Source organism: Paenibacillus amylolyticus (assembly GCF_050990605.1).
Taxonomy (GTDB): Bacteria; Bacillota; Bacilli; order Paenibacillales; family Paenibacillaceae; genus Paenibacillus; species Paenibacillus amylolyticus_H.
This window is the reverse complement of record NZ_CP158832.1, coordinates 4,207,964-4,265,634: the sequence shown is the minus strand read 5'-3', so window position 1 is coordinate 4,265,634 and position 57,671 is coordinate 4,207,964. Positions and strand designations below refer to the sequence as shown.

Genomic DNA, 57,671 nt, shown 5'->3' with positions numbered 1-57,671 from the left:
GAAGGGGCGGGAAAACCGCTTTATTGTATAGCGATGCTTCACGTGAAGAGGCCTATACTTTTGCTGATCTGAGTGAACAGTCGAGTCGATTCGGGAACGTTCTCCGCAAATATGGCATAGCCAAAGGGGAACGGGTGTTTATTTTTATGCCTCGAAGTCCTGAACTGTATTTTAGTCTACTGGGCATATTGAAAGCTGGAGCCATCGCAGGCCCATTGTTTGAAGCTTTTATGGAAACGGCTGTGAAGGATCGGCTGGAAGATAGCGGAGCAGTAGCACTCGTCACCACTCCGGAATTGTTGAAACGCATCAAACGTTCCGAATTACCCGAACTCAAACATGTATTTATTGTGGGTGGGGGCGCGCAGACTGAAGAAGGACTCATCGATTTTGATGCAGAGATGTCTGCCGCTTCGGATGAGATGGAAGTAGAGTGGTTAAATCGTGAGGATGGTTTGCTTATTCATTATACCTCAGGCTCTACGGGTAAACCGAAAGGCGTGTACCATGTTCAAAATGCCATGATTCAGCACTATTATACAGGTAAGGTTGTTTTGGATTTACGTGAGGATGATGTGTACTGGTGCACTGCTGACCCTGGTTGGGTCACAGGGACTTCTTACGGTATCTTTGCTCCATGGCTCAACGGAGTGACCAATGTGATACGGGGCGGTCGTTTCAGTCCTCAAGATTGGTACAGCACCATCCAGAAGAACAAAGTCACGATCTGGTACAGTGCACCAACGGCCTTCCGTATGCTGATGGGAGCGGGAGAAGAGACCATCGCCCAGTTTGATCTGAGCAGTCTGCGTCATGTCATGTCTGTCGGTGAACCGCTCAATCCGGAGGTTGTTCGATGGGGATGGAAAGCCTATGGTCAACGAATTCATGATACATGGTGGATGACGGAAACAGGTGCACAGCTGATCTGTAACTATCCCGGAATGCCGATCAAACCTGGCTCCATGGGACGTCCGTTGCCTGGAATCGAAGCAGCCATTATTGATGATCGCGGGCAGGAATTGCCGCCGTACAGTATGGGGAATCTGGCGATACGGGCACCTTGGCCATCCATGATGGCGAAGATCTGGAATAATCCTGTGAAGTACGAGGAGTATTTCAGGCTTACGGGCTGGTATGTATCCGGTGACTCCGCTTATATGGATGAAGAAGGATATTTCTGGTTCCAGGGACGGATTGATGATGTGATTAATTCGTCAGGCGAGCGTATCGGACCCTTTGAGGTGGAGAGCAAACTCGTGGAGCATCCTGCGGTAGCAGAAGCGGGTGTAATCGGTAAGCCGGATGTGACACGTGGGGAGATCATCAAGGCCTTTGTGGCGCTTCGTGAAGGATATGAGGCGACACCAGAGCTGAAAGAAGAGATCTATCGTTTTGTCAAAGAGGGCCTGTCTGCCCACGCTGCTCCGCGTGAGATTGAGTTTAAGGATAAACTGCCCAAGACACGTTCCGGCAAGATCATGCGGCGTGTACTGAAAGCCTGGGAGCTTGATCTGCCAACAGGAGATCTATCCACCATTGAAGATTAGTGAGAAAATAACAAGCCGCACCCTCAGATACGGTCTGAGGGTGCGGCTTGTTTTGGAGCGCTAACCCTGAATCAGGGTTGAAAATGTACGGCTGCAGAAGGTTCGGATTCACCTGCACTGTTACTGGCAGATACCTTGAACCATCCACTGGTAGATGCGGGTACTCCATAATCCATGGTATTACCCGCTGTTGTTCCAATTTTGGTGTAAGGAGCCGAGCCTGTTTCACTGTAATATACAGCATAACTATCTGCGTTTGAAGTTGACGCCCATTGAATGCGAAGTCCTTGAGAGAGGGCAGATACGCTGACTTGACCAGGTGTGCCCGGGGCTGTCGTTGTTGTATTATCGGTCTGCGTTTCTCCCGGCGTAATGACTGTACCTGGGACTTCAATCGGCTCATTAATCTCTTCTTCCACAGGAGGAGCTACACCCGCACTATTTACTGTGGCGCTAGGAGCAGACTCTCTGCCGGCAACATCCACTGCCGTTACATAGAAGGCGAAGTTACCGCCCTGCGCTGCATATGCAGAGAATGATCTGGATTCACCAGTCAGGACAACCTGACCCTGGTTCTGGAATCCTCCACCGTTCACAGAACGGTACAGACGGTAACCCACGACATCATTTTCAGGTGTGGCATTAAATGTAATGACAGCTCTGTCACCTGAGGTTGAGATGCGTACGTTACCTGGTGCATCAGGAGCTTTGCCGTTATCTGTTCTTGGATCAATCTGTGTTGGCATGTCTGCATCAGCATCTTCAGGAAGATAATAAGCAAGTGACTCATGTCGACTCATACGTGAGAATGCATTTTGCAATTCTTTGATGAGATCCGAGATTGGCTTTTTACGCTTGATTACTGTTTTTTCCTTCAACATGTCCGAAGGTGTTCCGTCACGCGGAATATAGTTTACACCATTGTAAGTGATGTATTTGGCTTTGGCGACACCATCATCGCTATCCTTCGGAACAAACTTGCTGTTGAAAATATCTGTAACAAATTTGTCAGTCATGGATGTTGGCAACTTGCCACTGTATGCCGACACCGTGCGCGTTTCGATGCCAGATGGTTTTTTGAACGAATCCGTGACGAACAGATCTTTTTGCGTATCGATCACTTCGTTCAGGATTTTTGACCACAGTTGCTGCGCACGTTTTCTCTGTGATTTGCTTTCCAGCGTATTCACGGGCTGTTTGTATCCAACCCACACCCCAAGTGTGACATCTGGTGTATAACCTTCAAACCAGACATCTGCGTAGTTTTGAGTGGAACCCGTTTTACCTACGATTGGCACACTCTTGGAATATTTGTAATTTTCACGTACTTTATCTGCCGTTCCTTCTGTAATAACGGTCCGCAGCATATCGGTCATCAGGTATGCTGTCTGCTCCGAGAAAGCTTGGACAGGTTCAGTATCGTGTTTATAGACGATGTTGCCTTTGGAATCTACAATTTTGCTAATCATGTAAGAATCGTTATATACACCATTATTGGCGATGGCACCATAGGCACTGGTCAGTTCTTCAACGGTTACACCGTATTGGAGACCTCCGAGAACACCGGTCTGAGCCTGATAGTCTTCCTTCTGAATGGTCGTAATCCCCAGTTTCTTGGCGAAGGTCCAAGCCTTCTCGATCCCTACTTCTTCATTAAACAACTTCAGAGCCGGTATATTAAGAGAATAATTCAGTGCTCTGCGTGCAGTGACCAGTCCCTGATACCGGTTGTTGGCATTCTTGGCAATGTGGTAGCCGCTCGGACCATTTTTGAGAATGATCGGTGAGTCATCAATAATAGAAGCAGGTTGGACCAGACCCTCATCCAGAGCTGGCAGATAAGCTGCAATAGGTTTCATCGTTGAACCTGGCTGACGAACCATCTGTGTTGCATAGTTCATCTGTTCGTCCTGGAAATCCCGACCCTCAATCATACCTAGAATAGCACCCGTTTTGTGATTAATCAGCATAGCAGCAGTTTGTTCTTTTCCCTTGACAGGATCATCTGCTGAGAAATTGCTGTCATCTTCCGCAATGGTACGCATCGTTTTGTAGATACTTTTGTTGATGGTCGTGTATATACGATATCCACCTGTACGCAGTTGCGTCTGAGCTTCCTCTAATAACGCACTGCTTTCCTTCTGAGGTGTGTCTGCATCCGTGGCTTTGTCTGTAGATTCAGCTGTGTCGGAATTCAACTGTTTCATCAAAATCTGTGCAGCTTGTCGTTCCGTTTCCATCATAAGGTATGGATAAGTGTTGTAAGCCTTGATGGTCTTCGGAGCGAGTGAGCTTTTGATATCAAAAGCAAGAGCTTCGTCATACTCGGACTGATTGATTTTGCCCAGTTCAAGCATACGACGCAGTACCAGATGCTGACGGTTGATTGCGCGGTCAAAATTCTCCTCTACAAAATCACCTTTACCGTTAAAAGCGGAGTAAGAGGAGGGGAGTTGTGGCAATCCAGCAAGATAAGCAGCTTGAGCGATGTTGATTTTTTCTAGATCGTTAATATTGAACAATCCTTTGGCGGCCGCCTTGATTCCGTAAACGTTGTATCCGCTGGAACCATTACCAAAAGGAACTTTGTTCAGATAGGCTGTCATGATCTCGTCTTTGGTTAGGAAACGTTCGAGTCGGAGTGAGAGCAAAATTTCTTTTACTTTCCGATCTTCCGTGCGATCCAGATTCAAAAACACACGACGCGCCAATTGCTGAGTCAGTGTACTTCCGCCGGTTTGTACTGATTCTTTCAGCACTTTCTGTTTCACGGCACGTAGTGTTCCGCTCATGTCTACACCTTTATGTTCGTAAAAATGATTGTCTTCAATCGAAATGACAGCATCAATAACCTTTTGTGGAATCTGGTCCGTAGTGACCGGACGCCTGTCTTCTTCTGTACGTAATTGACCGATCGGACTGCCGTCGGCAAAGTAAGCAAAGCCTGTGATGGAGTTTTCGCTGACTTTTTGTTCAATCAGGGCCCTTGAACGGACAGGCTCGTCTTTCACAATGGAACTGACGTATCCCATCAAAGCACCGCCTACAAATAGTGCCCCCATAAATCCAAGGACAACCATCCATTTGACGAAACTTCCCAGTCTGCGGGCAAAGCTGCGTTTGCGTACAGGCTGTTCATCGGGCTTTTTCTTATTAACATCAACCATTCAGTGTCTTCCTCCTTTTAACAGCACTTATTATAGCATAAAAAGGCGGGTTTGCATGCCTGAGAAATACAAGTATTGGTCGAAATTTGCCATTCTGCCATGCATTATGCTATATATCATGCGATATTGAAGCACATTTCATGAGTTGTAAGTCAAAATAAGCAGGCCACCTCCATGCTGAGGTGCATAGGGTGGCCTGAATGATGTGTCGTATTGGAGGTCTTCTATATTAGGTTTTGAAGCGTTGAATCAGTTCTAATAGTTCCTGGGTAAGATTAGCCAGTGAGGCAGATGCCGCCGTAATCTCTTCCATGGATGCGAGTTGTTCTTCAGAGGCAGAGGCAACACGAGTTGCATGATCTGCTGTCTCATAACCAATAGTTTTGAGTTGCGCTAATGTGGCATCAACCTGCTGTGATCCAGCTGACATCTGCTGTGCAATGGCTGAGACATGCTCAATCTGCTCATTAACATCTGTAATCTGTGATGAAATGGAGAGGAATAGTTCACCACTCTCATTAATCACTTCCGCTATATGGCTCACCTCGGCATTCCCCTGTTCCATATTTTCAACGAGAGAAAGGACCTCTTGCTGAACGCTATTAATTAACGCTGCAATCTGCGCTGCTGATATTCTGGATTGTTCGGCCAGATTACGAATCTCGGAAGCAACAACACCAAACCCGCGCCCGTGTTCACCTGCTCGTGATGCTTCAATGGAAGCGTTAAGGGCAAGCAGATTAGTTTGACGGCTAACTTCCGTGATCATGCCTGTAATATGGCCAATCTCTTCCGAACGTTGACGGAAATTCTCCAGTGCGGTCACGGATGCCTGCACAGAAGAGGTGGCACTATCGACCACACGCATGGCGGCCTGAACCTTATCGGTTCCAACCGTTGTTCGCTCAGCCACAGCTCGCGATGAATCGGATACATCGGAGGCGGCTTTTGCAATTCTTCCGATCCCTGCAGATATTTCATTCATGGAACGGGAGGACTCTTGCAGCTCCTGCACCTGTTTACCTGCTTTATCTGCAACTTCGACTCCTGTTAATGCAATCAGTTCGGCAGCTTTACCTGTTTCTTCAGCACCTGCGGTTAACTGTTGAGAGGTTGAGCCCACAGATAGGGCATGTTCGGAAATAACCGATATGGTATGACGCAGGGTATCCATCATCTGATTCATATGACCCGCCATGACGCCAAATTCATCTTTGGATCGTACCGGTAACTTTTGTGTCAAATCTCCGCCAGCAAGCTGTCCAGCGACGATATTGACTTGATTCAACTGTCTCACAATGGAGAGGATGGTGTAGGTAACCACACCTGCAAGCAGAAGTACAGCCAGTGCGGCAATCAGTATGGACCAGTTCAAGCTGTCATAGAAGGGTTGAAGGATATGGCTCTTTGGTAGAGCAGATACAAGGTACCAGTTCGAATCGGTTCCTTGTAACCTGGCGGGTTCGGCAATAAAAAGTTCTTCGCCTACTTCAGGGTCAATGGCGTAAAACTGAGAGTCGCCGGACTGTATACGCTGGATGACCGTCTTCATATCAGATGGAATGACGGCGCCTTCATTAGCCAGTTCCGGTTTGGAGCCGTGTGCAGCAATCTGTCCTTCGCTAGTAATAAGCATGGCATAACCCTGATCCGGATTGAGTGATGCTATATTTTGCTGAAAACGATCAATGGTAAAGTCGGCCCCAACAATGCCGAGAAAATTTTTGTTTTCATCTAATAGGGGGAGGACAATGGAAACGAGTAATGTTTCTTTTCCGCCAACCGTATAGGTAACAGGCTCGGACCAATAGATGGATTTGGTTTTCTTGGGCAGCTGATAATACGTACTGGTTTCACTGTTTCCCTCATAGGTCGTGAGCGGCTCAAAATGCAGAGAGTTACCGTTCCGTATGGCGTATGGAACAAATCGACCCGTAGCATCATCATATTCTTTTTTGTTGACGTGATCCGCATCGTTTCCATCAAAGGCATTCGGTTCCCAGCCCGTATAAAAGCCAAAAACTTTCTCATCCTTTTTCAGATACTGTTCAAGAAGCCTAACGACTTCCTCGCGATTGAGTGAGCCGTTCTTAGCGGCATCCAATAACGTGATACTCATGGTGTCCAATGTGTTTTTGACCTGATTCAGGTCTGTCATGAACTCGTTCGTAGCACGATTTGCTGCTTGTCCGGCAACGGTTTCCCCGTATTGTAGGCTTTTGTCGTAAATCGATTTGGTGTTAAATGCAATCAGGGCTCCAATACAGCAGAGTAATACGATCCCGAGTAAAAGTCCCAGCTTAACAGCGAGCTTGCGATTGCGAAAAAAATACATGTGTAATCCCCCTCGATGTAACTCTTGCGATGATCGTATGACTGTGTGCTTCTCCTAAATGGAGTCTATATTCTATATCGTTAATTAAGGTCCCTTAATGAAGATAATTAGAAAAAAGCATAGAAAAACAGCTGCCGAGAAAATCTCGACAGCTGTTTGGATTGAAACTTTAATGTGATTGCAACGATTAACGGTTGTAGAACTCGACGATTTGTTTTTCATCGATGTCTTGGGACAATTCAGCACGCTCAGGCAAGCGGATGAATTTACCTTCTACAGCTGCTTCGTTGTATTCAACGTATGCTGGAAGATGCGAACGGCCTTCCAAAGCTTCTTTAACGGAAGAAAGAGCGCGGCTCTTCTCACGCAAGCCGATTACATCACCAGTGCTTACTTGGTAAGAAGCGATATCGACTTTTTTGCCGTTTACAGTTACGTGACCGTGTGATACCAACTGACGCGCTCCAGCACGGGAGTTAGCAAACCCAAGGCGGTAAACGAGGTTGTCAAGGCGGCACTCAAGCAAGAACATGAAGTTCTCACCGGCAATACCTTGCATTTTTTGAGCTTTAGAGAACAGTGTGCGGAATTGCTTCTCGCCCAAACCGTACATGTGGCGCAATTTTTGTTTTTCTTGCAATTGCATACCGTAGTTGCTCATTTTTCTGCGTTGGTTAGCTCCGTGCTGACCTGGAGGGAAAGGGCGTTTCAATTCTTTGCCTGTTCCGCTAAGGGAAATGCCGAGGCGACGGCTCAATTTAAATTTAGGACCAGTGTAACGTGCCATGTTTAAAGTAGCTCCTTTTTAGTTAAAGTTCATATTAGGGCTCTGTTTGCGCTCCAATTTGTTGATGCGGGCTTGGCCTCGCATAGAACGATCAGGAAAGTTCAGCCGCTGTCCTGAAAGCAACAAAAAGAATGAGGGTGACACAACCGGTAATGCCCAAATTTAAAGACCCATTAGTAGTCTTCATCAACAATTTATATTACAGTTTAAGAGAAACAAAGTCAAGCATAGAATAAAAGCAAAAAAACGTCTAAATTTGTCGATAGGTCATTGGGCCTAAAATAATGGGACAATTTTCTGAAATATGGATGCAAAAAAGATTTAAACAGAGTAAAATAGATTGTATCTTAACTTTAAATCATCTTTATGTAACAAGGTTATCGCAACGAATTTGCAGGTTTGCGATAACATCTGCAGATTAATGCATCCTGGTGGATGCAAAAACGGTGCAAAGGAGCGCCTGACATGTTAGAACATCTAAGAAGTTTACCTGCCAGCTTGAATTCTCGAAGTTCGGGCGATTCCGCATCTTTTGCCGCTCCTCGTTCTCATGAAGAGCATGTGTTGTGGATGCAAAAAATGGATATCACACCTTTTGATTTTTCATATTTGGGCAGCTTGCTAGAGCAGGCATACAGTGACTGGAACTCCAGAGTGGGTTCAAGGCTGGCCAGAACATCAACCTTTTACAGCGTGTGGAACACGGAAGGCGATTGCATAGGATATGATAGCGATCATGAAGCTGATCCGGGCGTAAATGCACGCAGGCTGGTATTGGAATGTTTGGATAAGAGACAGGTCCTGTCCCTTAAAGGGACAAGCGAACACGGAGAGTATCTTATAATAACACATCCCTTATTCTCCAGAACGAACAAGGATATGTTTGCCGTATTCACTGCTGTGATCTATGAATCCAATGGATATGAAACGTCTGAAGCTGTGGTTCAATCTGAGGCATTGCATTATCGCACCTGCTTTTACCGAAGATTTGAATACATATTTATGACGGACCTGTTAGATGCTCATGAACAAACAGCCCGTGAGGAACACCGGAGGTCCATCCTCTTTCAGATTGTTCAGCGAATGCATGACAAAATGGATGTCGAGGCCATATTGGATGAGGTATTTGACAGTATGGACTACTTGTACCCCGCCACTTATATCAAATTGTATATGTCTCAGGATCAGAGCAATTCGGATCCGCGGATTAAACCGTTGCTTGTCCACGAGCGAGGAGAAGATATTTGTGTGCGTTCATTCATGGAAGGTAAGCTGATCGTTGCTCGCTCGGATGATGCAGAGAACCGCATTGTAGATGTAGGGATTCCGCTGAAAGGGAAACAAGGCATATACGGTGTGTTCCATATCGAAATGAATGAAGAGATCATGGAAGAATCGGACTTGCAATTGATTACGATGATGGTAGACACTGCAGGCACGGCATTTGAGAACGCCAAGTTGCATGAACAATCCAATATGTTAATTCAGGAACTTCGTTTAATTAATGATCTTACACAGCGGTTGAACAAAAGCCTGCATCTTTCGGAGATTTATCAACTATCCGAACAAGAGTTAAAGGAAATATTCCAGGCTGAAACGTGTTGCATCCTTCAACTCAATGACAGTACCAATGACTTCGAAGTCATGTCATCTAACGTGAAAGATGTTTTTCACCAATCCTTTTCTGTAGACTATGGTATCGCAGGCTTGGTGTATCGAACAGAGGAGCCACTTATTATAGCCAATTATGCGCAATATGATAAAGTGTCCTCCTTTTTCATGGAAGATACGGGATCCATGTCACTGATTGCATCACCGATCAGAGTCAATGGTGAGGTGAAGGGTGCCATTTTGCTGGGACACAGTAGAGAGCACTACTTTTCATATGATAACTATAGACTCTTGCAGATGTTATCCATTCATATCGGGCTTGCCCTGTCAAATGCTACGCTGCATGCCGAGGTTCGACGCTTGGCTAATCTGGATATGCTGACAGGGTTGTACGTGAGGCATTATCTGGATAGTGTGATTCACGAACGACAGGCTCATGAATTCTGTGGCTCCCTCATTGTGGTGGATATTGATCAGTTCAAACAGGTGAATGATACATTCGGACACCAGACGGGGGATCAAGTATTGAAACAAGTGAGTGAGATCGTCACCAGCTCTGTTCGCTCGGAGGATGTCTGCGCCAGATGGGGTGGAGAAGAACTGGCGATCTATATGCCACAGGTGAGTGTAAGGCAGGCGCTAGATTATGCGGAAGTGATTCGAAAGAGAGTCGCAGAAGAGACCAGACCGCCAGTTACGGTATCCAGTGGCATCGCAGAGTGGAATTGGATGGATGAAAAGGTCAGTGTAGAGTCCTTGTTTTATCGGGCAGATATGGCTTTGTACAGCGCCAAGAATGGTGGTCGTAATAGAATCGTTGTAGAGAACCAAAATGTAACACGTTAAGAGAGAACAATTCCAATTGCGGAGTCGTTCTCTTTTTTTTGTGCATTGGAGATCAAGTTGTGTATAGAAAGAAGTATAAGCATATACGGGCGGGGCAATCTATGGAGAAAGTTCACGGAAGGGTGAAGATAGACATGTTTAACCGCCATTCGGTACGTACATTATGGTTATTTGTGAGCATCGTGATTATTGGAGTTCCGGGTTGTGGATTAATCCAGCGAGATCAAACGCCTGAAGAGGTTTTTTCTCTGGCTTTATCAGGGATAGCGGGAAAAGAAACGTTGAGTTTTGAAGGAGAGGCAGGACTTCGACGGGAGAACAGCGGGCTGTTCGAGAATCAGTTCAAATTTGAAGGCAAGCTGGAGAATCATGATCGTCTGACCCTTCAGACCCGATTACCTGGAGCAGTAACCGCTGCGGGAACAGGCATCCATACAACTGCCGTAAAAAATAACGGACAGCCCAGTGGGTTTAGCGCCTCTTTCGAGCGGAAACAAGGACAATGGATGGCATTGTCAGCGCAGCATGAGCCGCTGCGGGGGTCTCTTTCTCGTTTTAATCCAATTGCCCAAATGGAGAAGATCGATGGGATGCACAAAACCATTCAATCCGAGTATGGGGCTGGTCGTCGAACCAGAACATTACGGATTGAACTTGCACCGGAAGATGCCAAATCATGGGCTGTAGCCCAGCTAAACGACGAGATGAACGCCATTCGGGCAGAATATGTGCATAAGGCAGCCACGGTGAAAGGGGCACGTAAGGAGAAGCTTGAGAAGGATCTGGAGAAAGTTTGGAAACAGGGTGATACAACGATGCAACAAATGATGAAACAAGCGAGCGTGCAGACGGTATATCATCTCACGGTGGATCGGAAGAGCAGTCTGCCTCTTCGCTTATCCTCTGAAAGTCAGATGAGTTACACCGACAACAACCGCAAAAGTAACAAAGAAGCCCTTGTCACCGATGTAAACTTCAAGTCATATCAATAAACGAAGTGAGGGACTGCCTGCTGACGGGATGACTGTTCGCGTGCTACAATAGTATCGTAATTTACCGTTGTTCAATTAAAGTATGGCAGATGACAGGAGGATTTTACCAAGATGAAAGACCCAAGAATTCAAAAGCTTGCAGCAAACCTGGTGGGCTATTCAGTAGATGTACAGCCTGGTGAAAATGTATTGGTTGAGATGATTGGATCGGAACGTGATCTGATTAACGCCATTATTGAAGAGGTAGGCAAAAAAGGTGGTAACGTCTTTGTACAGTTGACTGATAAAACCGTACAGCGTGCAATGCTGAAAAATGCCACAGAAGAAATGATGAAAACGTGGGCAGAGATTGATCTGAACCGTATGAAACAGATGGATTGTTATATCGGTATTCGTGCGGGAGAAAATGTGAATGATCTGTCCGATGTACCGGAAGAAAAAATGAAAATGTACAATTCGTTGTACTCCCACCCGGTACATAGTGAACAACGTGTCAAACATACGAAATGGGTTGTACTTCGTTACCCTAACGCAAGTATGGCGCAACTCGCCAATACGAGTACAGAAGCGTTCGAAGATTTCTACTTTGACGTATGTAACCTGGATTATGCCAAAATGGACAAAGCGCAGGACTCACTCGCTAACCTGATGAAGCGGACGGACAAAGTTCGTATCACCGGACCAGGAACAGAACTGAGCTTCTCCATTAAAGATATCGGTGCAGAGAAATGTTCTGGACAAAAAAATATTCCGGACGGTGAAGTGTACAGTGCCCCTGTACGTAATTCCGTGAACGGAACCATTAGTTATAACACGCCAACGCTGTATAACGGAGTGACATTTGAAAATATCAAGTTCACGTTCGAGAATGGAAAAATCATTGAAGCGACAAGTAACGATACAGAGCGTTTGAATGAAATCCTGAATTCGGATGAGGGTGCACGTCATATCGGTGAATTCGCGATTGGATTTAACCCGCATATTTTGCATCCGATGAAAGATATCCTCTTCGATGAGAAAATCGCAGGCAGCTTGCACTTTACACCGGGTCAGGCATACGAAGAAACGGACAATGGCAACCGCTCGTCCATCCACTGGGATCTGGTGTTGATCCAGCGTCCGGATTATGGCGGCGGGGAGATTTATTTTGACGATGTGCTGATTCGTAAAGACGGTATCTTTGTTATTCCTGAGCTGGAATGCCTGAATCCAGACCGTTTGAAGTAGGAACAGGATTTTGCTGTTGCTAGGAAAGCGGATTCACGGTATCATGTAGTGGTAATTAATAGATGATACCAATCGTAAAAAGACGGAGGGATTCCTATGTCGAGTAATAACGCAGCTGTAGTGGAAATTGCTCAAACAGCAGGCAAGTTTACTTCTTCAATCGTGCTTCATTCGGAGAACAAGTATATCGATGTAAAAAGTATTCTAGGATTGTTTACAACGCTGATCAGCACACACAGCTATGAACTGCATGTTCATGGTCCAGATGCAGTTGAAGCGAAAGCAGCCATGTCAGAAGTATTTGCCAAGCATGGACTGAATGTAAGCATCGCATCTGAGTAATAGCTCTCAAGAAGCACCTTTGCCTTTTTTGGCAGGGGTGTTTTTTGGCATGGAATGCCCCGAATGCACATCTGAAGGTGACTGGAACAGGAGGATTAAGCTTCAGCAAAAGGCTTAACTTTGCGGGCTTATTTTGGTCAGGTTCTTGTATTAGCTCTTCATTTCGTCTAATATTAGAGGTAGAACGTCTTTACGCGATTTTTGGGACATAGGGGGGAAAAATGCATGACTTCATCTGATCTGCAGGACCAGCTGAATTTGAAAGCGATCAGTCTTCTTCAAGAAGATGCAGATAAAATACAGAAGCTTATTGAAGTACAGATGGAGAATCTGGCTACCCGCTACTGCCCTCTCTATGAGGAAGTATTGGATACACAGATGTATGGGTTCTCCAAGGAAGTTGATTTTGCTGTTCGTGCAGGGCTCCTTCCAGAAGGTGCAGGTAAGCAGCTGGTTAGCGCGCTTGAGCGGAATTTGGCAATTCTATATGAAGCCTTGAACAAGAAGAATGAGCAATAGCCTGCAAATGCGCGGGTCAGAATAGAAGGCATGCAGGCGTTTATGCATGCTTTTTTTGTGCGTCTGAACGGGGATGGAGATTTGGCCAGCCGGAAGGCGTCTACAAGCAAAGAGACAGCACCGAATGTAAATTCGGGCTGCCTCTTTTGTTATATAATTAAACTAAACATTTACACAAAACGGAGAGGACAGAAATAACCTGAAGAAGCGGAGCGTTCGCCTTTATCCCCGGATTTACCCCTTTATAAAAGGAATCAAAAAATCTGGGGATAACAGCGATCGGAAGGTTGTTCTGTCATCGGAGTGTCCAGTGTAAATATTCTTTAGTTCAACTTATATAGCTTGGTGAGGGCCTGGTTACACCAGGAAGAAGGATACACCGAGTATGATATATACCACGAGCAGGAGTAAACCTTCATACCAATTCGTTGAACCATCTTGGGTAATGGACTTCGCAATAAATACGGATACGCCTATGGCGACCAACTCAATCGTTGTAAATACGATATCCATGGTTCTGCCTGTGAAGTAGCTGACAAAAATGAGCACAGGAGCAACGAAGAGTGCGATCTGCAAGCTGCTGCCGACCGCAATTTCAACGGCGGCTCCAATTTTATTTTTCATGGCAAGCATGATGGCTGCGCTGTGTTCGGCCGCATTACCGATGATGGCGACAAGGAATGCACCGACAAACAGTTCACTAAGTCCAAATTCCGAAGTGAAGACTTCGAGCGTGCCCACCAGCCATTCACTGACGAAGGCAACCATGACTGTTGCGAGCACCAGGTAGAGAATAGATTTTTTCTTGGACCATGCCGGAGCATGCTCATGCGGCAGCTCTTCATCGCGATCCTCAGTGACGTCCGCAAGGTAGTTCTTGTGCGTCACCATGGAGAATAGTAACCAGGCAATATACGCGAGAATGAGCAATCCGGCCACGATGAGACTAAGTGTATTAGTGTCTTTCTGTGTAATGGAATGTGTATTGAGAAAAACTGCCGGAATAAACAGGGCAATGATGGCAACAATCATCAGGGAACCATTCAGACCTGCGAGAGAAACATTATAATTCTGAATTTTGAACTTGAGTCCTCCGGCAAAAATACTTAACCCGAGCACTAACAGCAGATTTCCGATGATGGAACCTGTCAGACTTGCTTTGACCATGTCGAACAGTCCCTCTTTGACGAGGAAAATGGCGATGATTAATTCGGCTGCATTGCCGAAAGTCGCATTCAAGAATCCACCTAGCCGCTGTCCGGCATAGTGGGCCACATTTTCGGTGGCTTTACCTAAAAAACCGGCCACAAAAATAACCGAAATGGCTGATATCACGAACTGTAGAATCGAATCCCATTTCATGTAGTGGGCGATGGCACTGAGTGCAAAGAAAGCAATCAGCAAAATGGATGAAATTCGGTTTCTCACAACAAACACCTCGGTTATAAATTATTTTGTTTTGAATTGCGTTGTAAATCCCTTATGAGATTATTTTCATATTTCAATATAACCAAATGGTGGTAGGTTGTAAACGCATCTTTTTGAGTTTGATTTGCTTTTTGGGGTGGAAAGGATTTAAAATACGAGTAACGAAGTGAAGGAGGATGTGGCATGGCAGAACAACTTCAACTGGAGAGCGGAAACATCCGGATTGCCGATGACGTGGTTGCAAAAATTGCCGGAATGGCTGCAATGGAAACGCCCGGAATTGCCGCAATGTCTGGAGGATTGTCAGAGGGCTGGGCGAAGCGACTCAGCGGTAAAAACGTACAGAAAGGCGTGAGCGTTGAGGTCGGCCAGCTGGAAGCAGCCATTGATCTGCGCATCATCGTCCTGTACGAAACCCCGATTCATGAAGTTTCCCGTATGCTTCAGCAGAATGTAAGAGAAGCGGTAGAGACCATGACCGGATTACGCGTGGTTGAAGTCAATGTAAAGGTAGAAGGCGTATCTTTCAAAGGCGACGATCTGTAGAAATCGCAATCCGTGATGAAGGACAGAAGCATCATAACCCTGTTCCTCATCTTGATAGACAGTGTGTACCTGAGACAAACAAAAAAGCTGCGCATCCAATCGGGTGCACAGCTTTTTTATGTTTCTTTTTCTTTTGAATGGTTACCTGTTCCGTTTCTGAAGGAATAGTCCCGTTTATCGAATCCGACGAATGGACTCCCGTGAACGAAGAGCAGGAGAGGTACGAGTCTGTGTCTGTACAGTTACGGACTTCGTTTTCTCTTCCTTGATCACGTCAAGATTGTTGGTGCGTGAGATACTGAGCAGAATACCCATGGCAACCATCATCACAAAGAGTGAGGTCCCCCCATAACTGATAAACGGCAGCGTGACCCCCGTCACCGGAATGGTCTGAGTTACACCACCGATGTTGATAAATGCCTGAATCGCGATCAGTCCCATGATGCCTATGCCGACCAATGTTCCGAATGGATCGGGACAGCGCAGAGAGACAATAATTCCGCGCCAGATGAAGTACAGGTAAACGAGCAGGAATAATGCACTTCCGATGAATCCGAGTTCTTCCCCGATTACGGAGAAAATAAAGTCATTATACGCGTTTGGCAAATAATGCAGCTTCATCGTACCTTGTCCAATCCCGGAACCTGTCATACCGCCATCACCAATGGCAACAAGGGAACGGTAGAGGTTAAGACTTCCGCCATTAATATCGGACAATGGATCAAGGAAAGCCTGAATACGTCCGATCTTGTAGTTCTGCTCCGCAGTGACTGCTGTTGTAGCAGTCGTTGTGTCGGAAGGAGACATGGAAGAAAACAGGGAATTGGCTCCAAACGCCAGTGCTCCACCGAGTACAACCAAGAGAATCGAACCCAGGATATGTTTCATACTGGCTCCACCGGCATATATCAAAAGACCGCAGGTGGACACCAGGATGAAGGTGGTACCAAAGTCTGGTTGCAGCATGATCAGTCCTGCGATGAATCCAACGATGAACAGGACGGGAACATACCCTGTCTTGAAAACCCTGAATTTCTCACCTTTTTTGGTAATCAGAGCAGAGAGATAAAGAATGATAGCAATTTTGGCGAATTCCGCAGGCTGAAGACTGAAACCAAAAATGTGAATCCAGCTTCGTGCACCGTTCAATACCGCGCCTGAGATCAAAACAATCACCAACATGACCGTAGTCAGCAGGAAAAAGGGTGCATAGAGCTTTTTGTACTTGTTAAAGCGGATATTCATGGCAAAAAACATGCCAAATAGACCGATAATCGCCCACATAAGTTGTTTTTTCGTGAAGTAAAGGGCATCATTGTTAAATCTTTCGCTTGCGATTGCAATGCTGGAACTGGAGCTGAATACCATCACCAGTCCAAAGCCCACCAACAATAAAGTGAGGATTAGCAGTTGAAAATCCGGCGTGCCTCTCTTCGTTTTCGTTTGGGCCGTTTGTTGTTTCATCGTTTGGCCCAGCCTATGCTTCCAGCAGTTCTTTAAGCTGCTGTAATTTTTGGGCTGCCAGCTTCACGACTGGTTGCGGAACGGAAGAGTCATAATCCAGGCCGTGAGGGAAGGTGGCTTTGCCAAGATATACTGCTTCAACAGCAAGAACGGTATCCGGTTTTTCCAATTTTCCTTCCACTGCGCGGGTATTAATGCGTACAAAGTATTCTGAGTTGGTTTGTTCATCTTCAATTTTGTAGTCATATGTAGCACGGTAATATTCCCATTGCCACCGGACAAATCCGACTTTCTCGGCGCTCTCATCCAGGTATGCCAAGTCGCTCTTCAAGCCATCCAAGCCTGTATTCTCAAAAATCATAAGCGTTTGATCCTCCTCATAAGCTTCCGAGTATATTTCTCGAGTATTTCTCTAGTTCATGATAGTATGTTTCCCCTTCCCGTGCAAGCTTTCGAGAGGCGTTTCGTATCGGTTTTCTTCCAATTCTGCTACAATATACAGCAATAGGTTTGAAGAGGAAGGTTCGGGCTTGATATAAGTCCCGTTCAAGATTGAAAGGGTGGAGAGACATGACTAATAATATATGGTGGGAAGATCTGCAGATCCACATGTTGGAATGGCGGCGTCACCTTCATCGCAATCCAGAGGTTTCCTTTCATGAGGAGAAGACATCCTCTTTTGTAGCGGATATGTTGGAGAGCTTTGGCGTTGAAGTAAGGCGTCATGTTGGTGGTCACGGGGTCATTGGTACAATCCGTGGCGACAAGCCGGGTCCTGTCGTCATGCTGCGAGCTGATATGGACGCACTTCCAATTCAGGATGAAAAGAATATCGAGTATGCGTCACAACAAGCAGGAGCGATGCATGCGTGCGGCCACGATGGTCATATCTCCATCTTGCTCGGTACAGCATTGTATTTCAGCCGTCACAAGCAGGAGATCCAAGGAGAGATTCGCTTTTTGTTCCAACCAGCAGAAGAACTTCTTCCAGGCGGTGCAGTCCAGGTCATTGCAGATGGGGCGCTTGAAGGCGTGGATGTCATATACGGCATTCATCTGTGGACCCCCCTGCCTGTAGGTGTTGTTGCCAGTAAAGCAGGACCGATGATGGCGGCGGCGGACGATTTTTACATTGAACTCAAAGGCAAGGGTGGACATGGCGGGATGCCACAATCCACGATAGATAGTCTTATCGCGGGTTCTGCGCTTGTGATGCAGCTTCAGACTGTTGTCAGCCGTTCGGTGGATCCATTGCAACCGGCGGTGCTGACCATTGGTACAATGCAGGCGGGCTCGGCTCAGAATGTAATTGCAGAGCAATGCAAAATGAGCGGTACGGTAAGAACGTTTGATGAAGAGACCCGAAACGGGATGAAAGAGCGCGTGCTTACTATGGTTGCCCAGACAGGGGCAGCTTATGGGGCAGAGACGCAAGTGAAATATATTATGGGATATCCGCCTGTAGTGAACGATGAAAAGGAGACAGCACGTTTCTTCAGGGAAGCTACAGAATTATTCGGGGCAGAACGAGTGCAATCTTCCCCGATGCTGATGCCAGCGGAAGATTTTGCGTATTATCTGCAGAAGGTTCCAGGGTGTTTTATGTTTGTTGGAGCAGGCAACCCGGATAAAAATGCAATCTATCCGCATCATCATCCGATGTTTGATTTTGATGAAGACGCCATGCAGACGGCTGTGAAATTGTTTATTGCCATGGCTAAGGGTTACACAACCGAATGACTTTAGATTCAGTTGGGCATCCTGTTCATACGAAGGTATGGGCAGGATGTTTTTTTGTGGATTTTTATAGGGATTGGGCAAAAAGTCCACTTTTCGGTACTGAAGACCAGACTTTTTGAACTTGCACTTAATGTGGTTCATTTTCGGAAGCTGCCGGAACTGGACTTTTTTGTGATAGGAGGAAGGCTCCAAATGGAAGAAACAGAACAGATGGTAAGGACGGATGCTTGTATCGTTCAACGAGATTTTACAGTTTTGCTGGAAGTCGGTCACCCCGGATTCGAAAGAGCAAGAGAGCAGCTTGGGATGTATTCAGAACTGGTTAAGACACCGGCAGCATTTCATACCTACCGAATCACTCCGCTGTCGCTCTGGAATGCAGCTGCGTTGGGGTGGAATTCAGATCAGGTCATCGCAAGTCTGGAGCTGGTATCGCGCTGGAACGTACCTGCTGCACTGATACAGGATATTCGGAGAATTATGGATCAGTATGGCAAATTAAAGCTGCATTCCGAAGCAGATCACACCAGAATGCGCCTTTACAGTGAGGATGAACGGTTGCTCGATGAATTAAGTGGATTGAAAACGATAGCTGCCTTTCGTATGGAACGCAAGGACGCTCATCAACTTATGCTCCCGGGAGAACAGCGAGGGTTATTAAAAAGGGAATTAACACGATTGGGTTACCCTGTACTTGATTATGTGGGGTATCGGGAGGGAACAAAGCTTTCATTCCAATGGCGAACCAATCATCATCCAGGGGACCGTTCAGTGCAATTTGCGCTGCGTTCTTATCAGAAAGAGGCTGTGGATGCATTCGAAGGCAGTGAGGGCATGGGAGGAAGCGGTCTACTTGTACTTCCTTGTGGGGCAGGTAAAACGGTCATTGGTATGGCCGTGCTGGAGCGGCTTCAATGTGAATGCCTTATTTTGACGTCCAATACAACGTCTGTGCGACAGTGGATTCAGGAAATCCAAGACAAAACCACAATCACCAGCGAACAGATTGGTGAGTATTCAGGTCAGAAAAAACAGGTGAAACCTGTGACTGTAGCTACCTATCAGATTCTTACACACCGAAAATCAAAAGATGCTGATTTTACCCATATCAAACTGCTCAGTGAGCGACAATGGGGGTTGATCATATATGATGAAGTACATTTGCTTCCAGCGCCGGTGTTTCGTGCAACTGCGGATATTCAAGCTACGCGAAGGCTGGGATTAACAGCCACATTGGTTCGAGAGGATGGCTGTGAACAGGATGTATTTTCGTTAATTGGTCCGAAGCTCTATGACATGCCGTGGAAACAACTGGAGCAGCAAGGGTGGATTGCTGATGTACAATGCCAAGAGATCCGTATCCCATTCTCCCCGGAATTAAGATCGAATTATCTGCAAGCCGAGGTTAAGCATCAATTTCGATTGGCTGCAGAGAATCCGGCGAAGGTACGTGTGGTTAAGCGTTTGCTGGAACGTCATCGGGATTTACCTGCGCTAGTAATTGGACAATATCTGGACCAACTAGAGTTGATTGCCCGGGAAATTGAAGCACCTTTAATCTCGGGAACCATGTCACAGCAGGAGCGAATCAAATGGTTTGCCGCTTTTCGACGTGGAGAGATTAAAACAATTGTGGTATCCAAGGTTGCCAATTTTGCTGTAGATCTGCCCGATGCTGCTGTTGCGCTTGAAATATCCGGGAGTTTCGGTTCAAGGCAGGAAGAAGCACAGCGGTTGGGACGAATTTTGAGACCAAAAGCAGGGGAAAACAAAGCGTATTTCTATGCATTGGTATCAGAGGATAGCAAGGAACAGGAGTTTGCATTACACCGTCAGATGTTCTTGGTGGAACAGGGATATGAATATGCCATCGTTCATGAGAACGAATAGTACATTTATACTCGCGAAAAGAGGAGGGAAATAGGATATGCCTTTATCTGGACCAAAAGATGAGCCTGTGGTACTGAATCTTGATTCGTGGTCAAAGCTTACTTTGGTAGAGCAGAAGGTGCTTGGTGCAATTTTTCACAAACATGCTGGTCAGCCTTTTTCCTCCCTCCTGCCGCGAGAACAGTGGGCCATCGAAGGACTAAGTGTCGCAGAAGCCAAATCTTCATTCGCTAACCTTAGGCAGCAAAGATGGATTGAATCTGTATATAAGAGTTGGGGAGAGCGATTATTCTATATTCCTGCTTTGCTGATGGAGACATTGACGATTGCTTACGTACAAAGAGTGGGCATAATCGTTGAACAAATGGCACAGCATGCTCATGTACTACAGGAAGGAAAGCCCGACATTGCTGGGGAGCTACTTCATCTGGTCGCGTGGATCGGAAGAGAAGGACTTCCTTTGACAGGTAAAGGTACGATACATAAGAGAACGGTTCAAAAATTAAGTGTGGTCACAGTGTTATCTTCGACAGACTTTGAAGGTCTGGGAATCCAATATGAACATTCGGATGTGTATCCGACCCACGTAGCGATTCTTATCGATCTACTACTTAGTTTGAATCTGGTTGAGAAGTCGGATGGCCAAATTCAGATTGCAGACCATCGATTACAACAATGGTTGAAGCTCTCATGGAGCCAGATGCATCGGGAGATATATCAAGCGTGCATGGAAAGGTACGGAGACGCTGAACCGGCGTTGCAGCATTTCCGTTATCAATTGGCAGTGTTTGCTCCAGAAAAAAACATATGGTGCCATATAGAGAATTCGGAATTGAAACCACGGGTCAGAGGCTGGCTCAGCGCACTGGCTGGTTGGGGTTATGGCGACGTCGGAGTAAATCAGTCAGGAGATCTGGAATTCCGTTGGCTGATCGAACCGCATAGCCTGTTATATAAGGATCAAGAGATGGTAACTGAAACGGAGCCGTGTGGATTTTACATGCAGCCAGATTTCGAAATGTTGGTACCGCCGGAAGCAAGGCCTGATGTGATCTGGATGCTGGAGCAATGCGCAGAACGGGTGACGCGTGATCAAATGTCCATCTACCGCATGACAAAAGAACGATTCCTTTTGGGCATAGCCAGAGGGTATGGGTTACATGAAATGATGGAGTTTCTGGATCAATATGCCCTGACAGGCATACCGGAGAATGTACGTATTGTGTTGGAAGGTTGGGGGAAGGAGACGGATGCTGCACCGTTGAATGTAGAACGGAAGATGAAGGTAATGGAGGCAAGTACAGGCTCCACAGATGATTCGAAGTTATTAGAAAAAGAAGTGTTGGGCAGTGTACATTCTTCTTTCTACACACCCTATAATCAAGGTCTGGTTGATGTCCCTGCATCTCTGCGTGGATTGGAGCGTGATCATTCTGTAATGGAGAAGAAGTTTTCTCTATTGGGGTTTGAGGAGATACCGGAGACCTGGTACAGGGAGTGGCGTCGATATCATAGTTCAACCGCCCGACAGATTGCTGCCAAAGCCATCGAGTGGCAGACCAAGCTGGGGATACGGCAGGAAAATCGTACGCAATACCTCATTCCACATCAGGTAGAAGGTCATGAACAATGGACTTTAAGCGGTTGGTGCATGTTGGATTCAAGTGAACATACATCAAAGACAGAATGGCGTACATTCTCCCCATCGGAGTGGGATACAATGCGTCTTATCCTGCCAGATGATGTTCTAACCTGACTATTTCACGTGAATATCAGGTTGAAAGGCGAATTTTCGAGTTCACCCTATTTCTAATTGCAGGAAAAACTCTTCTTAACTATTCATGGATATGCTATGATGAGGTAGTCTACGTTAAGTAGAACTTTATATATAGATAGGATGAATATTTCATGAGCGTAGCGGAAATGAACACGGTCGATATGGCCCAAGTGTTAACGGGCGCATATGAACTGGGCGACATGATTAACCAATCTGCCGAAGTATCGGATTATTTATATTGGAAGCAGCAGGTCGAGACTACCCCTGAGATTCAGATGGGGATTCGGAAGCTGAATGCCAAGAAGGAATTGTTTGAAGAAACACAGCGTTTCGGTCATTTTCACCCGGATTATCATGCAGCAAAAGACCAGGTGAAGGCTTTGGAACAGGAGTTGGAAAATTTCGAGGCGGTAATTCGCTTCAAACAGGCAGAGAAGTCCCTGGATGATATGTTATTCCAGATGTCAGAGACCATTGCATTTGCCGTGTCAACGACCATTAAGGTACCGAGCAATGATCCGAATCCGAAGGGCGGCTGCGGTAGTGGTGGCAAGTGTGGTTGCAGTTAAGTAATCATTATAGAAGGGCGGGGTACGATGATGTTTGCGGAAAGGACAGGATTCATTATTTGGGTCAGTGATTTGAAGGCTGCCCGTAATCTCGAAAAATATGGCACCGTGCATTATATCTCCCGCCGTATGCATTATGTGGTCATGTATGTTAATGCAGAACGGGCAGAAGATACGATGAAAAATGTGAAGCGACTTTCCTATGTGCGCAAGATCGAACGTTCGTATCGTAATGAGATCAAAACCGAGTATGCCAGCAAAACGATGGACAAAACGAGCTTTTACGGAATATAGACGAGAAACTGGAGGGACCCTTTGGGGTCGCTCTTTTCTTGAATTATGCACAAATGGACTCTTATGAAAAAAAGTTAAACTTACGCCTTGAGGTTGCGGGACTAATGTTGTAATATATTTGGTAATAAATAGATAGAAAGTCCTATCTGGTGGAGAGTGATTCCCATGCGTGATAAGGTGATGCAACGTTGGAGCACCTACGAGCCGTTTTTCGTGGCTCTTGGAGACAAGAAAGTGGCCGACATCGTCATTACCCATCATGCCAAGATGCGGTATGCAGACCGTATTGAGCCTGCACGTAGTGATGATGACCATATTGCGGCGTGGTTATGGGAGTGTCTGAAGCAGGACCGTATAACACCATACTACCGTAATGAACAGGACGTCTACCTGATCGATGAGGATCTGGTGGTGGTCGCCGAATTTTCGGAACTTGAAGGAGAATATGATATTGCGGGCAACCCGTTGCACAAAATGATTGTAGTTACGTTTCTGGGACGTATGTCGGAGACCATTGAGTTGAGGGACCTGAAGTCATATTATTCATGGTTAAGACATTCAAGAAGAATGACGCTGGTCAAAAATAGCCGCAAGCATAAGTAAGCCTGAGTAGATCCAATATGTTGAAATCATAGATTCAAGTATTATCGCATGCAGACAAGCTGCATGCTTTTTTTGTTGCCAAGCGGGAAATCGGCTACAATGTAGAGAGTGTAATCGAAGAGGGGCGAAGATATGAATTTTCACCAATTGCATATTTTTTATACGGTAGCAGAGAAGGGCAGTTTCTCTGCTGCTGCACAAGCATTACATATGACTCAACCGGCAGTAACGATGCAGATTCAATCATTGGAGGATTATTTTGGCACCAAGTTACTGCATCGTTCCACCAAAAAAATAGAATTATCCGAGGCGGGCCGGACGTTATTACCTCATGCGAAACGGAGTGTAGAGCTGGTCAGACAGACGGATGAAGCGATGTCGGCGTTTACCCAGATGTTACAAGGCAGACTTCAGCTGGGAGCCAGTTTAACGATCGGTGAATATGTGCTTCCACGCATGCTCGGGCCATTTGCACTTCAATATCCGGATATTTCAATCGTCATGAAAGTGATGAATACAACGCAAATTATGGATGATATATTGAAGCACCAGCTTAATTTTGGTCTGATTGAAGCGCCAGTGCACCACCCGGACATGATTGTAGAGCCTGTCATGCAGGACGAGCTGAAACTGATTGTACCTGCCGGGCATGATCTGGCTAAGCGTAGCAAAGTGAATATTGAGGATGTCATGAATTATCCTTTTGTGCTGCGTGAGAAGGGCTCGGGTACTCGTCAGGTGATGGAAGACCAATTGCAAAAGAAAAAGATTGATCCGCAGGATATGAATGTTGTGATGGAACTTGGCAGTACAGGAGCGGTAAAATCGGCCGTAGAGGCAGGGGTAGGCATTACGATGTTATCTCCTTCTTCGGTGCAGCATGAACTGGCTCTGGGACTTGTTCATATTGTGGATATCCGCGGACTCGAATTCAAACGGCAGTTCTATGCCATCCATCTAAAATCTTCCTTGTTGCCCCTGTCAGCAGTCGCTTTCCTGAACTATCTTCGTCAGCAGGAGCAGCCTGAGCCGGAACATAAGACGGGGAAGGCATAATCGTTGGCACCATCAATGATAGATAAGATGTAATCACAAACCACTTTTGGAAAGAAAGGAGTTGCTGTACATGAATCAAAGCAAAGGACGCTGTGATCTGCATACCCATAGTCAGGCATCGGATGGAATGCAGCCGCCTGCTGATAATGTGAAACTTGCCAAACAAAAAGGGCTATCGGCGGTTGCCCTAACAGACCATGATACAGTTGCTGGTGTAGCGGAAGCACAGCAAGCGGGAAAAGAGTACGATATTGATGTTGTTGCTGGAGTGGAGATCAGCACTCGGGCTGGTGGAAAAGATGTTCATGTGCTCGGGTATTATGTGAATACGGAGGATGAGCAATTCCTGCAACGGTTGCGCGGATTACGAGAAGCGCGAGATGAGCGGAATCATCTGATTATAACCAAGTTGCAGGAACTCGGGCTTAATATAAGCTGGCAGGAGGTACTGGATGAGCTGGGACGACCGTTAGAGCCGGATGAGAGTATTGGCAGACCTCATATGGCCGATGTGCTGGTGAAGAAGGGATACGCTGTTGACATGCGGGATGCATTCGATCAGTATCTTGCTGAAGGCAAGCCAGGCTTCGTATCTGTACCCCGCGTTGCGCCAGAGGATGCGTGCGAGTGGATCAGAGCCGCAGGTGGGGCCGCTGTGATTGCCCATCCGGGTCTCTATAATGATGATGAATTGGTGCGACGTATCATCGAAGACTCTCGTCCAGATGGCCTTGAGGTGTTTCATTCGGACCATGGCCCGGATGAGGAACGCAGGTATGGTGAACTGGCCAAGGAATACGACCTCATTGAAACAGGTGGATCTGATTATCATGGCAAACGGCAAGGTATTGTTTTCCATGGAGATCTTGGTAGCAAGACCGTAACGGTTGATGTGTTGGAAAGGCTGAGGGCAGCTGCTTCACAGCAAAAAGTAGAGTAAGCGAGACGTTGCAACGCTCTATCTGACTATAATAAATTCTGTATTACTGGGATGCATTTTAAGTCAAAGTAGTAAAGGACATGCAAACATGATAGGGCTGAACCTTCATGTTTGCATGTCCTTTTTATTGTGCTCAAAAGAGTCTATGTGATCGAATAGTTGACCCAATCGCCACGTGTAGCTCCAAGACGATCGAATAATTTCTGTGCCCGTTCATTGGTCACTGCTGTGATCCAGGACATATAAGCACAGCCATGATCACGTGTATACTGCTGACAGTGTGCAAATAATTTTGCTTCTGCTTCGCCTTCTCTGAATGTTTCCGTAACAAATAGGTCATTCATGATGGCAAGACGTTCTGCTTTCATTGTGCTGTTTGTAAAGAACAGGGTGGCAAATCCGATAAGCTTCCCGTCCTCTTCTGCCACGAATTGAGCACCGATCTGCTGATTAAGCAGGTTGTTGATCAGAAGCTGGATGGATTGATCACCAGGCCAAGGGTTGTTGTAGAATCCCACCACATAGTCATGCATTAATGCCATCAGGGGTTTCAGATCATCAGGTTGCGTTTCTCTGATAAGTATGGTCATGGTACACTTCCTTTAACTATAAATTTTATTCATTACAATTGAATTATTATACATATAAATGAATTAATATTCAATGAGGAAGCTAAATAAGCCGAGCTTCACATATCATTGAAACAAGTAATGCAACGCAAAAATCCCCTGAACCGTTAATGGTCAGGGGATTCTGTCTTTGTTACTTTTACATCTATATAATTTGAACTAATCATTTACACGATAACGGAGAGGACAGAAAAAACCTGAAAAAGCGAAGCGTGCGCTTTTATCACCGGATTTTCCCTTGAGAAAAGGGAATCAAAAAATCTGGGGATAACAGCGATTGGAAGGTTATTCTGTCATCGTAGTCTGAGTGTAAATAATCTGTAATTTAACTTATATAGCCTTATCCATTTTTAATGGTGGATGGCAGACTCTTGATCAATTCATCATTTGGCGTGACAAACAAGGTCTTCTGATGATCATAGATGACAAAACCAGGCTTCGCACCACTTGGTTTGCGTACATGACGGATAAACGTGTAATCGACTGGCACACTGCTGGACTCCTTGGCTTGACTGAAGTATGCAGCAAGCTGTGCTGCTTCTTCCAATGTAGCTTCACCAAAGTCCGTACTGCGAATAACGACATGTGAACCTGGAATGTCTTTGGTGTGCAGCCAAGTGTCGTTGGAAGACGCGAGACGGTTCGTCACGTACTCGTTCTGCAGGTTGTTTTTGCCCACAAGAATATCAATTCCCTCCGAGGAAGTGAACTGGTGTACGGTCGGACGATCGCTTTTCTTCTTCTTTTTACCTTTTTTGTTACGGTCGCGAAGGTATCCTTGCTGAACAAGCTCATCCCGTATTTCCTCAATATCGTTCATCGATGCAATGGATAGCTGCTGTAACAGGTTATCAAGATAGTCAATTTCGTCCTTGGTTTTGCCAAGCTGCTCATGAATGACAGCCAAACTGTTTTTGTATTTGTTATACCGCTTGAAATAACGTTGTGCGTTGTCAGACGGTGTGAGCAGCGGATCAAGCTGAATGGTAATGTTGGCTTGGTCTTCATCATAGAAGTTCACAAGCTCCACGCTTTTGTCCCCTTTGTGGACCTGATGCAGAGAGGCAAACAACAACTCACCCCATAGTCTGAACTTGTCCGCATCATCCGCTTCCAGCAGATCCTTGTTCAGGTTGTCGAGCTTTTTGATGTTCTTGCTTCGCTCATTCTGCAGAAAACGGAGCAGATCACTTACTCTCTGTTTAACCGTGTCCCGTTCAGCCTTGTCTCCGTAATAATCTTCCATGCATTTGCTCATCGTGTCATAGGTTTTCTCCAACTCCTGAATGCTCTCAAGATGAACGGCCGAGAAAATCATTTTACCTTTGGCGTTCATTCCGGTTACAGGCGTGTAGAGTTGATCTCTCACAGGTCCCATCACGGCTTCAAAAGCGTTCCAGAGTGCGTCAGCCTCAACTCGGCTCTCACCCTCAATCACAGCCGGAGTGCTCACGGTGCCTTCAGCAGCAGTCCCACGGGCTGCAATCTCTCCCGCAATCAACGGGCTTAGACCGCTGAAGGAATTCACAAGCCAGCGTGATGCCTCGTCTTCAGTGGCATGATAGCTGTCCTCGAATGCTGCACGGCTTATTTCGAGCGGATTACTTTTATGTTGTTCGGGTGGGGAGGTGTAGGAGAAGCCGGGCATGATGACCCGGTAGCTGCTGATGGACGGAGTCACATGATGAATACCATCCAGAATCGTTCCTGTAATGGGATCAAGCAAAATAATATTACTGTGACGTCCCATCAATTCAATGATGATCCGTTTAACCGAAACATCCCCCAGTTCGTCGCGTTGGCGCACATCGATGTGGATGATACGTTCCATGCCAATCTGACGGATCTCCTCAATGATTGCACCTTCACAGTGCTTGCGGAGCAACATGCAGAACATGGGTGCTTCCGTAGGGTTAAGGAATGTCTTTTCCGTAAAATGCACACGCGGATATGTCGGGCTTGCCGAAACAAGCAATTTACTATTACCGCGCTGAGCACGCAGTGTGAGAACTACGTCATGGCCATTCGGCTGGTGGATCTTGCTGATACGTCCACCAATGCAGCCTTGCAGTTCATGAACAATGGCCCGTGTTACAATGCCGTCCAATGCCATTTTTTCCACTTCCTCTCTATCGAGCATCTGCATTTATCATGCCAAATGCTTCATCTATATAACTGAAACGTGCAACCAGGTATGTAAAAAAATAAGGACTGGCTGCAGATTCTTCGTTGCTTACCTTTTGAACGCTGAGAATGGTACTGCGCAGAACATCGCAGACTTTTATTTTAGCCTATTCTGTCCATCAGGGAAAGGATTCACCTTCCGGGTGCTAATCACAGACCTGTCCGAATACATATAGAGCAGGTAGTTTGTCCGGCATAGTGTACAGCCTGTCGACCAGCACGCCGGTGAAGCATGTGAGCTTATTTAGCTGATGAAATACAGACTGGGAGGGAAACTTGAAGCATGGAACATACCAAGTGGCATCAACTTAGTGATGAAGAGCTTCGTAACACTCTTGGCGTCAGCCCGCAGGAAGGATTGACGGATGAAGCTGTAGCAGAGAAGAGGAAAGTGGTCGGTTCGAATGAGCTGAGCGAGGGGAAACGCATATCTCCGATTACGTTGCTTTTGAATCAGTTCAAGGATTTTATGGTGCTGGTATTGATGGGAGCAACGTTGGTATCCGGATTGCTGGGTGAGTATCTCGACGCGGTAACGATTGTGGCTATTATCGTACTGAATGCGATTCTGGGATTTGTACAGGAATTCCGGGCTGAACGATCTCTTCGTGCATTGAAACAGTTGTCTGCACCTCTTGCCAAAGTGCTTCGATCGGGTCAGGAAGTACATCTTGCCGCCAAACAACTCGTACCCGGGGATATTGTCATGGTGGAGAGTGGTGACCGAATACCTGCTGATGTACGCTGGCTGGAAACGAACAGTCTGGATGTCGAGGAGTCGGCACTTACCGGGGAATCTGTCCCCGTAAGTAAACATTGCCTTCCGATTGCTGATGAGGATGTTCCGCTGGGTGATCAGAAGAATATTGGTTTTATGGGTACCATGGTCACTCGTGGTACAGCGAAAGGTGTGGTTATCCGTACGGGGATGGAGACGGAGATGGGCAAAATCGCCGATCTGATCCAGAATACGGAGGAACAGGAAACACCGTTACAGCACAGGCTGGAACAACTGGGCAAAATTCTGATTTTTGTCGCATTGGGATTAACCATTATGGTTGTCGTCGCCGGGATATTGCACGGACAACCAGCGGTCGGCATGTTTTTGGCAGGGGTCAGCCTCGCGGTTGCTGCCATACCGGAAGGTCTGCCGGCCATCGTAACCATTGCACTCGCACTAGGTGTACAGCGGATGATCAAACGTAAAGCCATTGTACGCAAACTGCCTTCTGTTGAAACCCTTGGTTGTGCATCCGTAATCTGTTCGGATAAGACTGGCACGCTCACCCAGAACAAGATGACGGTAACGGATGTGTGGCTGGAGGGACGCAGCATCAAGGTTACCGGGGATGGTTATGCACCTGAAGGGCAGATGCTGGAGAACGGTCGTACGGTGGAGTTGAAGAGTGATCAATCCCTACGCAGAATGCTCCAGATTAGCACACTTTGCAACAATGCGAGTATTGTGGAGACCGTTGCAAGCCAGATGGGGAACAAGAAAAAAGGCAAGGATACCAAAAAGGAAAGTAAGAAAAATACGAAAAAAGATGATCTCCAAGAAGAAACGGCCAAGGGAGAAAATGTATTTTGGGAGCTGAAGGGTGATCCGACGGAAGGGGCGCTCGTCACACTGTCCTCCAAAATGGGGCTTACCCCTGCTGGCCTCAAAGAGTTGTATGCCCGGGAGCAGGAGTTCCCGTTTGATTCAGAGCGCAAACGCATGTCGGTCCTGGTTCATCATCAGGGAGGCCGAATGATTTATACCAAAGGTGCACCGGATGTGTTGATCGGACACTGCAGCTATATTTTGTGGGAAGGCAAGGTTGTACCTTTCACTGGAACACTGCGGCAGAAAGTGATGGCAGCCAACGAGAGCATGGCCGGCGCGGCACTGCGTGTCCTCGGAATGGCCTATCGTGAAGTGCGTCCGGAAGAAAAAGTGGCTGACGAACACGCCGCCGAGAGTCAGCTTGTCTTCGTAGGACTTGCAGGTATGATAGATCCACCGCGTCGTGAAGTGCGAGATGCGATTGCAACATGCCGCAAGGCGGGGATACGAACTGTCATGATCACAGGTGATCATGGAACAACGGCAGAAGCCATTGCGCATCAGCTGGGTATTCTTCAACGCGGTGGTGCTTCTCTAAGTGGTCAGCAGCTGGCAGGCATGACGGACGAGCAACTGGATAAACAGGTGGAGGGCATCTATGTGTTCTCAAGGGTTTCTCCTGAACATAAGCTTCGCATCGTAAAATCGTTGCAGCGCAAAGGGCATGTCGTTGCCATGACGGGGGATGGAGTGAACGACGCTCCGGCGATTAAAGCGGCTGACATCGGAATCGCGATGGGCATTACAGGCACAGATGTGACGAAGGAAGCTTCGGCGCTCATTCTGAGTGATGACAACTTCTCAACGATCGTGGCTGCCATTGAAGAAGGTCGTAATATTTATGAGAACATTCGCAAGTTTATCCGTTATTTGCTGGCATCGAACGTGGGCGAAATATTAACAATGTTCTTTGCCATGATGATGGGCCTGCCGCTACCACTCGTGCCTATTCAGATTCTGTGGGTTAATCTCGTAACGGATGGTTTGCCTGCAATGGCGCTCGGGGTAGATCAGCCGGAAAAAGATTTGATGGAACACAAACCCCGTGGAGCCAAGGAAAATATTTTCGCCCGCAGACTGGGTTGGAAAATCGTCAGCCGGGGTGTATTGATTGGATTATGTACACTCGGAGCCTTCTGGCTTACCCTTCAGGCTGCACCGGATAATCCGGGTCAACTGATCAAGGCACAGTCTGTAGCTTTTGCTACACTCGTTTTGGCACAGCTTATTCATGTCTTTGACTGCCGTAGTTCGCGGTCGATCTTTCACCGGAATCCACTACAGAACAAATATCTGGTTCTTGCCGTTATTTCATCAGTTGTACTGATGCTGGTTGTCATGTACGTTGAACCGTTGCAGCCGATCTTCAAAACCGTACCGCTTGGTTTGCGTGAATGGGCGATCTGTATCGTTGCAGCGGGCATTCCAACGTTCCTTATGGGCGCAGGCAGCGTGTGGGGTGGTCGTCGTAACCGCCGTCGTATGGGTGGTTCTGGCCGCTTCGTACCGAAAAGTACAAAGTTTTCGGCATAAAATCAATACCTTTTCCTGACCTATTTCGTTATGCTATCCTCAAAATGATTCAAAGCGGCAGCTTTGGCATTTTGCAGGATAGCTTTTTTGTGTACATGTTGAATATGAATTTCTATGGTAATCCTGTAGAAGAGCAAGAATATAGCTTTGGCAGCAGACTGCCAAAAGGAGTGGGCAAGATGATGGAATTTACGAAAATGCATGGACTTGGTAACGATTTTATCGTTGTATTTGGTGAAAAGGAGCTTCCGGCAGATGCAGCAGAATTGGCTGTGAAATGGTGCAACCGTTTCTTTGGCATCGGTGCGGACGGCCTGGTTTATATACTGCCTTCGGAGAAGGCGGACTTTCAGATGCGTATCATGAATTCGGACGGTTCGGAAGCAGAACAGTGCGGGAATGCCATTCGCTGTGTATCCAAATATGTATACGATCATGGTCACGTGAACCAGGAGCAGATTACCATTGAAACGATTGGTGCAGGGGTACAGCCTGTGAGTCTCAACATTCGTGATGGTAAAGTGGAAACGGTTCGCGTGGATATGGGTGAGCCGATCCTGAACGGTCTTCAAGTGCCTACAACGGTGGATGCCAACCCAGTGGTTGATCACTATATTGAGGCGAATGGACATGCGTTCAAATTCACTGCCGTATCCATGGGTAACCCTCATGCGGTGATCTATGTAGATGACGCTGTGAATTTTGACCTCACAACCTGGGGCCCGCTTCTCGAAGTACATCCGATGTTCCCCAAAAAAATCAATGTGGAATTCGCCACAGTTCGTGACCGTGGATATGTGGACATGCGTGTATGGGAACGCGGAGCTGGTCCAACACTTGCTTGTGGAACCGGAGCTTGTGCGACACTGGTATCCTCTGTCCTGAATGGACATACAGATCGTACAGCAGTTATCAGCCTCAAGGGTGGGGATCTCCACATTGAGTGGAATGAAGATGATAATCATGTGTACATGACTGGCCCTGCTGAAGTTGTATTCAAGGGAATTACTTCATAATCAAGTGAACGGTGTAACACAAGAGGCCTGCGGGCCTCTTTTTTGTCAAAAAGGACAGGTCGTGTCTCCTGTACAGAGACATATTAGGGGCTGTATGGCAAGAAAGTCCATATGAGCTGGATACTCATCAAAAACCTGTGTTTTTCTTCGTTTTTTAGCGTTTTTTGTGTTACATTAGTATGTAAATGATCACAGCTAGGCGGGGGGAAATGGGATGAAGGCGGATTTGCGCAAAGTTATGCAGGAGCGGGTTCTCGTTGGAGATGGGGCCATGGGAACATTTCTGTACCAAATGGGGTTCCCGGTAGGGATTTCATATGAAGAATTAAACTTGATTTCACCTGAAGTGGTGGCGGATGTACATCGCCGTTATCGGGATGCAGGTACAGAGATATTTGAAACAAATACGTATTCTGCCAATTACGACAAGTTGTCCAAGTTCGGTCTGGAGTCCAAGGTGGAGGACGTGAACCGTGCCGGCGTACGCATTGCCAAAGAGGTAGCTGGAGATACCGGTTATGTACTTGGTGCAGTTGGTTCCATTCGAGGTGGCAAGCGGACGAATGTGTCAACGAGTGAACTGAAACGCTTTTATCAACAACAGATCTTTGCACTGCTTGATGAAGGCGTGGATGGCATTCTGCTTGAAACCTTCTATGATATCGAGGAAATGGATATTGCTCTTTTGCAAGCGCGCAAGCTGAGTGATCTGCCCGTGATTGGACAGTTCGCGGTAGAGGATGTAGGACACACACTGGACGGATATACAATGCCTGAAGCCTTCCGGATCATGCGGGAGCAGGGTGCGGACGTAATTGGTTTTAACTGTCGCTCAGGTCCAAACGGGATTATGCGTGCCATGGAAACCGTCTCCGGACGTATTGGTATTCCGATGTCTGTCTATCCGAATGCGGGTGCAGCAGATTATGTTGATGGTGAGTTCCGTTATGGTGCGACTCCGGAGTACTTTGGTCAGACGGCAGTGCAATTTGCCGAACTGGGTGCTCGTATTATCGGCGGTTGCTGTGGTACGACACCTGATCATATTACCGCTATGAAAGAGGCGCTTGCTGATTATGTGCCTTCGCCTATTTTGGAGCCTGATCCGTCAGAATCCAAACCGCGTATCGTGCTGCATGAAAATGTGGATGAGCGTTCCGGACGTGGAGGACAGCCTACGATTGTTGATCTGGTCAAGCAGCGTCACACGGTCATTGTTGAACTTGACCCGCCACGTGACTTGGACATTGCCAAGTTCATGAAAGGTGCCGAGACATTAAAAGCGGCAGGGGCCGATGCCCTGACACTGGCCGATAATTCTCTAGCAGTTACACGGATGAGCAATATGGCGCTGGGTCACCTCGTTCAGGATCGAACGGGCCTTCGTCCACTTGTGCACATTGCCTGCCGTGACCGGAATCTGATTGGAACACAGTCACACATGATGGGTTTTGATGCTTTGGGGATTAATCATGTACTGGCTGTAACAGGAGATCCTGCAAGGTTTGGTGATCTGCCGGGTTCAAGCTCAGTATACGATCTGACTTCTTTTGAAATCATACGCATGATCAAACAGTTGAACGATGGGGTTGCCTTCTCGGGTAAACCGCTGAAGCAGAAAGCTGGCTTTGTGATCGGAGCGGCATTTAATCCCAATGTGAAATATTTGGAGAAAGCTGTACAACGTCTGGAGAAGAAAATTGCCTCTGGGGCAGATTACATCATGACACAACCGATCTATGACCCTGAGTTGATTGTAGCAATGCACGAAGCGACCAAACATCTGGATGTGCCCATTTTTGTAGGTGTAATGCCGCTGGCGAGTGGACGGAATGCAGAGTATCTGCATAACGAAGTTCCCGGAATTCAGCTTTCGGATGAAGTGCGTTCCCGTATGGCAGGTCTGGAAGGCGAAGAGGGCCGTGCGATGGGGGTAAAAATTGCCAAGGAACTGCTGGACGTAGCAACAGCCCATTTCAAAGGCATCTATCTTATGACACCGTTTATGTTCTACGGCATGACGGCAGAACTGACTCAATACGTATGGGAGAAGTCGGAGCATCAATGTCCTACTTGTTTCAACCCTAATAATCAATTACAATAGTAAAACGGATGTGATGCCGATGTCATTCAGTATGACCGGATACGGTCAATCCGCCTTTCATTTTGGCGGCTATAAGGTACAATTAGAGATCAAATCTGTTAATCATCGTTATTGCGAAGTGATGATGCGTCTGCCAAGAGAGTGGACGTATTATGAAGACGGTTTGAGGAAGATCGTACAGGGCCGTTTGAAACGTGGGCGGATTGATGTTTATGTAATGAAAGAAAAAGAGGAAGACCAGGCTCTTCCCGCTGTTCTGAATGAACAGACGGTCAGGGCCTATCTGCAGGCTGCAGAGCAACTGGAAACCCAATATGGAATGCAGGGCAAACCAAGTATTGTGGATATGCTTGGACTGCCGGACGTCATGGTTCATTCGGATGGGACAAGTTCCATACCCGAAGAGCGGAAGGACGAATGGGAGCGAGTTCTGCAGGAAGGATTGAAAGAGGCTCTGTCCAGCCTTGAACAGATGCGCGCTCGCGAGGGTCTTCATCTGGCCAGTGATCTGGAACGGCGGATTACCCGTCTGGAGTCACTGCATACCGAGATGCTCGATCTTGCACCGACTGTGGTAATTGATTACCGCAACAAGCTAAGACAGAGGCTTACGGAAATGCAGGAAGAAGGCTCTTTCCCTTTTGATGAGCATAAATTGGGTATGGAAATTGCAATGTTTGCCGATCGTTCTAACATAGAAGAGGAGCTTACGCGTCTACAGAGTCACTTTGGACAGAGCAGGGAACTGCTGAAGAGTGATGAGCCCGTAGGTCGTAAGTTGGACTTTCTAATTCAAGAGATGAATCGGGAAGTCAATACGATTGGATCAAAAGCCAACCATTTGGCTCTGGTGAATCGTGTTGTCGAGATGAAGGCGGAGCTGGAGAAGATTCGTGAGCAAGCTGCGAATATCGAATGAACGGCCAAATTTCGGCAAAAGAGTCGCATGTATAGGGGGAAGAACCTGATTATGGCAATCAAACTCATTAACATTGGATTCGGTAACATCGTATCGGCGAACCGGATTATATCCATCGTGAGTCCGGAATCGGCGCCGATCAAGAGAATTATACAAGAGGCAAGAGATCGTCACATGCTGATTGATGCAACGTACGGAAGACGTACTCGTGCCGTAATTATTACGGATAGCGATCATGTCATTTTGTCTGCAGTTCAGCCTGAGACGGTCGCCCATCGTCTTTCTTCGAAAGATGATGATAACGACGAATAAAATGGAGTGTAATATGTCTAAGGGATTACTGGTAGTGTTGTCCGGCCCATCTGGGGTCGGGAAGGGTACGGTATGCAGCGCTTTGCGCAAACGGGTGCCGGAATTGATCTATTCCGTATCGGCGACAACCCGTCAGCCTCGTCTTGGTGAAGAACATGGTGTGAACTATTTCTTCAGAAGTCATGAAGAGTTCCAGAACATGATTGCTGAAGATCAATTGTTGGAACATGCGGAGTATGTTGGTAATTATTACGGAACACCGCGTGATTTTGTGGAGAAAACGATTAACGAAGGCCGCGACATCATTCTGGAGATTGAGGTTCAAGGCGCGTTAAAAGTGAAAGAAAAATTCCCGGAAGGGATCTTTGTTTTCCTGCTTCCTCCTTCTTTGGACGAGCTGAAAGATCGCATTCAGGGCCGTGGTACCGAAAGCCAAGCAACCATTGATCACCGGATGTCCGTGGCGGTTGATGAGATCAGTCTGCTGGAGCAGTATGATTACGCTGTTGTGAATGATGAAATTGATTTGGCGTGCAAGAGAATAGAAAGCATCATAATCGCCGAACATTGTAAGATCAATAAATAATCCCTTTTGCCGCTGCAGAATGCGATATAAGTGGGACAGTTGTCATATCATGTACTGAAGCGCTCCTTCTGGGAATGCTCGGATGTGAAGACATGCCACATCATTCTGTCAGGCGGCAACTTGCGATTATACTAATGCGAAGAGGTGTTTGTTAATATGCTGTATCCTTCTATTGATGAAATGATGAACAAAGTCGACAGCAAGTATTCCCTTGTTGTTGCTGCTTCCCGCCGGGCTAGACAGCTACGTGAAGGTGAAAAAACGGATTTAAGAGGTGCGAGATCCCATAAACAAGTTGGCGTTGCACTGGAAGAAATCTATGGAGACCTGCTCGTTGTCATCAAAGGACAGGACGAAGAAGAAGAGTAAGCCGCCTGCGGCTGCTCTTCAACTGCATACGGCGCAAGCCGGATTAATTGACAACCGCGAGGTTGTTATTTTTTTACCAGAATCAATTTCATAAATCACTAAAAATGGATTTTTGTAACTAGATATAGACAAATTGAGTCGTTTTGATCTATATCTAGCCTTGATTGAAGCAGCTAAAGGTATTATGAAATTTGATTCACGAATAAGCATATTTTAACGGAATCTTATTTAGACGTCGTATAAATATCGGGGGAAATAAACATGTTGAACGGTAAAAAAATCGTGCTTGGTGTGACAGGCGGCATAGCCGCTTACAAAGCGGCAACATTATGCAGTAGACTGGTGCAAAAGGGAGCCGATGTTCATGTGATTATGACAGCTTCCGCTACACAGTTTATTACCGAATTGACGCTGCAAACGTTGACCCGAAACACCGTATATACCGATACATTTGATGAGCGTGAGCCAGCAGTCGTATCCCACATTCATCTGGCTGATCTGGCTGATCTGGTTCTGGTTGCTCCGGCTACAGCGAATGTGATTGCCAAGATGGCGCATGGCATGGCAGATGATATGCTCTCAACGACGCTGCTTGCCACTACAGCCCCTGTCATGATTGCTCCTGCGATGAATGTACATATGTATGATCATCCGGCTGTAAAGCATAATATGAACCTGCTGGTTGAACGGGGTGCCATGATGATTGAACCTGGTGAAGGTCTGCTTGCGTGTGGATATGTGGGCAAGGGACGTCTGGAAGAACCGGAGAGTATTGTGGATGTGGTGGAACGTTTCTTTGAACAGCGCGAGTCTGCAGACCGCAGCCGGCAGGGACAAGCTGCATTGTTACAAGGCAAGAAGGTTGTCGTTACGGCTGGAGGTACGATTGAGCGCATTGACCCCGTACGATACATTACGAACGATTCATCTGGCAAAATGGGATTTGCCATAGCTGCAGCTGCGCGTGATCTGGGGGCCAATGTGAAATTGGTTATGGGTAATACCCAAGCCAAACCACCGGAGAACATTGAGTTGATCCCTGTACAGTCTGCACAGGATATGTATGAAGCCGTAACACGCGAGTGGGACGATGCTGATATCGTGGTTAAGGCGGCGGCAGTTGCCGATTATCGTCCAAAGGAAGTTTATACCGAGAAGATCAAGAAGAAAGGCGACACGCTGTCGCTCGAACTTATTAAAAATATAGATATTCTTGAAACGCTGGGCAAACAGAAGACTCATCAGTTTTTGATTGGTTTTGCTGCGGAGACTCAGTCCGTTGAGATGTATGCACGTGAGAAATTGGAACGGAAAAACTGTGATCTGATCGTAGCCAATGACGTAACCCACACGGGTGCAGGATTTGGAACAGACACCAACGCGGTACATATCTATGACCGGGAAGGTTTGGTGGAGGAGCTTCCAGTGATGGCCAAGGACGATGTGGCTCATCGGTTGCTCCGGATTGCGGCGGAGCGCATTGCCGGGAGGAATTAGGATATGGAGATTGCCAAGGTCATAGTCGATGTTCCCGTGAAGGAAACAGACCGGCCGTTTGATTACCTGGTACCTGAATCGATGAGGGAATGGATCGAGATTGGCAGCCGGGTGGGTGTACCTTTTGGTCATCGGACGGTGCAGGGATTCGTAATTGATCTTGTGCCGCGTACTGGAGAGGAAACATTCAAGCTTAAGCAGATTCAGGAGTTGCTGGACATTGTTCCCCCATTGTCAAAGGATTTGGTCGAGTTGGCCGAGTGGATGAGTGGGCGTTATGCCAGTAACCGGATTTTGTCATTGCAGGTGATGGTGCCGACCGCATTGAAAGGGAAAGCTGAGCGATACATCTCGCTGGGAGATGCACTTGATGGACAGATGGCGGGTGCACAACCGGATGATGAGGTGTTATTTGTTTGGGGAGAAGAGTCTACGAACGAGAAAGTGCAGCAGGACATCATCCGTTTTGTCAAAAGTCGGGGTCAGGTACCGCTGCAACAATTGAGTCGGAAATATCCCAATCATGCTGCACTAATTAAGAAATTATTGCTTGGTGGTGTACTGCTGGAAAGTCAGGCCATCAAGGACAAGCTGAATAAAAAAACGATGAAGTCTGTTGATCTGGCTGTAGATGTGGCTGCTGCTCAGGAAGCACTTGCATCATTCCCGGCGAAAGCACAGCGGCAGAAGGAGATTTTGGCTTTCCTGCTGGAAATGAAAGAACTGTTGCCTATGCCGATGAAAGAAGTGTTATCTACCCTGCAGGTATCAGCGGCGACGATGAAGGGTCTTGAGGAAAAGGGATTGATCGTCACCGAGGACGTGGAGGTCTTTCGTGATCCTTATCAGGGCAGGAAGTTCAAAGCGACTGAACCGCTGGTTCTGACCGATGAGCAAAAGCATGTCTACAACAATATCAATGGCCGATTGCAGGAACAACGCCACGGGGTCTTTTTGCTACATGGTGTTACGGGAAGTGGCAAAACGGAAGTCTATCTTCAAACCATTCAACGATGCATTGAGCAGGATCGGCAGGCGATCGTGCTTGTGCCTGAGATCGCACTGACACCACAGATGGTAGAACGTTTTAAAGGGCGGTTCGGCAATCAGGTTGCTGTCATGCACAGTCGCCTGTCTGGCGGTGAACGTTATGATGAATGGCGCAAGATTCGTGAGGGTCAGGTGAAGGTGGCAATTGGGGCGCGTTCAGCCGTATTTGCTCCATTCAGTCGGCTTGGGTTGATCATTATGGATGAGGAACACGAGACTTCCTACAAACAGGAGGAAACGCCGAAATATCATGCCCGGGATGTGGCGGTAAAAAGAGCACAGCAGCATCAGGCCGTAGTTGTTCTGGGTTCAGCTACACCATCGCTGGAAAGTTACTATGCGGCACGCTCGCAGAGCAACGACGATTTTGCACCACTCTTGCTGGAGATGCCAACGCGGGCATTGGGCAACAAGCTGCCCGAAGTGCGAATCGTTGACATGCGCGAAGAGTTGAAGGATGGTAACCGCTCCATGTTCAGCAGGGCTTTGCACAAAGGGCTGGAGGAGCGCCTGGAGCGTGGTGAACAGACGGTGCTTCTGCTGAATCGCCGTGGATATTCGACCTTTGTCATGTGCCGCAGTTGTGGATATGTAGCAGGTTGTCCCGAATGTGATATTTCACTGACGTACCATCAACGCTCCAATAATCTCCGTTGTCATTACTGCGGGTATGCGCAAGCCGCTCCGGAAGTGTGCCCGGATTGTGGAAGTGAGCATATTCGATATTTTGGTACAGGTACACAGCGAGTCGAGGAAGAGCTTGCCAAGCTCTTTCCGGGTATTCGGGTCATTCGGATGGATGTGGATACAACAACGGAAAAAGGGGCGCACGAGAAGCTGCTGAAACAGTTTCGTGAGAAAAAGGCGGATGTATTGCTGGGCACCCAGATGGTTGCGAAGGGACTTGATTTTCCGGATGTAACCCTGGTTGGTGTGATAACAGCGGATTCAGCGTTGAATTTACCTGATTTCCGTGCTGCGGAAAAAACGTTTCAGTTACTAACACAGGTAGCTGGCCGAGCTGGTCGGCACCAATTGCCTGGTGAGGTGTTTGTTCAGTCATATACGCCGGAGCACTACTCTATTGGCCATGCGGGTAAGCATGACTATGTATCGTTTGTACGTGAGGAACTGTTGCATCGTCGTAATTTGCAATATCCGCCATACTGTCGCCTGATTCTGGTGACCTTTTCGCATGAGCAGCTTCCGGTATTGATTCGTCTTGCCGAGAACTACACGCGAATACTAAAAGAGAAGGCTAATGCGGCCGGATGGCTCGGCAGTCTGGATCGATTCAGCAATGATGCCTTTGATGTTTTGGGGCCGGTAGCGTCCCCGATTCCCCGGATCAAGAATAGATACAGATTCCAATGTATGATAAAATGGCGGGGGGATGTAGACGCCATAGGACTCGCTCTGGCAACAGCCCGACGCATGGACGATGATGTTCAGGCGCAAAAATTGCTTATTAGTCTGGATGTAGACCCGCAAATGTTAATGTAAGCATTTTGCAGTGATGCGGATGTAAACAAGCGGTATAAACATAGATTAAAATGAATACCCAAAAATACAGAATATCGTCCTGAAATTATGATGAGGATTAGGAAGGTGCTTACAACATGTCGATTCGCATTATCGTGCAAGAACCAGATGAGGTACTCCACAAGAGAGCCAAAGAAGTAACCAAAATTACACCAAACGTACAAAAATTGCTGGATGATATGGCTGACACCATGTACGACGCAGAAGGTGTGGGTCTTGCGGCACCACAGGTCGGCATTTTGAAACGTCTGATTGTAATTGACGCAGGTGATGAGCAAGGGCTGATTAAGATGATTAACCCGGAGATCATTGCAAGTGAGGGAGAGCAGTTCGGACCGGAAGGATGTCTGAGTATCCCTGGAATTAATGGTGACGTTCGTCGTTTTGAGACTGTGACGGTTAAAGGTCTGGATCGTGAAGGCAAAGAGTTGATTATTACGGGTAGTGGCTTGCTGTCCCGTGCATTCCAGCATGAAATTGATCATCTGGATGGCGTACTGTTTACGGATATCGCCGAGAAAGTGTACGAAATTGCAGCCGATCAAACGGGACCGCGTCGTAATTAAGGAGTGATCGATTTGAATATTGTTTTTATGGGAACACCTGAATTTGCAGTTCCTTCTCTCGATATGCTGATTGCAGAGGGGTACCATGTGGTGGGTGTGGTGACTCAGCCTGATAAACCGCAGGGACGCAAAAAAGTACTTATGCCAACACCGGTTAAGGCCGCGGCAGAACGCCACGGTCTGCCGGTGTTTCAACCTGTTAAACTGCGTGATCCGGAAGCCGTAGCCCGCTTGGCTGAATGGAAGCCGGATCTGATCGTGACCGCGGCATTTGGTCAGATTCTGCCCAAAGCCGTGCTGGATATGCCTGTTCGCGGTTGTGTGAACGTGCATGGCTCTCTTTTGCCGAAATATCGCGGAGGAGCCCCGATCCAGCGTTCCATTATTAACGGGGAATCCGTGACAGGAGTCACATTGATGTATATGGCTGAAGGCCTGGACACCGGAGATATGATCTCGCGTGTGGAACTGCCGATTACGGATGAAGATACATCAGGATCGATGTTTGATAAATTAAGTGAGGCTGGTTCCAAACTGCTTCAGGCAGAAATGCCACGATTGATTGCAGGCGAGACAACGGCGGTCCCTCAGGATGATGCCGAGGCTTCGTATGCTCGCAATTTGACTCGGGAAGACGAGAAGATGGACTGGAATCGGACTTCACGCGAACTGTTCAATCAGATTCGTGGCCTTGTGCCATTTTCGGGTGCATTTACGATATGGGATGACCAGGTCTTCAAAGTCTGGGCTGCGGCTAACCCCGATCAGGTGGATCTGGAAACTTCATCGGATGCTGGACAAGCAGAGCCAGGAACAGTGCTGCAATTGAACAAGACAGGGATTGAAGTTCGTACAGGTAATGGATCTCTGTGGTTGACTGAGGTGCAGCCTGCAGGCAAAAAGGTGATGAAGGCTGCTGACTTTGCCCGTGGCGGTACACTGAAACCTGGAACGGTGCTGCGATGAGTGGTAACATACCGGGTCGTTCGTCAGGACAAGGTCAGAAAGCTTCCGCAAATGCAGCCGGACGCGAAGGAAATCGTCGTCCGAATCCGGGGAAATCGGGTGGCGCAGGAAATGCTTCCGCTAATGGTGCATCTCGCTCCCAAAAACCCAAAACATCTGCTCGTGCCTTGGCAGTCAAAGTTCTGAGTGCTATTGAGCAAGATGGAGCATACAGTAATCTGGAGTTGAACCGTCGTCTGAAAGAGGCGGATTTGAGTCCGGCAGATGCTGGACTAGCTACCGAATTGGTGTATGGAACAATCGCCAGATTGAATACACTTGATTATTATCTGGAACGTTACGTCGCCAAAGGAGTATCCAAACTGCAACCATGGGTTCGCAGCCTGCTGCGGATCAGCGTATATCAGATGATATATCTGGATCGTATTCCCGAGCATGCCGTGGTGAGCGAAGCGGTTAATCTGGCGAAGAAACTGGGTCATCAGGGAATCTCGGGCATGGTGAATGGTGTACTGCGCAATATGATCCGCAATCGGGATGAACTTCGTATTCCAGAGAATTTGCCCGTTGCCGAACGTATTTCACTGGAGCATTCCCACCCGTTATGGATGGTTGAACGCTGGATCGCCCATTATGGCGCGGAGACAGCGGAAGCCATCTGCCGTGCGAATAATGAGCCTCCAGCAGTGAGTGTCCGAGTCAATACAACAATGACCACACGGGAGAAACTGATGCATGAGATGGCAAGCACAGGTGCAATCGTTGAAGCTTCTCGCCTGAGTTCCGATGGAATTCTTGTACGCAGTGGCGGGAATATGGCACTAACGTCCTGGTATCGGGACGGCTTGTTCTCTGTACAGGACGAAAGTTCCATGCTCGTAGCTGAAGCAGTTGCGCCTGAAGAAGAACAGCTTGTATTGGATTGCTGCGCAGCTCCAGGTGGTAAAACAGCTCACATGGCTGAGAAAATGCACGATCGCGGTCGTATTGTCGCGAACGATGTACATGCTCATAAGCGCCAGTTGATCCTGGATCAGGCGGAACGTCTCGGTCTGAGTTGCATCGATGCTGTAACTGGAGATGCGCTAGATCTGAACGAACGGTACCCGGAAGCGTCGTTTGACCGCATTTTGCTGGATGCACCGTGTTCAGGTCTCGGTGTTATTCGCCGCAAACCTGATGTGAAATGGACCAAATCTGCAGAAGATATCGAAGATATCGCAGGCTTGCAGCGTGAACTGCTTGATCGTGTTGCACCGTTGTTAAAACCAGGCGGCATTTTGGTTTATAGCACGTGTACAATTGAGCCTGCTGAGAATGAGGATATGATTGCAGACTTCCTGAATCGACATCCGGAATATCGTCCAGCAGAAGCATCCGTCTGGTCTGAATCGGAGACAGCGAACTTGAAGGTTGTGAACGGAGGCGTTCAGATTTTGCCACAATACGCTCACAGTGACGGATTTTTCATCTCACGGTTGACAAAAACAGCGGAATAACAGTTTAATAGAGCACGGAAGCATGACCGCCGAGGGGAACTTCGGCGGATTTCTTTGTGATGGGACTTCAATGTAATTGTCAGAGAATGTGATGACAGGGTGCGATGGCGGCATTGAGATGTTATAATGCATGAAGTACAGATATCAAGGGTATACATGGATGTAACGTGGTCTTTGTGATAGAATAGGATGAATGGAACGAAAAGAAGGAAGCCAACGAAAAGAAAAGAAGGAATAGGTGCTGACAACAAAATGAAACCTTTTATATATGATTATTCTCTGGAACAACTGCAGCAATGGGCTGTGGAGAATGGGGAGCCGGCGTTTCGCGGTGGCCAAATCTTTGACTGGATTTATGTAAAACGCGTGAATGATTTCAGTGAAATGACCAATCTGTCCAAGCCATTGCGTGAAAAACTGACAGAGCAATTTGAATTTGTAACGCTTAAGGAAATTACCAAGTTTGAATCCAAGGATGGAACGGTTAAATTCCTCTTTGGTCTTCATGATGATCATGCCATTGAGACAGTAATCATGAAGCATAACTACGGGAACAGCATCTGTGTAACCACACAGGTTGGTTGTCGTATTGGCTGTACGTTCTGTGCATCCACATTGGGTGGTCTCAAGCGTAACCTTACAGCCGGGGAGATTGTTGCCCAGGTTGTACAGGCTCAGAAAATTCTGGATGAACGCGGCGAGCGCGTAAGCAGCATTGTAATCATGGGTTCAGGCGAACCTTTCGAAAACTATGAAGCAACGATGACTTTCCTGCGCATTATGATCCATGAAAAAGGGCTGAACATTGGTCAGCGGCACATCACGGTATCAACGAGCGGAATCGTTCCGAACATCTACAAGTTTGCAGATGAAGACACACAGATTAACCTCGCCATTTCGATCCATGCACCGAATGATGCACTTCGTTCGAAATTGATGCCGGTTAACCGTCGTTTTCCTTTTGAAGACGTGATGGAGTCCCTGCGTTATTATCTGGCCAAAACAGGTCGGAGAATTACGTTCGAGTATGCACTTATTGGTGGGGTAAACGATCAGCCAGAACATGCGGCAGAACTGGCAAGTGTGCTCAAGAACATGTTGTGCCACGTGAATCTGATTCCGGTTAACCATGTACCTGAACGCAAGTACGTAAGAACATCGAGAAGCGACATTTTCAATTTTCAGAAGATCCTCTCGGAACAGGGTGTTAATGTAACCATTCGTCGTGAACAGGGACATGATATTGCTGCCGCTTGCGGTCAGCTTCGTGCAAAGCATATGGAGTTGAGGTGAGAACGTTTTGATCAAAACAGTTCATGTGAGCCATATCGGACGAGTGCGTTCGGTGAATGAAGATTCAGCCTGGATTCGTAATCTCGATACAGGATATATTCTGGGTATTGTTGCCGATGGCATGGGTGGACATCTTGCAGGAGATACGGCAAGCCGCTTGGCAGTAGAGACGTTGGTACAAGATCTGGGAACACTGGAACCAGGTCTGTCACATGCGTCTCTGTCTGCAGCTTTAAGCGATGCTATTTTGCATGCCAACGAAGTTATCTTCCGTACGGCATCCACAGATGACAAGTATCACAACATGGGAACAACGGTGGTTGCGGCATTATTGAACGATACGGAAGGTGTTATTGGACACATCGGGGATAGCAGAGCCTACAAAATTGCGAACAAAGCTGTGATCCAGCTAACCGAGGACCATACACTGGTGAATGAATTGTTCAAAAATGGTCAGATTAGCAAAGAGGATGTGTCCCATCATCCACGTCGCAACGTGCTGACTCGTGCGCTTGGAACAGATGCCGAGGTGAAGGTAGACCTGGATACCGTCAAGCTGGAGGAAGGCGAAGTTCTTCTCCTGTGCAGTGATGGTCTCAGTAACCTGGTCAGCAATGAGCAGATTATTCAGGTTGCCGGCAATCTGGAACTGGCATTGGAAGATCGTGCAGATCGACTGCTTCAGTTGGCCTTGCTTGCTGGGGGAGACGACAATATCACGGTTGCTTTGTTCGAGTTGCAGAAGGAAGGTTCCGTGGATACGGAAACGGGGTGTGAGTCATGATTGGGCACCAGCTAGGCGGACGCTATGAAGTGATTGAGCGTGTCGGTGGTGGCGGCATGGCTCTTGTGTACAAAGCGCAGGATCTTCTGTTAAACCGGAATGTAGCGATTAAAGTCCTTAGACAACAGTTTGTGCATGACGAAGAGTTTATTCGCCGTTTCCGCAGGGAAGCACAATCGGCAGCATCGCTGTCTCATCCGAATGTAGTTAGCATTTATGACGTGGGGCAGGAAGATGACGTTCATTATATTGTCATGGAGTATGTGGAAGGCAAAAACCTGAATGAAATTATCAAAGAACGTGCCCCTCTGCAGGTGGACGAATCGGTGCGAATCGCTTCCCAGATTGCAGATGCTCTTGATCACGCACATCATAATCAAATCATTCATCGGGATATCAAACCCCACAATATATTAATTGGCCGGAATGGCCGTGTGAAAGTAACGGATTTCGGGATTGCCCGTGCGGTTACATCTACAACGATTACGCAGACGGGCTCTGTAGTCGGTTCTGTACATTACTTCTCACCAGAGCATGCCAAAGGCATCATTACTGGAGAAAAATCGGACTTATATTCTCTTGGGATCGTACTCTACCAAATGCTGACTGGGCAACTTCCATTTCTGGGTGAAAGTCCAATCAGTGTGGCATTGAAGCATTTGCAGGAAGAGTTCGATGAACCACGCAAATTCAATCCATTGATTCCACAAAGTGTGGAAAATGTCATCTTGAAATCCATGCGTAAAAATCCGCAGGAACGTTATCAGTCGGCCAAAGAAATGCAGACCGATCTGGAAACTTGCCTGATGCCGGAAAGACGTAATGAAACGAAGATTGATTTTCCGGATGAGGATGATATAGACCAGACTCGTGTTATGCCAGCCATCAAGCCTGAACCTCGCGGAGTTACATCGACAGGTGCAGTGCCTGTGATGGAGTCTGACGAAGAAACTGGCAAGGGTAAGGCGAAATCGAAGAGCTGGAAGAAGCCAGCGCTACTCATTTCATTAACCGTTCTTATTCTAATCGCCATGGTGGGCGTTGTATGGTATGTCAAGGGTATGCTGGTTGTACCTGAAGTAACCGTGCCTAACGTGATCTCTCAGACGGAAGAAAAAGCTCGGGAAATGCTTGAGGAGAAAGGACTCGTCGTCAGTGATGAGGTCATCCGTATGTACCAAGAAGGTGTCGAACCCGGTATCGTCTATGAACAGAGCAGAAAAGAAGGCGATGTTGTCAAAGAAGGTTCCGAGGTCCAGATCAGTGTTGGTGCAGAAAAAGAACTGGTGAAGATGATTGATGTCAAACAAGAGACTTATGATGAGGCTGTCAAGAAGCTGACTGCGCTTGGCATCAAGGAAGATCAGATTCAGCGGAAAGATGACTTCTCTAATGATGTGGCTTCAGGTTCTGTTATTTCCCAGACACCGGGTGTGAATGAGGAATTTGATCCTGCTGTAGTTCAGATTGAGTTAATCGTAAGTAAAGGTACGGAGACGGTCAAAATGCCTGACCTGAAAGGCCTTACCCGCAGTGAAGCCGAAGAAAAATTGAAATCTGCTGGACTTGTGCTTGCTCAGGTGCAGGAGGAATCAAGTTATACGGTGGACCAGGGCAAAGTGACGCAGCAATGGCCTGTGGAAGCGGGCGCAGAGGTTAGTCCTGGCGATAAGATTACAATCTTTATCAGTACAGGGTATCCGCCCGAAGCGCTGCAATATCCTTTTAATATCAATGTATCACCCAAAAAAGAGGGCAAAAACAGTAAAATCCGTATCACATATGAAGACGCACGCGGCAAGAATCAGGAATGGGGAACACGCACGGTGAACTCAACCCAGACCTTGACCATTCCACTTGTGCTAGCTCCAAATGAAAATGGGGCTGTGTCCGTATATCGTGATGGACAGTTCCTGGATACGTATCTTGTCTCCTATAGTGAAGCCAAAAACGGAACAGTGAATGTACCTTCCATTGACCCGGAACAAAACACGCAGACGCCGCCGCCAGAAAATGAGCCTGATCCAGGTGAAGGTAGCGTAGATGAGGGCAGTGTTGACCCCAATCAGGAAGGTGAACCTGAGTCCACACCGGCTGACGGTGAAGGTGACAGCGTAGATGAAGACACCTCTGCCATGAATAATGGTAAGGGACACGGCAAGGAAAAAGAGAAGAAGAAGGAAGTCATTAACGCATCAAGCCGTCCATAAGGGCGGCTTATGCTGGCGTCTGGATTAAATGTACCATCATCAAAGGGAGGGCGACGGAGCTATGCCAGAAGGTATCATCGTTAAAGCGCTAAGCGGTTACTATTATGTCATGCCAGTGGAAGACAACGGGGTTCCTTCGGTTGAAGGTTCCGCCGTTCAATGTCGAGCCAGAGGTATCTTCAGAAAACGGGGAACGTCACCGCTTGTAGGTGACCGCGTCAGCTACATGTTGACTGAGAACGGAGAAGGAACGGTAGATGAAATTCGGAAGCGTGAGACAGAACTCATCCGTCCTCCGGTAGCCAACGTAAGCTTGGCTGTTCTCGTATTCTCTGTGAAGGAACCGGATATGAACCTGAACCTGTTGGACAAGTTCCTTGTTCACATCGAGCAGGCGGGGCTGGATGCACTCATTGTGTTGACCAAACTGGATTTGGATGATCCAGCCAAAGACACTGTTGCTGAAGTGAAAGCATTGTATGAACAGGTTGGTTATGAAGTGATCTCCACAAGTTCACGTACCGGTGAAGGCAGTGAATTGCTCAGAGACCGTCTCGCTGGTAAGATCAGCGTATTCTCCGGACAATCCGGTGTAGGCAAGTCTTCGATGTTAAATGCATTGATGCCGGGCCTGACGCTGGAGACAAATGCGATCAGCATGCGTCTAGGACGAGGGAAACACACCACCAGGCACGTGGAGCTTATTCCGTTGGATAATGGTGGATTTGTTGCGGATACGCCAGGATTCAGCCAACTGGACTTTCTGGAGATCGGTGTGGAGGAACTCTCCACTTGTTTCCGGGAATTCACCCAGTTTGCAGATCAGTGCAAATTCCGAGGTTGTACCCATACACATGAACCCGGTTGTCGTGTGCTTGCGGCCAAGGAGGAAGGTCTGATCTCCGAAAGCCGATATCAGCACTATGTGCTGTTCCTGACCGAAATGAAAGATAAGAAGCGGAGGTATTAACATGATTAAAATTGCCCCATCGATATTATCAGCTGATTTTGCCCGCCTTGGTGCGGAAGTTGCAGAAGCTCAAGCTGCAGGAGGAGACTGGATTCATGTTGACGTTATGGACGGTCACTTCGTCCCTAATATTACGCTTGGACCTGCGATTGTGAAGGCGATCGCTCCACATACAAGCTTGCCGCTCGATGTGCATTTGATGATTGAGAATCCGGAGCGTTATGTTGAGGAATTTGCCAAAGCGGGTGCAGCGGTAATTACCGTTCATGCTGAGGCTTGTGTACATCTGCACCGGGTTATTCACCTGATCAAGGAGCAGGGAGTGAAGGCAGGAGTTGCTCTTAATCCAGGAACGCCAGCGTCTGCCATTCTCGAAGTTTTAGATGATGTGGACATGGTTCTTGTTATGACGGTCAATCCTGGATTTGGCGGACAGGCTTTCATCTCGGGTACCATGAACAAAATTAAGCAGATTCGTACATGGTTGAACGAAAAGGGACGCCATGATGTACATATCGAAGTAGATGGCGGAATTGCAGCTGATACAGCCCCGCTTGTAGTGGAAGCTGGAGCAGATGTGCTCGTTGCTGGGAGTGCCGTATTTGGCCGTGAGGATCGTGCTGCCGCGATTACTGAAATTCGCAGTAGCTACGGAGGCTGATCTATGACCCTCAAGGAGACACTGTGGACGATGGCTGCGAGTCTCGTGACGGGACTTGTGCTTGCTTTGTTTGCGGTTATTCAATCCCCGTTTAATGCCATAACGTCGTTAATCGGGGTGGGCGTTGTTATTATGTATTTCCGCAAATTTGATCGTACGGGACATCGGGTTACTTTTGTCATATTCAGCATACTGTATTATGTACTGAGTGTTTTCATGATCGCTGTCTATCAATATATTCCTGCCCAAACGTAAATGACCTGATCTTCGGGCTTGTCATTGTGGAATAGGGATCGAAGGTTCCGCATAAATATGGTTACATGAGCAGGTTTCTCATGTAGCCTTTTTTGTCGTGTTTGAGGTAAAGAAGGCCTGAAGCATAGGATACGGCGGACGCATGAGCATGATGGGGAGGGTGAATTATGAAATTTTACACATTCAAACTGCCGAAGTTTTTGGGAGGGTTTGTAAAGGCGATTCTTAATACGTTTCAAAAGAACTGATCCGATTGATAAGGTAACAGGGAATACCGCCGCTTTGGCTCAGGCTTATCTGGAATTCGTACCTGCGAAGCGCCAAGCGGCGGCCATTCACATGTTAATGAGCGTATTCAAGACTCACTTTTTTGAATACCAAAAAAGCACCTGCAAGGAACAAGGTGCTTTTTGCTTACCCGATTTATAGTAGCTTTGCGTGATTATACGCGAGTCACTTTACCGGCTTTCAGTGCACGGGTGCTTACGTATACACGTTTTGGTTTGCCGTCAACGAGAATGCGGACCTTCTGAACGTTTACGCCCCAAGTACGACGGTTACGGTTGTTAGCGTGGGATACGTGGTTACCGGTGCCCGGTTTCTTACCTGTCACATAACATTTGCGAGACATAGATTACACCTCCTATCCTAAAATAACCAGTTGCCTTCAGAAACGAAAAGTCATTCCATAAGGACTAAATTGTTCTTCCTGATCATACAGATCAGGTTTCAGTAGCTAATGGCGTTGTTTAAGCCGGCATGAACCGGATCATTTCCATTACTTAACCTGCATAAAACAATACTTGAATATAATATCATAATTAAAAAAGCTTCGTCAACTGATCCAAAAACTTTATTTATTTCTCCTGTCTAATATAGTACAATGTTGAATAGTCCATAATACAGTGGTGAACAGGCTGTTGCCGTGAGGAAGTCGGAGAATAAACCGTACTTAGAGGTCGGTGGTCTGCTTTTTGGCAACGCTGTGAGCTGCGGCATTCCATCATTGGCACCAGTCTCCATGCGGCATTCATGCCGGCTCTTGATACCGGTGCATATCCGTATGCCCCGAAGTTAGGGATGCAGAGAGTGCAGGATATTGGTAGCCCGGCCGCCCAGACCGTTAATCCGGCTGACATGTTGTATTGTATTCCTGTGCCGGACAAGGTATGGACGAAGAATAACGCAGTCCGCGTTAGCGCATGAACAGACCAGACACATCTTGGTGCAAGGTGTTCGTGTATCAAGCTAGGAAGGGGAATTCTCACTTGAGTATACGTTCTTTAAATGGAACAGATTTCACCGCAATGGTACTTGCCGGAGCGGAACAACTTGGACAGCATGCAGAGCACGTCAATTCCCTGAATGTTTTCCCTGTGCCGGATGGCGACACGGGAACGAACATGAATTTGACAATGAGTGCAGGAGTTGCAGAGATTAAAAGAAAAAGTTCTGCCTCCATCGGCGAAGCTGCCGGTATTCTATCGAAAGGCCTGCTTATGGGCGCACGGGGGAATTCAGGAGTTATTCTGTCGCAATTGTTCCGTGGTTTTAGTCGTTCAGCTGCTCCCTATGAGGAACTGAATACGCTCCAATTTGCAGCAGCCCTGCAAAACGGTGTTGACGCAGCTTACAAAGCAGTCGTAAAGCCCGTTGAAGGGACCATTCTTACCGTAGCCAAGGAAGCGGCGAAACATGCCAACTACTACGCAAGACGGACGAATGATATTACTGAATTAATGAATGAAGTTTTGTTAAAAGCAAAAGAAGCACTGGCAATGACTCCGGAATTGCTTCCTGTACTGAAACAGGTTGGTGTTGTGGATTCAGGTGGTCAGGGGCTTGTATATATCTACGAGGGCTTTATGGAAGTATTGCTGCAAAGTGACGGTGTGAATCGTACTTCGCTGAACAAAGAAGTAACCCCATCCGTGGCAGCAGCATCTGCTTTGAAACCGGCTGCACCGGCAGAAGTGGATATCAAGAAGCCTGCACAGCATCAGGTGATTGCGCCGGAGATGCCATTGTCTGCTCAGGCGAGACTGGAAACGGAAGATATTGAATTCCTGTATGATATGGAATTCTTCATTAGTCGTGAGCTTGGAGAGAACGCAGGAGTGGCATTTGATGATGAAGCATTCCGGAAAGCGTTGTCAGTTAATGGAGATTCGATCATTATCATTGCTGATGATGAAGTCATCAAAGTTCATGTCCATTCCAAAACACCAGGCGATGTATTGAACCTGGCGCTGCATTATGGGGAGATTACACAGATTCATATTCTCAATATGCGTGAACAGCATCGGGATCTGCTGACAGCAGGCATGGACATTGCTCCATCACCTGAGTTGTTTGCAGAGATTCCACCTGAGGCAGCGCGCAGTATGGAAGAGGCTGTGCTTCCTGCAGATGAGATGGCACCGTATGGTTTTATTGCGGTATCCTCCGGTGATGGTATTGCAGAGATTTTCCAAAGTCTTGGCGTTGATGTTGTTCTGTCCGGTGGACAGACGATGAATCCAAGTACAGAGGATTTTGTAAAAGCTGTCCGTTCCATTGCTGCGGAGCAGGTATTTATACTCCCGAATAACTCGAATATTGTACTGGCTGCGGAGCAGGCACGTGAACTGCTTGAAGATGAGCGCCGAATTACGGTTATTCCTAGCAAGACCATTCCACAGGGAATGGCGGCTGCTTTTGCTTTCCAGGAAGATGAGTCTGCGGAAACCAACCGTGACCAAATGTTGGAGGCAATTAGCCGGGTGCAGTCCGGTCAAGTGACTCATGCGGTTCGGGATACACAATATGATGAATTGGATATCAAAGCGGGACACTATATCGGTATTCATAACTCCAAAATTGTAGCGACGGATGAAGCCATGCTTCAAGCATGTGAAGGTCTGCTCAAGCAGATGATGGAGAGCGGAGATGAAGTGGTGACGATCCTTGAAGGGGACGAAGCTGCCCCTGAGGTTACCGCTGCCCTCGCTGCGTGGCTTGAAACACAGTATCCTGATGCTGAGGTAGAGGTACATCGTGGAGGACAGCCTGTGTATTATTATTTGTTCTCCGTAGAGTCCTAATAAAGGTTGTTCAAAAAGTACCAATTGATCACGAAGTAGCTCACGAAGCAAACTCGACATCGAATCTTGCGTTCACCTTCGGAGTCCGGTGCTCATGTAGGTTTGCCTACACTCCGCTCCTCCTCCTTCAGGTTCTCGCAACCTTCTCGGTGCTGAATCGTTGACTTTTTGAACATGTATTAATAGCACTCTAGCGAAGAGGAGGAGAGTCATGAGCCACAAGGTTGCGATTGTAACAGACAGTACGGCAGATATTCCCGAAGAATTTATTCGCAAATACGGGATTCACATTGTTCCGTTGCGCGTTCTGTTCGGTGAAGAGACTTATGCAGATGGCGTTGATCTGACTTCGGAACAGTTCTACGAAAAATTGAAGAAGGTTTCCGTGTTGCCTACAACTTCACAGCCATCTCCAACTGATTTCATGAATGTATATCAATCACTTCTGGATGAGAACCCGGAACGTCCGATTGTATCGATCCACCTGTCATCCGGCATGAGTGGTACCTACCAATCGGCCATGCTTGGCAAGTCTTTGCTGGAGCGTGAGGGTGACATCACCGTGCTGGATTCGAAGTCGGCATCGTATGGATACGGTCTAATGGTGGTACAGGCTGCTGAACTTGCCGAACAGGGCAAGTCAGCATTCGAAATCGCTGCTGCCATTGAAGGGATGCAAAAGTCTCGTAAATTGTTCTTTCTCGTGGATACTCTTGAGTATCTGCAAAAGGGCGGTCGGATTGGCAAAGCTTCAGCCATCTTGGGAACGTTGCTTAACATTAAGCCGATCCTGTCTATTGATGAAGAAGGCGTGATCTACGCAGTTGAGAAAGTCAGAGGTCATAAAAAAGCAATGGCACGCATTATTGAGTTGTTCCAGAAGGATCTTGCAGGCAAACGGGTTAACCTGGCGGTAGGTCATACCGCTGACCCGGGATCAGCGATCGCTTGTGCAGAGCAGCTGCGGGGTCATTTTACACTGAATGAAGTGATCTATACCAATATTGGAGCCGTTATCGGCAGTCATGTTGGACCTGGTGTCATTGCGATCTTTATGTGGCCTGTTCCGGAATGAGGGATTAGACATGAAATTGGAAGATATATCAGTTAAGCAAATTAACGGCGTGAGTGCTCTCAAAGAGGGAGAGCTTCACGCCTTTGGCATCTCTACTGTTAAAGACCTGCTGGAATACTACCCGTTCCGTTATGAGGATTATCGTCTGCGTTCACTTAGTGAAGTGAAGGATGGGGACAAGATTACGGTCCAGGGACAGGTAATGGGTATTCCTGTATTACAACGATATGGTAAAAAGTCACGTCTTACCTGTAAGATCATGACGGAAGAGTGGATGATTACAGCAACCTGGTTCAATCGCCATTTCCTCAAAGAACAGCTTACCCCCAATCGGGAGATTGTGATTACAGGGAAATGGGAACAAAAACGCATGCAGATGACGGTGACTGACTCGGAGTTTCCCGATAAAGGCGATGGTCGTTCAGGCACACTGCAACCTGTATATTCGGTAACCGGCAAGCTGACGCAACAATGGATGCGGAAAACGATTAATCAGGGATTAGTCCAATTCGGTGATTTGATTCCCGAGATTCTGCCCCAATCCTTGATGAAGAAATACAGCTTGATGCCTCGTAAACAAGCGATTGCGGGGATTCATCGTCCACAGGACAACCGGGAAGGTCAGCTGGCCAGACAGCGGATGGTGTATGAAGAGCTGTTCCTGTTCCAGTTGAAAATGCAGGCGTATCGCGCTCTCAACCGAAATCGCATGGATGGTGTAGTGCATACTACGGATAATACAACGATTCGTGAGTTTGTACGTAGTTTACCATTTGAACTGACAGATGCTCAGAAAAAGGTTGAGCTTGAAATTCTGCATGATATGCGTTCGCCCTATGCAATGAATCGGTTATTGCAGGGTGATGTAGGATCCGGTAAAACGGTTATTGCGGCAATTGCGCTATACACGACTGTTCGCTCCGGTTTCCAAGGGGCTCTCATGGTGCCTACAGAGATTCTGGCGGAGCAGCATGTACGTTCACTGCAAAAGCTGTTTGAACCGTTTGGGGTAACCGTAGGTCTGTTAACGGGCAGTGTAAATGGACGTAAACGTAAAGATCTGATCGCCTCGTTGCAAATGGGCATGATTGATATCGTGGTGGGTACACACGCCCTGATTCAGGAGGATGTTTTCTTCCGTGATCTGGGTCTTGTGGTGACAGACGAGCAGCATCGCTTCGGGGTGAATCAGCGCAGCGTTTTAAGACGCAAAGGATATAATCCGGATGTGTTAACGATGACGGCTACGCCCATTCCACGGACACTTGCAATTACTGCTTTTGGTGACATTGAAGTATCCACGATCTCAGAACGTCCGAAAGGACGGATTCCGATCTCCACGTATTGGGTTAAGCACGATATGATGGAGCGGGTGCTCGGGTTTATATCCAGAGAAGTGGATCAGGGCCGTCAGGCCTATCTGATCTGTCCACTCATTGAAGAGTCGGAGAAGTTGGATGTGCAGAACGCCATTGACCTGCATGTGCAGATGCAGCAGAACTTTCCGAAATATCGTGTAGGTCTGCTGCATGGCCGGATGACGGCTGCGGAGAAAGAAGAGATGATGCGGGACTTCTACAGCAATGATATTCAGTTGCTTGTCTCCACCACCGTGGTGGAGGTTGGGGTCGATGTGCCGAATGCCACGTTAATGGTCATTATGGATGCGGACCGCTTCGGTCTCTCCCAGCTGCATCAGCTTCGTGGTCGGGTTGGTCGTGGTGCGCATGCTTCCTATTGTGTCCTCATTGCTGACCCCAAGACAGAGGTGGGACAGGAGCGCATGAAGGTCATGACGGAAACGGAGGATGGATTCGAGGTATCCCGGCGGGACCTGGATCTCCGGGGTCCGGGTGATTTCTTTGGTACCAAACAGAGCGGACTACCCGAGTTCCGTCTTGCCGATATGGTTGCCGATTTTGCTGTGCTCGAACAAGCCAGAGATGATGTATCCCAGTTGATCTCGGAAGCGAATTTCTGGACGTCTGTGGACTATGCACCTCTGCGTGATTACTTGCAGCAACAGCAAGTGTTCAAGGGTGATCTGATTGACTAAAACTTGGCTTGATAGCGGGTTTTCATATTACCTTTGTAAAAAAAGACAAGTGTACAAGCCCTCCCGACATATGAATAAGAAGTGAGTTCATTCTTTTGGGAGGTGCTATACGTTTTGGGTTACCAACAATATGGAATTAGTCCGCAGCTGGTGGAGCGGATCAAACTAAAGATGAAAAACCCCGCAGTTAAAGAGCGTATCAAAAAGTTGATTGATGGCGTGACCAAGTCTGATCTGCAAGATAAGGCCAAAGTCAGAAGGTTGGTCAAGTCTTCGGCAGTCATTATGAATGAGCATTTCTCTCCTGCGCAGGAGGAGCAGTTTGTTGCGTTTGTGCTTGCTCAGAAGATTGATCCGAACAATACGTTTCATTTGATTAAGCTGTGGGGGATGTTTAGGTAGGGATTCGATGTCATGTTGGGTGGGATAAAGAGCGTTGTTTACACGGGGGCACTACGAGTGCAGTACCATCTTCCGATCACTGTTATCCCCGGATTTTCTGATTTACCCTTTCCAAGGGTAAAATCCGGTGATAAAGGCGAGCGCTTCGCTTCTTCAGATTGGTTCTGCACTCTCCGTTGTGGTGTAAACGAAAGTACTTTAGAAAGACCAAATTACATCGAATGATTGTATGGTAATATTAAGAAGGGGTGTTCCATTAAGTCATGTAGATGACATGATGGAACACCCTTTTTTTGTGGTGAAGAGCAGCAGGGACGAAGATACTCTTAGTAGGATTTAAATTGTGTTTATGTATTTTCATCCGCTGTACTCTTGCTTTTATCCTGGAAAGAGCTGATGAATATTAAAGTTATGATTAAAACTACAATGATAATGCTATTGGAAGGCAATTCTTTTAGTATGTAGTCTTGCACAAGTAAGATTAGGATTGAAATAAATAAAATCATTTGCAGGACAAGCCTTGTTGAGCGATCGGGATGTTGACTTCGTCTGGAGAAAGCATATAGGGTGAGCCATATTAGACTAAAAAGAAAAAATGAACCTAGCAGTAGAATGGCAAACATGTATGAACACCTTTCTGTAATTAATTTCATTAATAATTGGAATAACATGACAACTGATTATAACATAGGTTTTTCTGGGACCGCAGGTTTTTATATAAGTAATGGATGAACCTGGACCATCATATGCATGGTGCTGTCTTGTTGATGTATTTTCACAGGATGGACTTTGCTTTCCTCTGGGGGGAGCGGTAAACT

The 57,671-nt window shown here is 47.1% G+C and carries 48 protein-coding genes (1 of these 48 cut by a window edge); 39 read left to right on the top strand and 9 right to left on the bottom strand.

The features are described 5' to 3' along the window. On the top strand, positions 1-1,550 hold the 3' portion of the coding sequence (gene acsA / locus ABTV53_RS18940) for an acetate--CoA ligase (protein WP_433745259.1). The gene continues 175 nt to the left of window position 1, outside the view; the window shows 1,550 of its 1,725 coding nt (coding positions 176-1,725); its start codon lies off the left edge, out of view; the stop codon is at positions 1,548-1,550. Between the two features lie 71 nt (positions 1,551-1,621). Here acsA and ABTV53_RS18935 read toward each other — a convergent pair whose 3' ends face one another. The 3 genes from ABTV53_RS18935 to rpsD all read right to left on the bottom strand — a co-directional run bounded on the left by ABTV53_RS18935 (position 1,622) and on the right by rpsD (position 7,839). Next, positions 1,622-4,717 carry a transglycosylase domain-containing protein gene (locus ABTV53_RS18935; protein ID WP_433745256.1) on the bottom strand — a complete coding sequence of 1,032 codons (3,096 nt, stop codon included), beginning with the start codon at positions 4,715-4,717 and terminating at the stop codon, positions 1,622-1,624. A 229-nt stretch (positions 4,718-4,946) separates the two neighbouring features. Next, complete coding sequence (locus ABTV53_RS18930; protein WP_433745253.1) at positions 4,947-7,052, bottom strand: methyl-accepting chemotaxis protein; 2,106 nt, start codon at positions 7,050-7,052, stop codon at positions 4,947-4,949. A 187-nt stretch (positions 7,053-7,239) separates the two neighbouring features. Then, positions 7,240-7,839 (bottom strand): 30S ribosomal protein S4, encoded by a 600-nt coding sequence (gene rpsD / locus ABTV53_RS18925; protein ID WP_433745250.1) that lies wholly within the window; start codon positions 7,837-7,839, stop codon positions 7,240-7,242. A 465-nt stretch (positions 7,840-8,304) separates the two neighbouring features. On the opposite strand from rpsD, the gene ABTV53_RS18920 reads away from it, so the two are divergent. From ABTV53_RS18920 to ABTV53_RS18900, 5 genes are all read left to right on the top strand, one after another. Then, on the top strand, positions 8,305-10,296 hold the full coding sequence (locus ABTV53_RS18920) for a sensor domain-containing diguanylate cyclase (RefSeq protein ID WP_433745247.1): 1,992 nt from the start codon (positions 8,305-8,307) through the stop codon (positions 10,294-10,296). A 134-nt stretch (positions 10,297-10,430) separates the two neighbouring features. Further along, a complete protein-coding gene (locus ABTV53_RS18915) occupies positions 10,431-11,288 on the top strand; it encodes a hypothetical protein (RefSeq protein WP_433745244.1) in 858 nt (285 codons plus the stop codon). A gap of 111 nt (positions 11,289-11,399) precedes the next feature. After that, positions 11,400-12,515 (top strand): aminopeptidase, encoded by a 1,116-nt coding sequence (locus tag ABTV53_RS18910; protein ID WP_076211404.1) that lies wholly within the window; start codon positions 11,400-11,402, stop codon positions 12,513-12,515. A 96-nt stretch (positions 12,516-12,611) separates the two neighbouring features. Further along, positions 12,612-12,857 (top strand): HPr family phosphocarrier protein, encoded by a 246-nt coding sequence (locus ABTV53_RS18905; RefSeq protein ID WP_036614658.1) that lies wholly within the window; start codon positions 12,612-12,614, stop codon positions 12,855-12,857. Positions 12,858-13,082: 225 nt separating this feature from the next. Further along, entirely contained in the window at positions 13,083-13,376 is a 294-nt protein-coding gene (locus tag ABTV53_RS18900) for a YlaN family protein (protein WP_017687426.1), read from the top strand. A 357-nt stretch (positions 13,377-13,733) separates the two neighbouring features. Here the strand turns inward: ABTV53_RS18900 and cax are convergent, their stop codons facing one another. Further along, positions 13,734-14,804 (bottom strand): calcium/proton exchanger, encoded by a 1,071-nt coding sequence (gene cax, locus ABTV53_RS18895; RefSeq protein WP_074095776.1) that lies wholly within the window; start codon positions 14,802-14,804, stop codon positions 13,734-13,736. Positions 14,805-14,987: 183 nt separating this feature from the next. Here cax and ABTV53_RS18890 point away from each other — a divergent pair, with 183 nt between their 5' ends. Beyond that, positions 14,988-15,350, top strand: coding sequence for an Asp23/Gls24 family envelope stress response protein (locus ABTV53_RS18890; protein WP_017687428.1), 363 nt, complete (start codon positions 14,988-14,990; stop codon positions 15,348-15,350). Between the two features lie 174 nt (positions 15,351-15,524). Here the strand turns inward: ABTV53_RS18890 and ftsW are convergent, their stop codons facing one another. Together ftsW and ABTV53_RS18880 are read right to left on the bottom strand one after the other, a co-directional pair. Then, complete coding sequence (gene ftsW, locus ABTV53_RS18885; RefSeq protein WP_433745240.1) at positions 15,525-16,814, bottom strand: putative lipid II flippase FtsW; 1,290 nt, start codon at positions 16,812-16,814, stop codon at positions 15,525-15,527. Positions 16,815-16,827: 13 nt separating this feature from the next. Next, positions 16,828-17,175, bottom strand: a complete 348-nt coding sequence (locus ABTV53_RS18880; protein WP_017687430.1) for a YugN family protein — start codon at positions 17,173-17,175, stop codon at positions 16,828-16,830. A gap of 209 nt (positions 17,176-17,384) precedes the next feature. Here ABTV53_RS18880 and ABTV53_RS18875 point away from each other — a divergent pair, with 209 nt between their 5' ends. The 8 genes from ABTV53_RS18875 (at position 17,385) to ABTV53_RS18840 (ending at position 25,683) form a co-directional block, all read left to right on the top strand. Further along, on the top strand, positions 17,385-18,554 hold the full coding sequence (locus ABTV53_RS18875; protein WP_433745238.1) for a M20 family metallopeptidase: 1,170 nt from the start codon (positions 17,385-17,387) through the stop codon (positions 18,552-18,554). 192 nt (positions 18,555-18,746) lie between these two features. After that, on the top strand, positions 18,747-20,444 hold the full coding sequence (locus ABTV53_RS18870; RefSeq protein WP_433745236.1) for a DNA repair helicase XPB: 1,698 nt from the start codon (positions 18,747-18,749) through the stop codon (positions 20,442-20,444). Positions 20,445-20,481: 37 nt separating this feature from the next. Further along, positions 20,482-22,200 (top strand): hypothetical protein, encoded by a 1,719-nt coding sequence (locus ABTV53_RS18865; RefSeq protein WP_433745234.1) that lies wholly within the window; start codon positions 20,482-20,484, stop codon positions 22,198-22,200. A gap of 152 nt (positions 22,201-22,352) precedes the next feature. Beyond that, positions 22,353-22,790: a YlbF family regulator gene (locus ABTV53_RS18860; protein WP_036614642.1), complete on the top strand. Its 438-nt coding sequence runs from the start codon at positions 22,353-22,355 to the stop codon at positions 22,788-22,790. Positions 22,791-22,820: 30 nt separating this feature from the next. After that, on the top strand, positions 22,821-23,084 hold the full coding sequence (locus ABTV53_RS18855; RefSeq protein WP_095290540.1) for a YlbG family protein: 264 nt from the start codon (positions 22,821-22,823) through the stop codon (positions 23,082-23,084). Between the two features lie 165 nt (positions 23,085-23,249). Further along, positions 23,250-23,687, top strand: coding sequence for a hypothetical protein (locus ABTV53_RS18850; protein ID WP_017687436.1), 438 nt, complete (start codon positions 23,250-23,252; stop codon positions 23,685-23,687). Between the two features lie 132 nt (positions 23,688-23,819). After that, positions 23,820-24,743, top strand: a complete 924-nt coding sequence (locus tag ABTV53_RS18845) for a selenium metabolism-associated LysR family transcriptional regulator (protein ID WP_433745231.1) — start codon at positions 23,820-23,822, stop codon at positions 24,741-24,743. 70 nt (positions 24,744-24,813) lie between these two features. Beyond that, on the top strand, positions 24,814-25,683 hold the full coding sequence (locus ABTV53_RS18840; RefSeq protein ID WP_433745228.1) for a PHP domain-containing protein: 870 nt from the start codon (positions 24,814-24,816) through the stop codon (positions 25,681-25,683). 143 nt (positions 25,684-25,826) lie between these two features. On the opposite strand, the gene ABTV53_RS18835 is transcribed toward ABTV53_RS18840, so the two are convergent. After that, entirely contained in the window at positions 25,827-26,273 is a 447-nt protein-coding gene (locus ABTV53_RS18835; protein ID WP_433745225.1) for an N-acetyltransferase family protein, read from the bottom strand. A gap of 379 nt (positions 26,274-26,652) precedes the next feature. After that, positions 26,653-28,425, bottom strand: a complete 1,773-nt coding sequence (locus tag ABTV53_RS18830; protein ID WP_433745222.1) for an Rqc2 family fibronectin-binding protein — start codon at positions 28,423-28,425, stop codon at positions 26,653-26,655. Between the two features lie 354 nt (positions 28,426-28,779). On the opposite strand from ABTV53_RS18830, the gene ABTV53_RS18825 reads away from it, so the two are divergent. The 19 genes from ABTV53_RS18825 to spoVM all read left to right on the top strand — a co-directional run bounded on the left by ABTV53_RS18825 (position 28,780) and on the right by spoVM (position 50,485). Then, complete coding sequence (locus ABTV53_RS18825) at positions 28,780-31,638, top strand: calcium-translocating P-type ATPase, SERCA-type (RefSeq protein ID WP_433745219.1); 2,859 nt, start codon at positions 28,780-28,782, stop codon at positions 31,636-31,638. A gap of 182 nt (positions 31,639-31,820) precedes the next feature. Then, complete coding sequence (gene dapF, locus ABTV53_RS18820; RefSeq protein WP_433754279.1) at positions 31,821-32,654, top strand: diaminopimelate epimerase; 834 nt, start codon at positions 31,821-31,823, stop codon at positions 32,652-32,654. Positions 32,655-32,868: 214 nt separating this feature from the next. Next, complete coding sequence (locus tag ABTV53_RS18815) at positions 32,869-34,758, top strand: bifunctional homocysteine S-methyltransferase/methylenetetrahydrofolate reductase (RefSeq protein ID WP_433745216.1); 1,890 nt, start codon at positions 32,869-32,871, stop codon at positions 34,756-34,758. 19 nt (positions 34,759-34,777) lie between these two features. Continuing rightward, on the top strand, positions 34,778-35,677 hold the full coding sequence (locus ABTV53_RS18810) for a YicC/YloC family endoribonuclease (protein WP_433745213.1): 900 nt from the start codon (positions 34,778-34,780) through the stop codon (positions 35,675-35,677). Between the two features lie 51 nt (positions 35,678-35,728). After that, complete coding sequence (remA, locus tag ABTV53_RS18805; RefSeq protein WP_006209218.1) at positions 35,729-35,989, top strand: extracellular matrix/biofilm regulator RemA; 261 nt, start codon at positions 35,729-35,731, stop codon at positions 35,987-35,989. A gap of 13 nt (positions 35,990-36,002) precedes the next feature. After that, complete coding sequence (gmk, locus tag ABTV53_RS18800; RefSeq protein ID WP_017687445.1) at positions 36,003-36,575, top strand: guanylate kinase; 573 nt, start codon at positions 36,003-36,005, stop codon at positions 36,573-36,575. A gap of 156 nt (positions 36,576-36,731) precedes the next feature. After that, positions 36,732-36,944, top strand: a complete 213-nt coding sequence (gene rpoZ / locus ABTV53_RS18795; protein ID WP_036614619.1) for a DNA-directed RNA polymerase subunit omega — start codon at positions 36,732-36,734, stop codon at positions 36,942-36,944. Between the two features lie 261 nt (positions 36,945-37,205). After that, on the top strand, positions 37,206-38,441 hold the full coding sequence (gene coaBC, locus ABTV53_RS18790; RefSeq protein WP_433745209.1) for a bifunctional phosphopantothenoylcysteine decarboxylase/phosphopantothenate--cysteine ligase CoaBC: 1,236 nt from the start codon (positions 37,206-37,208) through the stop codon (positions 38,439-38,441). Between the two features lie 3 nt (positions 38,442-38,444). After that, positions 38,445-40,994 (top strand): primosomal protein N', encoded by a 2,550-nt coding sequence (priA, locus tag ABTV53_RS18785; RefSeq protein ID WP_433745206.1) that lies wholly within the window; start codon positions 38,445-38,447, stop codon positions 40,992-40,994. Positions 40,995-41,110: 116 nt separating this feature from the next. Then, a complete protein-coding gene (def, locus tag ABTV53_RS18780; protein ID WP_145322836.1) occupies positions 41,111-41,599 on the top strand; it encodes a peptide deformylase in 489 nt (162 codons plus the stop codon). Between the two features lie 12 nt (positions 41,600-41,611). After that, positions 41,612-42,565: a methionyl-tRNA formyltransferase gene (gene fmt, locus ABTV53_RS18775; RefSeq protein ID WP_433745203.1), complete on the top strand. Its 954-nt coding sequence runs from the start codon at positions 41,612-41,614 to the stop codon at positions 42,563-42,565. Beyond that, a complete protein-coding gene (gene rsmB / locus ABTV53_RS18770; protein WP_433745200.1) occupies positions 42,562-44,064 on the top strand; it encodes a 16S rRNA (cytosine(967)-C(5))-methyltransferase RsmB in 1,503 nt (500 codons plus the stop codon). The genes fmt and rsmB overlap by 4 nt, the downstream gene beginning before the upstream one ends. Before the next feature lie 252 nt (positions 44,065-44,316). Then, entirely contained in the window at positions 44,317-45,357 is a 1,041-nt protein-coding gene (gene rlmN / locus ABTV53_RS18765; RefSeq protein ID WP_036614609.1) for a 23S rRNA (adenine(2503)-C(2))-methyltransferase RlmN, read from the top strand. Positions 45,358-45,364: 7 nt separating this feature from the next. Next, on the top strand, positions 45,365-46,141 hold the full coding sequence (locus ABTV53_RS18760; protein WP_433745197.1) for a Stp1/IreP family PP2C-type Ser/Thr phosphatase: 777 nt from the start codon (positions 45,365-45,367) through the stop codon (positions 46,139-46,141). After that, the gene (gene pknB / locus ABTV53_RS18755; RefSeq protein WP_433745194.1) at positions 46,138-48,351 is read left to right on the top strand and encodes a Stk1 family PASTA domain-containing Ser/Thr kinase; all 2,214 of its coding nucleotides are present in this window, start codon (positions 46,138-46,140) and stop codon (positions 48,349-48,351) included. The genes ABTV53_RS18760 and pknB overlap by 4 nt, the downstream gene beginning before the upstream one ends. A gap of 61 nt (positions 48,352-48,412) precedes the next feature. Then, a complete protein-coding gene (gene rsgA, locus ABTV53_RS18750) occupies positions 48,413-49,321 on the top strand; it encodes a ribosome small subunit-dependent GTPase A (protein ID WP_433745192.1) in 909 nt (302 codons plus the stop codon). Position 49,322: 1 nt separating this feature from the next. Next, positions 49,323-49,982, top strand: coding sequence for a ribulose-phosphate 3-epimerase (gene rpe, locus ABTV53_RS18745; RefSeq protein WP_433745189.1), 660 nt, complete (start codon positions 49,323-49,325; stop codon positions 49,980-49,982). Positions 49,983-49,985: 3 nt separating this feature from the next. Next, a complete protein-coding gene (locus ABTV53_RS18740) occupies positions 49,986-50,237 on the top strand; it encodes a hypothetical protein (protein WP_091014322.1) in 252 nt (83 codons plus the stop codon). A gap of 167 nt (positions 50,238-50,404) precedes the next feature. Then, positions 50,405-50,485, top strand: a complete 81-nt coding sequence (gene spoVM, locus ABTV53_RS18735) for a stage V sporulation protein SpoVM (RefSeq protein WP_019424875.1) — start codon at positions 50,405-50,407, stop codon at positions 50,483-50,485. 194 nt (positions 50,486-50,679) lie between these two features. On the opposite strand, the gene rpmB is transcribed toward spoVM, so the two are convergent. Beyond that, positions 50,680-50,868, bottom strand: a complete 189-nt coding sequence (gene rpmB, locus ABTV53_RS18730) for a 50S ribosomal protein L28 (RefSeq protein ID WP_017687459.1) — start codon at positions 50,866-50,868, stop codon at positions 50,680-50,682. Between the two features lie 401 nt (positions 50,869-51,269). Between rpmB and ABTV53_RS18725 the strand changes: the two genes are divergently transcribed. From ABTV53_RS18725 to ABTV53_RS18705, 5 genes are all read left to right on the top strand, one after another. After that, positions 51,270-51,443 carry a hypothetical protein gene (locus ABTV53_RS18725; RefSeq protein WP_433745186.1) on the top strand — a complete coding sequence of 58 codons (174 nt, stop codon included), beginning with the start codon at positions 51,270-51,272 and terminating at the stop codon, positions 51,441-51,443. A 62-nt stretch (positions 51,444-51,505) separates the two neighbouring features. After that, positions 51,506-53,320 (top strand): DAK2 domain-containing protein, encoded by a 1,815-nt coding sequence (locus ABTV53_RS18720; protein ID WP_433745184.1) that lies wholly within the window; start codon positions 51,506-51,508, stop codon positions 53,318-53,320. A gap of 211 nt (positions 53,321-53,531) precedes the next feature. Continuing rightward, entirely contained in the window at positions 53,532-54,395 is an 864-nt protein-coding gene (locus ABTV53_RS18715; protein ID WP_433745181.1) for a DegV family protein, read from the top strand. Positions 54,396-54,405: 10 nt separating this feature from the next. Beyond that, positions 54,406-56,451, top strand: a complete 2,046-nt coding sequence (gene recG, locus ABTV53_RS18710; protein ID WP_433745178.1) for an ATP-dependent DNA helicase RecG — start codon at positions 54,406-54,408, stop codon at positions 56,449-56,451. A gap of 114 nt (positions 56,452-56,565) precedes the next feature. After that, positions 56,566-56,853 carry a stage VI sporulation protein F gene (locus ABTV53_RS18705; RefSeq protein WP_433745176.1) on the top strand — a complete coding sequence of 96 codons (288 nt, stop codon included), beginning with the start codon at positions 56,566-56,568 and terminating at the stop codon, positions 56,851-56,853. Positions 56,854-57,671 lie beyond the last annotated feature (818 nt).

What these genes read in the sequence shown, in the direction of transcription:
- ABTV53_RS18715 (WP_433745181.1), top strand. Translation starts at nt 53,532, where the DNA reads ATGAGCCACAAGGTTGCGATTGTAACAGACAGTACGGCAGATATTCCC.
- priA (WP_433745206.1), top strand. Translation starts at nt 38,445, where the DNA reads ATGGAGATTGCCAAGGTCATAGTCGATGTTCCCGTGAAGGAAACAGAC.
- ABTV53_RS18740 (WP_091014322.1), top strand. Translation starts at nt 49,986, where the DNA reads ATGACCCTCAAGGAGACACTGTGGACGATGGCTGCGAGTCTCGTGACG.
- ABTV53_RS18815 (WP_433745216.1), top strand. Translation starts at nt 32,869, where the DNA reads ATGAAGGCGGATTTGCGCAAAGTTATGCAGGAGCGGGTTCTCGTTGGA.
- rpmB (WP_017687459.1), bottom strand. Translation starts at nt 50,868, where the DNA reads ATGTCTCGCAAATGTTATGTGACAGGTAAGAAACCGGGCACCGGTAAC.
- rpe (WP_433745189.1), top strand. Translation starts at nt 49,323, where the DNA reads ATGATTAAAATTGCCCCATCGATATTATCAGCTGATTTTGCCCGCCTT.
- dapF (WP_433754279.1), top strand. Translation starts at nt 31,821, where the DNA reads ATGGAATTTACGAAAATGCATGGACTTGGTAACGATTTTATCGTTGTA.
- ABTV53_RS18860 (WP_036614642.1), top strand. Translation starts at nt 22,353, where the DNA reads ATGAGCGTAGCGGAAATGAACACGGTCGATATGGCCCAAGTGTTAACG.
- rpsD (WP_433745250.1), bottom strand. Translation starts at nt 7,839, where the DNA reads ATGGCACGTTACACTGGTCCTAAATTTAAATTGAGCCGTCGCCTCGGC.
- ABTV53_RS18810 (WP_433745213.1), top strand. Translation starts at nt 34,778, where the DNA reads ATGTCATTCAGTATGACCGGATACGGTCAATCCGCCTTTCATTTTGGC.
- remA (WP_006209218.1), top strand. Translation starts at nt 35,729, where the DNA reads ATGGCAATCAAACTCATTAACATTGGATTCGGTAACATCGTATCGGCG.
- ABTV53_RS18935 (WP_433745256.1), bottom strand. Translation starts at nt 4,717, where the DNA reads ATGGTTGATGTTAATAAGAAAAAGCCCGATGAACAGCCTGTACGCAAA.
- ABTV53_RS18890 (WP_017687428.1), top strand. Translation starts at nt 14,988, where the DNA reads ATGGCAGAACAACTTCAACTGGAGAGCGGAAACATCCGGATTGCCGAT.
- ABTV53_RS18850 (WP_017687436.1), top strand. Translation starts at nt 23,250, where the DNA reads ATGCGTGATAAGGTGATGCAACGTTGGAGCACCTACGAGCCGTTTTTC.
- ABTV53_RS18910 (WP_076211404.1), top strand. Translation starts at nt 11,400, where the DNA reads ATGAAAGACCCAAGAATTCAAAAGCTTGCAGCAAACCTGGTGGGCTAT.
- ABTV53_RS18865 (WP_433745234.1), top strand. Translation starts at nt 20,482, where the DNA reads ATGCCTTTATCTGGACCAAAAGATGAGCCTGTGGTACTGAATCTTGAT.
- ABTV53_RS18830 (WP_433745222.1), bottom strand. Translation starts at nt 28,425, where the DNA reads ATGGCATTGGACGGCATTGTAACACGGGCCATTGTTCATGAACTGCAA.
- ABTV53_RS18915 (WP_433745244.1), top strand. Translation starts at nt 10,431, where the DNA reads ATGTTTAACCGCCATTCGGTACGTACATTATGGTTATTTGTGAGCATC.
- ABTV53_RS18875 (WP_433745238.1), top strand. Translation starts at nt 17,385, where the DNA reads ATGACTAATAATATATGGTGGGAAGATCTGCAGATCCACATGTTGGAA.
- ABTV53_RS18845 (WP_433745231.1), top strand. Translation starts at nt 23,820, where the DNA reads ATGAATTTTCACCAATTGCATATTTTTTATACGGTAGCAGAGAAGGGC.
- ABTV53_RS18920 (WP_433745247.1), top strand. Translation starts at nt 8,305, where the DNA reads ATGTTAGAACATCTAAGAAGTTTACCTGCCAGCTTGAATTCTCGAAGT.
- ftsW (WP_433745240.1), bottom strand. Translation starts at nt 16,814, where the DNA reads ATGAAACAACAAACGGCCCAAACGAAAACGAAGAGAGGCACGCCGGAT.
- rsgA (WP_433745192.1), top strand. Translation starts at nt 48,413, where the DNA reads ATGCCAGAAGGTATCATCGTTAAAGCGCTAAGCGGTTACTATTATGTC.
- rsmB (WP_433745200.1), top strand. Translation starts at nt 42,562, where the DNA reads ATGAGTGGTAACATACCGGGTCGTTCGTCAGGACAAGGTCAGAAAGCT.
- ABTV53_RS18725 (WP_433745186.1), top strand. Translation starts at nt 51,270, where the DNA reads ATGCCGGCTCTTGATACCGGTGCATATCCGTATGCCCCGAAGTTAGGG.
- ABTV53_RS18880 (WP_017687430.1), bottom strand. Translation starts at nt 17,175, where the DNA reads ATGATTTTTGAGAATACAGGCTTGGATGGCTTGAAGAGCGACTTGGCA.
- ABTV53_RS18930 (WP_433745253.1), bottom strand. Translation starts at nt 7,052, where the DNA reads ATGTATTTTTTTCGCAATCGCAAGCTCGCTGTTAAGCTGGGACTTTTA.
- coaBC (WP_433745209.1), top strand. Translation starts at nt 37,206, where the DNA reads ATGTTGAACGGTAAAAAAATCGTGCTTGGTGTGACAGGCGGCATAGCC.
- def (WP_145322836.1), top strand. Translation starts at nt 41,111, where the DNA reads ATGTCGATTCGCATTATCGTGCAAGAACCAGATGAGGTACTCCACAAG.
- gmk (WP_017687445.1), top strand. Translation starts at nt 36,003, where the DNA reads ATGTCTAAGGGATTACTGGTAGTGTTGTCCGGCCCATCTGGGGTCGGG.
- rpoZ (WP_036614619.1), top strand. Translation starts at nt 36,732, where the DNA reads ATGCTGTATCCTTCTATTGATGAAATGATGAACAAAGTCGACAGCAAG.
- ABTV53_RS18900 (WP_017687426.1), top strand. Translation starts at nt 13,083, where the DNA reads ATGACTTCATCTGATCTGCAGGACCAGCTGAATTTGAAAGCGATCAGT.
- ABTV53_RS18870 (WP_433745236.1), top strand. Translation starts at nt 18,747, where the DNA reads ATGGAAGAAACAGAACAGATGGTAAGGACGGATGCTTGTATCGTTCAA.
- ABTV53_RS18840 (WP_433745228.1), top strand. Translation starts at nt 24,814, where the DNA reads ATGAATCAAAGCAAAGGACGCTGTGATCTGCATACCCATAGTCAGGCA.
- pknB (WP_433745194.1), top strand. Translation starts at nt 46,138, where the DNA reads ATGATTGGGCACCAGCTAGGCGGACGCTATGAAGTGATTGAGCGTGTC.
- ABTV53_RS18855 (WP_095290540.1), top strand. Translation starts at nt 22,821, where the DNA reads ATGTTTGCGGAAAGGACAGGATTCATTATTTGGGTCAGTGATTTGAAG.
- rlmN (WP_036614609.1), top strand. Translation starts at nt 44,317, where the DNA reads ATGAAACCTTTTATATATGATTATTCTCTGGAACAACTGCAGCAATGG.
- recG (WP_433745178.1), top strand. Translation starts at nt 54,406, where the DNA reads ATGAAATTGGAAGATATATCAGTTAAGCAAATTAACGGCGTGAGTGCT.
- ABTV53_RS18905 (WP_036614658.1), top strand. Translation starts at nt 12,612, where the DNA reads ATGTCGAGTAATAACGCAGCTGTAGTGGAAATTGCTCAAACAGCAGGC.
- ABTV53_RS18835 (WP_433745225.1), bottom strand. Translation starts at nt 26,273, where the DNA reads ATGACCATACTTATCAGAGAAACGCAACCTGATGATCTGAAACCCCTG.
- spoVM (WP_019424875.1), top strand. Translation starts at nt 50,405, where the DNA reads ATGAAATTTTACACATTCAAACTGCCGAAGTTTTTGGGAGGGTTTGTA.
- ABTV53_RS18825 (WP_433745219.1), top strand. Translation starts at nt 28,780, where the DNA reads ATGGAACATACCAAGTGGCATCAACTTAGTGATGAAGAGCTTCGTAAC.